Annotated in this window: 51 protein-coding genes, 1 tRNA gene and 2 pseudogenes (1 of these 54 cut by a window edge); 18 read left to right on the top strand and 36 right to left on the bottom strand. The window is 52.2% G+C overall.

Annotation, left to right across the window (positions count from 1 at the left end; translation table 11 throughout):
• From SFA31_RS06420 to SFA31_RS06410, 3 genes are all read left to right on the top strand, one after another.
• Positions 1-586 carry the 3' portion of an endonuclease gene (locus SFA31_RS06420; RefSeq protein ID WP_322837231.1) on the top strand. The gene continues 275 nt to the left of window position 1, outside the view, so the window shows 586 of its 861 coding nt (coding positions 276-861); its start codon lies beyond the left edge, outside the window; it ends in the stop codon at positions 584-586.
• An 80-nt stretch (positions 587-666) separates the two neighbouring features.
• Positions 667-1947: a DUF445 domain-containing protein gene (locus tag SFA31_RS06415; RefSeq protein ID WP_322839314.1), complete on the top strand. Its 1281-nt coding sequence runs from the start codon at positions 667-669 to the stop codon at positions 1945-1947.
• A gap of 614 nt (positions 1948-2561) precedes the next feature.
• Positions 2562-3545: a lipase family protein gene (locus SFA31_RS06410; protein ID WP_322837230.1), complete on the top strand. Its 984-nt coding sequence runs from the start codon at positions 2562-2564 to the stop codon at positions 3543-3545.
• Positions 3546-3674: 129 nt separating this feature from the next.
• Here the strand turns inward: SFA31_RS06410 and cbpM are convergent, their stop codons facing one another.
• From cbpM to fliF, 15 genes are all read right to left on the bottom strand, one after another.
• Positions 3675-3977, bottom strand: a complete 303-nt coding sequence (cbpM, locus tag SFA31_RS06405; RefSeq protein WP_322837229.1) for a chaperone modulator CbpM — start codon at positions 3975-3977, stop codon at positions 3675-3677.
• Positions 3970-4887, bottom strand: coding sequence for a curved DNA-binding protein (gene cbpA, locus SFA31_RS06400; RefSeq protein ID WP_322837228.1), 918 nt, complete (start codon positions 4885-4887; stop codon positions 3970-3972). Before cbpA ends, cbpM begins: the two co-directional genes overlap by 8 nt.
• Positions 4888-5511: 624 nt before the next feature.
• Positions 5512-6291, bottom strand: a complete 780-nt coding sequence (gene fliR / locus SFA31_RS06395; protein WP_322837227.1) for a flagellar biosynthetic protein FliR — start codon at positions 6289-6291, stop codon at positions 5512-5514.
• Between the two features lies 1 nt (position 6292).
• On the bottom strand, positions 6293-6562 hold the full coding sequence (gene fliQ / locus SFA31_RS06390; RefSeq protein WP_322837226.1) for a flagellar biosynthesis protein FliQ: 270 nt from the start codon (positions 6560-6562) through the stop codon (positions 6293-6295).
• Positions 6563-6585: 23 nt separating this feature from the next.
• Positions 6586-7365 carry a flagellar type III secretion system pore protein FliP gene (gene fliP / locus SFA31_RS06385; protein ID WP_416208323.1) on the bottom strand — a complete coding sequence of 260 codons (780 nt, stop codon included), beginning with the start codon at positions 7363-7365 and terminating at the stop codon, positions 6586-6588.
• Between the two features lie 3 nt (positions 7366-7368).
• The gene (gene fliO / locus SFA31_RS06380; RefSeq protein WP_322837225.1) at positions 7369-7764 is read right to left on the bottom strand and encodes a flagellar biosynthetic protein FliO; all 396 of its coding nucleotides are present in this window, start codon (positions 7762-7764) and stop codon (positions 7369-7371) included.
• On the bottom strand, positions 7764-8168 hold the full coding sequence (gene fliN / locus SFA31_RS06375; protein WP_322837224.1) for a flagellar motor switch protein FliN: 405 nt from the start codon (positions 8166-8168) through the stop codon (positions 7764-7766). Before fliN ends, fliO begins: the two co-directional genes overlap by 1 nt.
• Positions 8161-9171 carry a flagellar motor switch protein FliM gene (fliM, locus tag SFA31_RS06370; protein WP_322837223.1) on the bottom strand — a complete coding sequence of 337 codons (1011 nt, stop codon included), beginning with the start codon at positions 9169-9171 and terminating at the stop codon, positions 8161-8163. The genes fliN and fliM overlap by 8 nt, the downstream gene beginning before the upstream one ends.
• Positions 9172-9176: 5 nt before the next feature.
• Entirely contained in the window at positions 9177-9674 is a 498-nt protein-coding gene (fliL, locus tag SFA31_RS06365) for a flagellar basal body-associated protein FliL (RefSeq protein ID WP_322837222.1), read from the bottom strand.
• A 145-nt stretch (positions 9675-9819) separates the two neighbouring features.
• A complete protein-coding gene (locus tag SFA31_RS06360) occupies positions 9820-11115 on the bottom strand; it encodes a flagellar hook-length control protein FliK (protein WP_322837221.1) in 1296 nt (431 codons plus the stop codon).
• A complete protein-coding gene (fliJ, locus tag SFA31_RS06355) occupies positions 11112-11561 on the bottom strand; it encodes a flagellar export protein FliJ (protein ID WP_322837220.1) in 450 nt (149 codons plus the stop codon). Before fliJ ends, SFA31_RS06360 begins: the two co-directional genes overlap by 4 nt.
• 12 nt (positions 11562-11573) lie before the next feature.
• The gene (fliI, locus tag SFA31_RS06350; RefSeq protein ID WP_322837219.1) at positions 11574-12938 is read right to left on the bottom strand and encodes a flagellar protein export ATPase FliI; all 1365 of its coding nucleotides are present in this window, start codon (positions 12936-12938) and stop codon (positions 11574-11576) included.
• Positions 12935-13657: a flagellar assembly protein FliH gene (locus SFA31_RS06345; protein WP_322837218.1), complete on the bottom strand. Its 723-nt coding sequence runs from the start codon at positions 13655-13657 to the stop codon at positions 12935-12937. The genes fliI and SFA31_RS06345 overlap by 4 nt, the downstream gene beginning before the upstream one ends.
• Positions 13650-14636 carry a flagellar motor switch protein FliG gene (gene fliG, locus SFA31_RS06340; protein WP_322837217.1) on the bottom strand — a complete coding sequence of 329 codons (987 nt, stop codon included), beginning with the start codon at positions 14634-14636 and terminating at the stop codon, positions 13650-13652. Before fliG ends, SFA31_RS06345 begins: the two co-directional genes overlap by 8 nt.
• The gene (gene fliF / locus SFA31_RS06335; RefSeq protein ID WP_322837216.1) at positions 14633-16336 is read right to left on the bottom strand and encodes a flagellar basal-body MS-ring/collar protein FliF; all 1704 of its coding nucleotides are present in this window, start codon (positions 16334-16336) and stop codon (positions 14633-14635) included. The genes fliG and fliF overlap by 4 nt, the downstream gene beginning before the upstream one ends.
• 280 nt (positions 16337-16616) lie before the next feature.
• Here fliF and fliE point away from each other — a divergent pair, with 280 nt between their 5' ends.
• The 5 genes from fliE (at position 16617) to SFA31_RS06310 (ending at position 23689) form a co-directional block, all read left to right on the top strand.
• A complete protein-coding gene (gene fliE / locus SFA31_RS06330; protein WP_322837215.1) occupies positions 16617-16943 on the top strand; it encodes a flagellar hook-basal body complex protein FliE in 327 nt (108 codons plus the stop codon).
• A 118-nt stretch (positions 16944-17061) separates the two neighbouring features.
• Complete coding sequence (locus SFA31_RS06325; protein WP_322837214.1) at positions 17062-18738, top strand: methyl-accepting chemotaxis protein; 1677 nt, start codon at positions 17062-17064, stop codon at positions 18736-18738.
• Between the two features lie 1152 nt (positions 18739-19890).
• Positions 19891-21018: a GGDEF domain-containing protein gene (locus SFA31_RS06320; RefSeq protein ID WP_322837213.1), complete on the top strand. Its 1128-nt coding sequence runs from the start codon at positions 19891-19893 to the stop codon at positions 21016-21018.
• A gap of 114 nt (positions 21019-21132) precedes the next feature.
• On the top strand, positions 21133-21549 hold the full coding sequence (locus SFA31_RS06315) for a hypothetical protein (protein ID WP_322837212.1): 417 nt from the start codon (positions 21133-21135) through the stop codon (positions 21547-21549).
• A 409-nt stretch (positions 21550-21958) separates the two neighbouring features.
• Positions 21959-23689, top strand: a complete 1731-nt coding sequence (locus SFA31_RS06310) for an FAD-binding protein (protein ID WP_322837211.1) — start codon at positions 21959-21961, stop codon at positions 23687-23689.
• A gap of 141 nt (positions 23690-23830) precedes the next feature.
• On the opposite strand, the gene SFA31_RS06305 is transcribed toward SFA31_RS06310, so the two are convergent.
• Positions 23831-24124, bottom strand: coding sequence for a hypothetical protein (locus tag SFA31_RS06305; protein ID WP_322837210.1), 294 nt, complete (start codon positions 24122-24124; stop codon positions 23831-23833).
• Between the two features lie 558 nt (positions 24125-24682).
• Between SFA31_RS06305 and SFA31_RS06300 the strand changes: the two genes are divergently transcribed.
• Complete coding sequence (locus SFA31_RS06300; protein WP_322837209.1) at positions 24683-25855, top strand: site-specific DNA-methyltransferase; 1173 nt, start codon at positions 24683-24685, stop codon at positions 25853-25855.
• 1 nt (position 25856) lies between these two features.
• Here SFA31_RS06300 and SFA31_RS06295 read toward each other — a convergent pair whose 3' ends face one another.
• Positions 25857-27071 (bottom strand): hypothetical protein, encoded by a 1215-nt coding sequence (locus SFA31_RS06295; RefSeq protein WP_322837208.1) that lies wholly within the window; start codon positions 27069-27071, stop codon positions 25857-25859.
• Between the two features lie 8 nt (positions 27072-27079).
• Positions 27080-28843: an AAA family ATPase gene (locus tag SFA31_RS06290; RefSeq protein ID WP_322837207.1), complete on the bottom strand. Its 1764-nt coding sequence runs from the start codon at positions 28841-28843 to the stop codon at positions 27080-27082.
• 144 nt (positions 28844-28987) lie between these two features.
• Between SFA31_RS06290 and SFA31_RS06285 the strand changes: the two genes are divergently transcribed.
• Positions 28988-30123, top strand: a protein-coding gene (locus tag SFA31_RS06285; RefSeq protein ID WP_322836662.1) for an IS3 family transposase whose coding sequence is annotated in 2 segments (ribosomal slippage) — positions 28988-29234 and positions 29234-30123 — 1137 coding nt in all. Because the reading frame shifts where the segments join, the coding sequence is not laid out codon by codon here.
• Here SFA31_RS06285 and SFA31_RS06280 read toward each other — a convergent pair.
• Positions 30051-31325, bottom strand: a complete 1275-nt coding sequence (locus tag SFA31_RS06280) for a tyrosine-type recombinase/integrase (protein ID WP_322837206.1) — start codon at positions 31323-31325, stop codon at positions 30051-30053. The two genes, SFA31_RS06285 and SFA31_RS06280, sit on opposite strands and share 73 nt — an antisense overlap.
• A gap of 412 nt (positions 31326-31737) precedes the next feature.
• Positions 31738-31923: pseudogene (locus SFA31_RS06275) on the bottom strand (ogr/Delta-like zinc finger family protein); the annotation flags it as partial.
• 588 nt (positions 31924-32511) lie between these two features.
• Here SFA31_RS06275 and SFA31_RS06270 point away from each other — a divergent pair.
• Positions 32512-33513, top strand: coding sequence for a tyrosine-type recombinase/integrase (locus tag SFA31_RS06270; protein WP_322837205.1), 1002 nt, complete (start codon positions 32512-32514; stop codon positions 33511-33513).
• Between the two features lie 363 nt (positions 33514-33876).
• On the opposite strand, the gene SFA31_RS06265 is transcribed toward SFA31_RS06270, so the two are convergent.
• The 9 genes from SFA31_RS06265 to SFA31_RS06225 form a co-directional block, all read right to left on the bottom strand.
• Entirely contained in the window at positions 33877-36561 is a 2685-nt protein-coding gene (locus tag SFA31_RS06265) for a DUF927 domain-containing protein (RefSeq protein ID WP_322837204.1), read from the bottom strand.
• A gap of 45 nt (positions 36562-36606) precedes the next feature.
• Complete coding sequence (locus SFA31_RS06260) at positions 36607-36975, bottom strand: hypothetical protein (protein ID WP_322837203.1); 369 nt, start codon at positions 36973-36975, stop codon at positions 36607-36609.
• A gap of 52 nt (positions 36976-37027) precedes the next feature.
• Complete coding sequence (locus SFA31_RS06255; RefSeq protein WP_322839312.1) at positions 37028-37507, bottom strand: host cell division inhibitor Icd-like protein; 480 nt, start codon at positions 37505-37507, stop codon at positions 37028-37030.
• A 220-nt stretch (positions 37508-37727) separates the two neighbouring features.
• On the bottom strand, positions 37728-38720 hold the full coding sequence (locus SFA31_RS06250) for a P2 family phage major capsid protein (RefSeq protein WP_322837202.1): 993 nt from the start codon (positions 38718-38720) through the stop codon (positions 37728-37730).
• Positions 38717-39649: a hypothetical protein gene (locus tag SFA31_RS06245; RefSeq protein ID WP_322837201.1), complete on the bottom strand. Its 933-nt coding sequence runs from the start codon at positions 39647-39649 to the stop codon at positions 38717-38719. The genes SFA31_RS06250 and SFA31_RS06245 overlap by 4 nt, the downstream gene beginning before the upstream one ends.
• A gap of 29 nt (positions 39650-39678) precedes the next feature.
• Positions 39679-39912, bottom strand: a complete 234-nt coding sequence (locus tag SFA31_RS06240; RefSeq protein ID WP_322837200.1) for an AlpA family transcriptional regulator — start codon at positions 39910-39912, stop codon at positions 39679-39681.
• A 335-nt stretch (positions 39913-40247) separates the two neighbouring features.
• Positions 40248-40880: a hypothetical protein gene (locus SFA31_RS06235; RefSeq protein WP_322837199.1), complete on the bottom strand. Its 633-nt coding sequence runs from the start codon at positions 40878-40880 to the stop codon at positions 40248-40250.
• Between the two features lie 13 nt (positions 40881-40893).
• Positions 40894-42165 carry a tyrosine-type recombinase/integrase gene (locus SFA31_RS06230; RefSeq protein WP_322837198.1) on the bottom strand — a complete coding sequence of 424 codons (1272 nt, stop codon included), beginning with the start codon at positions 42163-42165 and terminating at the stop codon, positions 40894-40896.
• A gap of 167 nt (positions 42166-42332) precedes the next feature.
• A tRNA-Leu gene (locus SFA31_RS06225) sits at positions 42333-42414 on the bottom strand.
• Between the two features lie 190 nt (positions 42415-42604).
• On the opposite strand from SFA31_RS06225, the gene SFA31_RS06220 reads away from it, so the two are divergent.
• Positions 42605-43468, top strand: coding sequence for a MurR/RpiR family transcriptional regulator (locus SFA31_RS06220; RefSeq protein ID WP_322837197.1), 864 nt, complete (start codon positions 42605-42607; stop codon positions 43466-43468).
• Positions 43469-43621: 153 nt separating this feature from the next.
• Here the strand turns inward: SFA31_RS06220 and SFA31_RS06215 are convergent, their stop codons facing one another.
• The 5 genes from SFA31_RS06215 to SFA31_RS06195 form a co-directional block, all read right to left on the bottom strand.
• Positions 43622-44248, bottom strand: a complete 627-nt coding sequence (locus tag SFA31_RS06215; protein ID WP_322837196.1) for a 2-dehydro-3-deoxy-6-phosphogalactonate aldolase — start codon at positions 44246-44248, stop codon at positions 43622-43624.
• Positions 44235-45110 carry a 2-dehydro-3-deoxygalactonokinase gene (locus tag SFA31_RS06210; protein WP_416208322.1) on the bottom strand — a complete coding sequence of 292 codons (876 nt, stop codon included), beginning with the start codon at positions 45108-45110 and terminating at the stop codon, positions 44235-44237. The genes SFA31_RS06215 and SFA31_RS06210 overlap by 14 nt, the downstream gene beginning before the upstream one ends.
• A 3-nt stretch (positions 45111-45113) precedes the next feature.
• Positions 45114-46595 (bottom strand): sodium:solute symporter family protein, encoded by a 1482-nt coding sequence (locus SFA31_RS06205; RefSeq protein ID WP_322837195.1) that lies wholly within the window; start codon positions 46593-46595, stop codon positions 45114-45116.
• Positions 46596-46791: 196 nt separating this feature from the next.
• A complete protein-coding gene (locus SFA31_RS06200; protein WP_322839310.1) occupies positions 46792-47187 on the bottom strand; it encodes a RidA family protein in 396 nt (131 codons plus the stop codon).
• Entirely contained in the window at positions 47187-48647 is a 1461-nt protein-coding gene (locus SFA31_RS06195) for a D-aminoacylase (RefSeq protein ID WP_322837194.1), read from the bottom strand. The genes SFA31_RS06200 and SFA31_RS06195 overlap by 1 nt, the downstream gene beginning before the upstream one ends.
• Positions 48648-48851: 204 nt before the next feature.
• On the opposite strand from SFA31_RS06195, the gene SFA31_RS06190 reads away from it, so the two are divergent.
• From SFA31_RS06190 to ahr, 3 genes and pseudogenes are all read left to right on the top strand, one after another.
• Positions 48852-50072, top strand: coding sequence for an amino acid deaminase (locus SFA31_RS06190; protein WP_322837193.1), 1221 nt, complete (start codon positions 48852-48854; stop codon positions 50070-50072).
• 35 nt (positions 50073-50107) lie between these two features.
• A pseudogene (locus SFA31_RS06185) lies at positions 50108-50371 on the top strand (amino acid deaminase); the annotation flags it as partial.
• 399 nt (positions 50372-50770) lie between these two features.
• Entirely contained in the window at positions 50771-51796 is a 1026-nt protein-coding gene (gene ahr / locus SFA31_RS06180; RefSeq protein ID WP_322837192.1) for an NADPH-dependent aldehyde reductase Ahr, read from the top strand.
• Between the two features lie 59 nt (positions 51797-51855).
• Here ahr and SFA31_RS06175 read toward each other — a convergent pair whose 3' ends face one another.
• Together SFA31_RS06175 and SFA31_RS06170 are read right to left on the bottom strand one after the other, a co-directional pair.
• On the bottom strand, positions 51856-53496 hold the full coding sequence (locus SFA31_RS06175; RefSeq protein WP_322837191.1) for a dihydroxyacetone kinase subunit DhaK: 1641 nt from the start codon (positions 53494-53496) through the stop codon (positions 51856-51858).
• Positions 53497-53519: 23 nt separating this feature from the next.
• The gene (locus SFA31_RS06170; RefSeq protein WP_322837190.1) at positions 53520-53654 is read right to left on the bottom strand and encodes a hypothetical protein; all 135 of its coding nucleotides are present in this window, start codon (positions 53652-53654) and stop codon (positions 53520-53522) included.
• 50 nt (positions 53655-53704) lie between these two features.
• On the opposite strand from SFA31_RS06170, the gene SFA31_RS06165 reads away from it, so the two are divergent.
• The 3 genes from SFA31_RS06165 to SFA31_RS06155 all read left to right on the top strand — a co-directional run bounded on the left by SFA31_RS06165 (position 53705) and on the right by SFA31_RS06155 (position 57581).
• Positions 53705-55207: a DUF853 domain-containing protein gene (locus SFA31_RS06165; protein ID WP_322837189.1), complete on the top strand. Its 1503-nt coding sequence runs from the start codon at positions 53705-53707 to the stop codon at positions 55205-55207.
• A gap of 925 nt (positions 55208-56132) precedes the next feature.
• Positions 56133-56525 (top strand): DoxX family protein, encoded by a 393-nt coding sequence (locus SFA31_RS06160; protein WP_322837188.1) that lies wholly within the window; start codon positions 56133-56135, stop codon positions 56523-56525.
• Positions 56526-56597: 72 nt separating this feature from the next.
• Positions 56598-57581, top strand: a complete 984-nt coding sequence (locus SFA31_RS06155; RefSeq protein WP_322837187.1) for a glutathione S-transferase family protein — start codon at positions 56598-56600, stop codon at positions 57579-57581.
• The last annotated feature ends 90 nt before the right edge of the window (positions 57582-57671 follow it).

Here is a 57671-nt window from a genome sequence, read left to right as displayed (position 1 = left end):
ACAATTACGTAGGGTGCGCCGTTTGTGCGCCCTGCACGTAGAAGAGACCGGTACGCGCATCGTCTTTAGCGATGCGGTGGATTTCGCGGGTGCACCAAACCTTTACGGACTGTTTGCACGCCGCGCGGATGCCGTTGGGTTGTTACGCGAGATTGCAGACCGGGAGGGACTTTGCCTAACGTATCTGGATATTGAGAAGGGGCGACCCGGCCAGCCTTGTTTTCGTTACCAGCTAAAAAAGTGTTTCGGCGCATGCTGCGGAGCGGAACCGTTAGCCGCCCATCAGCAGCGGCTGCGCGCCGCTCTCATACGCAACCAGATACGGCACTGGCCCTTTCCCGGGCGCATCGCGCTGGAGGAGCGCAGTGGGCCACGCCGCGCCTATCACGTGATACGCAACTGGTTCTATCTTGGTACGGTCGACACACTGCGTGAGGCACGCAAACTCAGCCTGCCTGACGAAGGTTTCGACCGTGACTGCTATCGTATCCTGTGCCGCCGGATATTTCTGAATGACGGCGCGCGCATCCGCCTGCTTGATACACAGATGGATGATGATAATGAGGATTGCCCTGACGGATGTTAGCGCAGTGCGTTTTATAGCGCGCGCGGCGCCGCTGCCATAACTTTTGCACTTTAGGGTTACGGGCCGCTATGCTTACGACCATGGAAAAATTCGCAGAACTTAAACGCGCCAAACGGCTGGCGCTGTCGCTACTACTGGTCGCCACGGCGGCCTTTGTAGCAACGCTTTTCTTACCGCAAAATATCTGGATTCGCGGCGTTAAGGCCGTGGCGGAAGCGTCAATGGTCGGCGCACTGGCAGACTGGTTTGCCGTAAGCGCTCTATTTCGCCGGGTGCCAATACCCTTTATAGGCCGCCATACGGCGATTATCCCCCGAAATAAGCTGCGTATCGGCGATAATCTCGCGCAGTTCGTGCAGGAAAAATTTCTGGATACCCAGTCGTTAGTAGCCCTGATCCACCGCCATCAGCCGGCGCAATTAATCGGCCGCTGGCTCAGCAGCCCGGCGAATGCCCGCCGCATCGGGAAACACTTACTTCAGGCCACTAGCGGGTTTCTGGAGCTCACCGACGACGAACGTATTCAGCAGATGCTGAAACGCGCGGTGCACCAGGCCATTGATAAAATCGATTTAACGCAAACCAGCGCCGCCTTGCTGGAAAGCCTTACCAAAAATCAGCGCCATCAGGCGCTGTTAGACGATGCGATTCATCAACTTATTGCGCTTATTCAGCGCGACGACACGCGGGAGTTTATCGCCGGACAGATAGTCCACTGGCTGAAAACCGAGCACCCGCGCACCGCAAAAATGCTGCCTACCGAATGGCTGGGCGAACACAGCGCCGCGCTGGTGTCCCGCGCGGTGAATGACATCCTTGATGATATCAGCCACGACAGCGCCCACCAGATCCGCCAGGCGTTCGATAGCGCAGTGTGCAAATTCATCGTACGGCTGAAAACAGACCCGGAAATGCGCAACAAAGCCGATAATATCAAACGCTATTTAAAAAACGATGCTGCTTTTAACCGCTATTTGGGCGAAATATGGGCCGATTTACGCCAGTGGATCAAAAATGACATACACAGCGACGACTCACGCATTGAGCAGCGTATCGCCGAGGCCGGGCAGTGGTTTGGCGAGACGCTAACGGCGGATGCCGCGCTGCGCGCCTCGCTTAACGCGCATCTTGAGCAGGGCGTTCAACACATCGCTCCTGAATTCTCCGTTTTTTTGACCCGTCATATTAGCGATACGGTGAAAGGCTGGAATACTCAGGATATGACGCAGCAAATTGAACTTAATATCGGCAAAGATCTGCAATTTATTCGCATCAACGGCACGCTGGTCGGCGGTGGAATTGGCCTAATCCTCTATTTACTGTCACAGCTTCCAGCGCTGTTTTCATCCTGGGGATTTTAGCCACGCGCCGGTAGAATACGGAATAACCTGTACCTGCCGGCGGCATTTGAGTGGGGAACAGTTTTCAGTTTGGAAATATCACGATTTAGAGACACTGGACGCCACGCCATGACAGCGGCTGTTACCTCAGAGATGCGCCGCGTTATCTCTCACTATTGGCCTTAATTGAAGTTACAAATCTTACAGGAAAAAGTTAACGCTTTAGTGGGCATTTTTCTCACCCCTGCCCGTATTTCAATCCCCCAGCCCCCAGCCCCCAGCCCCCAGCCCCCAGTTTACTTCGCCAGATATCATCACTTATCAATAAATTACTGGCAAAAAGGCGTTGCAGCCCGCATTGCCAAACCGCGGACGTCGGCACAAACCAAGTAGCAATGGTGCCGTTAATAAGATGCGACCTCACCGGTCGCGCGTTGTCTTACGGTGCCGGGCCGCAGGCAGACTTTTCCCGCACTGCCCGCATCATATCCTCGCTCTCATTCGCCGCCTGCGCGGCATCATCTGGTTTATCAACCTTGCTCACGCTCTATCATAGTGTTTTCTCCTTCACATCCATCGCTCAAACCTATCTCTATGCTGGCCCGCTCTTAATCCACCACTGAAGGAGATTCGCAGTGAAAAAAGACTATACCTTTGATGCTGAATGTTTTGCTCTGGCCTCTATTGCATGGGCAGGCGCGCATCAGGAAGAATATAACCCGGCACTAACGCAACAGAAGCTGCAGGCCGGTCTAAACGCATCGCTAATTACTCAGGGTAAGCTTGATAATGTAGTGTGGGGGCCGGCGGTTTTCCGCACCCCCAAATTGCGCAACGCAGCGGATAACTGGGATGACTACATGTTTTTCGTGGTGCAAAACCGCAACGATCCCAGTGATTATCGGGTCGCCGCGCGCTCAACGGTCTCATCCCTGAATGGCTATGAAGATGTTGCGGTATTGCTCCCCGTCGACTGGCGCGAGTTTGATGCCGATGCGCCAGAAGGCGCGAAAATCGCCGATGGCATGGCGCAAGTGCTGGGTGCTTTGCTTACCATGACGTCCAGCGTTGAACCGGGCCTCGGGACGACACTGGTCGAATTTCTGAACGCAAACCTAAAAGATGGGGATACCCTGACGTTCTGCGGACATAGTATGGGCGGAACGTTCACGGTACCGTGGGGCGCCTGCGTGAAAACGTTGCTCAAACAGGATATTCGGGTGCAGGTACGCAGTCTCGCCGGTGCCACGGCGGGGAATGCTGCCTTCGCTGCCCGTGCAGAAGCCTTGCTGGGCGATGGGCTAAAGCGTATCACTAACTTTAGAGATCTGGTGCCTAAGCTATGGAATACCGACTCTGTAAAAGAAATTGCAACCCTGTATGAACCGGTGATTATACTCGCCGATCCCATCAAGATAATCGTGAAACTTTTTGCCGACGTCATGGGCGTATTGTATGGCTATACCCATGCCGGGCAGGCAGAATGCTTCGACCCTGGCGTAAACCCGGCGTTAGATAAACTCAAGGATCAGTACGGTTATCAGCACGATACGGCTTATATGAACTATTACGACCTAGAGTTTGGTGAAGGAAAAGATATTTACTACGATGTAAGTTAATTGCCTGAGGCTCAATGCTGGCCCGTGTCGCACAGGCGTTACGGGCCACTTTTTTAATACAACTTGCGGGCATAGAGCACAAAGCTCCCTGATGAATATCAATACCAATTTCGCCCGAGTTTATAACGCTCAGCGGGTGGTAAAACGCTCCAGCCGCTGGCGCAATACGCGGTTTTCATGATGCAAACGCTGATTTTCCTCCAGCAGCGTTAGCGCCACGGCAATACCCGGCCAGTCCAGCTCCAGTTCCCGGCGCAAACGCTGGGCGCGGTGCATCGCCGCCTGCGCCGCGTCATCAAACAGCCAGGGCCGCGCCGAGACATTTTGTGGCGCAATCATTCCCAGTCCAACGACTTCATTCAGCTCATCTTCGGTAATACCGCAGTTCAGGCAAAGTTCGGTATAGGTGACCGTTACAGTTACATTAGCCATGTGATTTCCCCCAGTCAGCCCGCGGCTGGAATGTCGCCTGCGCGTCAGCAAGCTGCTGCCAAAGCGCCGCCGTTGCGTCATCTGGTTTCGGCGGCATCACGATATTAACCACAACGTAAAGATCGCCGGTAGTCTGCTTATTGACCAGTCCTTTGCCTTTTAAACGCAGGCGCTGCCCGGCCTGAGTCCCTGCCGGCAGCGTGACCAGCACGCTCTCTTTTAGCGTCGGCACGGTTATCTTCGCTCCCAGCGCCGCTTCCCAGGGCGCGACGGGGGCAACGATTTCCAGATCGTGCCCGGAAATATCAAATAGCGGATGCGGCGCAATGCGAATAACCAGCCACAGATCGCCGCTGGCACCACCGGCCTCTCCCGGCGCGCCCTGCCCTTTCACACGAATACGCTGCCCGTCGCCGACACCCGCCGGGATTTTTACATTCAGCGTTTTTGGCGTTTCACGTTCAACCAGCCCAAACGCGTTGTATTCAGGCAGGCCGTAGCGGATGGTGCGCTGGTGCGCTTCCAGGGTTTCCTCAAGAAAAACCGCGACTTCAATTTCAATGTCGCGTCCGCGCGCAGGCCGCCGCTGCTGGCGTGCATGCTGGCCAAAAATCGATGAGAAGATGTCGTCAAAGTCCTGCTGGTCGTAATGCTGCTGACCGCCTGCCTGCTGGTGGCCAAAATGCGGATCGTTGCGATGCTGCCACATCGCATCATATTCCGCGCGCCGGGTATCATCTTTTAGTACTTCCCAGGCTTCCGCCAGGTCTTTAAACCGCGCTTCCGCGTCCGATTCTTTACTGACGTCCGGGTGATATTTTCGCGCCAGACGCCGATATGCCGTCTTTATGGTTTGCAATGAATCGGTCGGCTGAACGCCCAAAATAGCGTAATAATCTTTTAATTCCATACTAAATTGTCCCCTGCCTCTCGTTATCTCCTGCTCCCTGTCGGGAGAAAGTTCGGGAAACGCATCTGAAGGGTTTGGTCTGCGAAACATCCTCAGAGCACTATAGCAGCATAGCGCGAACCACTCCGAAAGCGGGGCTAAAAGGGCACAAAAGGCGATTTTTATCAAAACGGCAGGTCGGTTGCGCGCAGGAATAGGCCGTTTAGGTGGCGCTGAGCATCAGATAATCTTCCCACGGTGCGATAACCACCGCGCAAAAGAGAGATGAATCAGGCTACCTTGTTCAGCACCCGATGAAGCCAGCGGTTTCGCCCGTACAGACAGTATCGCTTCTTTTCTACCCTAACGGTAAAGGCTGGGATACAAACAGAAGCCAGCGTATGCGCCGCGCGATGTTAATTTTCTGGCAGAGCGCATTTTCCGCGGCCTGCTAATAACGTTCTTTAGGCCCGCATGGCAACGTCAGCGGCAGGATGAAGGAATCCTAAGCACAGCAAAACAGCGCGCTATGCAATCGGCGATATCGGCGAAGAAGATAGTGATAAGGCGAGAGAGAGGGAATACGCGACGCGAAGCGCCGGGGAAAACGGGCGCTTCGGCTGATATCAAGCGCAGCGCACCCGTTTAGCCCGCAATATTGTTAATGACTTCATTCACCTTGGTAAAGACATCCATAAATAGATGCTCAGAAAACGGTGAGAGTGTGTGCATCACCAGCATCATAGTCACCATACCGACCATCAGCGTCACCGGAAATCCAATCACGAAGATAGAAAGCTGCGGCGTCAGGCGGTTTAGCAGCCCCAGAGCCAGGTTGATGGTCAGCAAAATGGTGATAACCGGCAGCCCCAGCATTAATCCACTGGAGAATACAATACTGGCGGTGCGCGCCAGCGCCATAAACCCGCTGCCGTTGAGCGGCGTAGTGCTAATTGGCAGAGTTTGAAAGCTATCCGCCACGCTACTGAGCATCCATAAATGGCCGTTGAAGGTCAGGAACAGCAAAATCAGCAGCGTATTCATAATACGCGCCATCATCGGCATATTCGCCCCGCCTACGGGATCAAAGAACATGGCGAACGAAAGCCCCATCTGCATACCGATAATTTCACCGGCAAGACGCACTGCGCCAAAAATAAACTGCAGCGTGAGTCCAATCGCGATACCGATAAGCACCTGCTGCAGGCCAAGCCAGAAGCCCGCCATTGTCATCAGGGGGACCGTGACCGGCGGCAGCGTAGGCCCAATCAGAAAGGTAAACAGCAGCGCCAGGCCGATTTTAACCTGCGAAGGTACCGAGCGTTCACTGAGGATCGGCGCAGAGCCAAACAGCGCCAGAATGCGCAGCGCAGGCCAGAAGAAAATTGACTGCCACTCGCCAATCTGTGAGATATCCCACTGCATATCAGCCAATCATGTACGGTAGATTGCTAAACAGCGTACGCACATAGTCCACCAGCGTACCCAGCATCCATGAACCGGCAATCATCACGGTAAGCGCAACCACGATCACTTTAGGAATAAAAGTGAGCGTCATTTCGTTTATCTGCGTTGAGGCCTGCAAAATGCTGATTAACAAACCAGTAACCAGCGATGCCAGCAGGGGCGGCGCCGCCAGCATAAAAGCGACGCGCATCGCCTGGAAACCTATCGCCATAATACTTTCAGGAGTCATAACGTTACTCTTTCATCACATCATCAGGAGAAGAAGCTCTGGGCAAGCGAGCCCAACAGCAACTGCCAGCCGTCGACCAGCACAAATAGCATGAGCTTAAAGGGCAACGAAATACTCGCCGGCGGCACCATCATCATCCCGAGCGCCATTAGGACGCTGGACACAACCAGGTCGATGAGCATGAAAGGAATAAATACGGTAAATCCTATTTGGAACGCCGTTTTTAACTCACTGGTGACGAAGGACGGGATCAATACGCGCATCGGCACGTCATCCGGCCCGTAAAAATTTTGCTCACGCGCCATGCGGGAGAACAGCGCAAGATCCGCTTCACGAGTCTGGCGCATCATGAAGTCGCGCATCGGCTTTTCTGCCTTCTCCAGCGCCACTTCCATCGTAATTTTATCCTGGGTTAATGGCATCCAGGCATTTTGGTAAACGTCATCGAAGACCGGCCCCATTACGAAGAAGGTCAGGAACAGTGCCAGACCTAACAGCACCTGATTCGGCGGCGCGGACGGTGTACCCAGCGCGTTTCGCAGCAGCCCAAGCACAATGATAATGCGCGTAAAGCCGGTCATCATTAGGATAACGGCAGGCAGGAACGCCAGCGAGGTAAGCAGGACGAGCGTCTGAACCGGCAGCGACCAGGTTTCACCGCCCCCGGACATCGGGCGACTATTAATAGACAGCACATTGTCCGCCAGCGCGGGGAAGGAGCTTACCATCAGGGCAAACAGCGAGACGCACGAAACGAACGCCAGACGCTTGAGGCGCGCTGGCACTACACGATATTTAAACATAACTTACTCCGGTGCCCGGCCCGTTAAGCGCGAACGAAATAGCTGCGCAAAACCCTCTTTGCCCTCAGGCGCTGCCGCAGAACTGTCCATCGCGGGGGCCTCCAGGGTATGCAGATGATTAATCTGCCCGGACGTAACGCCTAATACTAGCCACTGCTTTTCAACTTCTACCACTACCACGCGCTCGCGGTTACCCAGTGAGCAGCTATCAACCACCTTTAACGTGCGGCGGCGGGCTGCGGCGGGCAATAGCCCCGAGCGGCGGGTAAACCAGGCGATGCCGAGGATCAGAGCAATAATGCCCATCAGCGCCCCACCGACGCTAATCAGCGGGGAGGACTCGGAATGCATCGTCGGCACGGCCTGGGAAGGAACTACCGTATGTGCTGCTGTTTTCATTAACGACTCAGCCGGCGCATACGCTCAGAAGGCGTAATGATATCCGTAATGCGAATACCAAATTTATCGTTAACGACGACGACTTCACCCTGGGCAATCAGGTAACCGTTGATCAATACATCCAGCGGCTCACCGGCCAGGCCTTCCAGCGCAACGATAGAACCCTGGCTCAGGCGCAGCAGTTCTTTAATCGTCATGCGGGTACGCCCCAGCTCTACCGTCATTTTGACGGGGATGTCCAGGATCAGGTCCAGATCTTCAGACAGGTTAGGCATCACCGAGTCTTTATCCAGATCCCGAAAAACAGCTTTGCTTTCCGCAGATTGCTGTTCACTCATCGCCGCGCCCCACAGATCTTCAGCGGAATCATTTTGATTCTCAGACGGCTGATTTGTGTCACTCATGCGGAATTTCCTCACTCTTCAGAGAATTAAATACAGGGTTAATCAGATTTTCAACGCGCAGCGCATACTGCCCGTTAAGGCTACCGTGGTGTCCGTCCAGTACCGGTACGCCATCCACGTAAGCCTGTATTTTTTCTGGTTTATCAAACGGAACGATATCGCCAACTTTCAGCTTAAGTACGCGTGAAAGGCGGGTCGGTACCTCCGCAAAATTCGCCACTAACTCAACTTCGGAATGTTGAATCTGCGTCGACAGCGTGTGTCGCCACTCTTCATCTTCCTGGCGTGAGTTTTCCAGCGGCGGGTTCGTCAGCAGTTCCCGCAGCGGCTCAATCATGCTGAACGGGATACAGATATCGAATTCGCCGCTCATGGCGCCAATTTCAACGTAAAACGGTGTCGCTACCACGATATCGTTCGGCGATGTCGTGATGTTGGTGAATTTCACCTGAATTTCAGAACGTACAAATTCGGCTTCAATCGGGAACACGGCTTTCCACGCCCCGGAATAGGACTCAAGCGCCATATTCAGCATGCGCTTCACGACGCGCTGCTCGGTCGGGGTGAATTCACGCCCTTCCACGCGGGTAGGAAAACGTCCGTCGCCGCCAAACAGGTTATCCACCACGATGAACACCAGGCTCGGCGCGAAGGCGAATAACGCCGTGCCGCGCAGCGGGTTCAGGTGTACCAGGTTTAAGTTCGTCGGCACCGGTAGATTGCGCGCAAACTCATGGTACGGCAGTATTTTCGTAGTTCCGACGCTAATATCCGGGCTGCGGCGCAGCAGGTTAAACAGCGCCATACGGAACTGGCGAGCAAAACGCTCATGAATAATTTCAAGCGCCTGTAAACGCTCGCGGATCACGCGTCGCTGAGTATTCGGGTCATACGGACGGATATCTTCTCCGCCCGCGTTACCGCCCGCGGAAGCGGCGCTTTCCGGCTCTCCGCCGCCCAGCAGCCTGTCGATTTCCGCCTGAGAAAGATTACTATCTGACATTATTGTTACCGCAGAATAAAGGCGTTATATAACACGTCGCTTACCGCAATAGAGCGCTGACCGGCAAACGGTTTGGACAATGCGTCTTTCACTTTCTGACGCAGCGCCTCTTTACCTTCCTGAGTATTTAGCTCCGCCGAATGCTGCTCAGCAAATAGCATCAGCAGGCGGCTGCGAACTTCCGGCATGAAAAGCTGTAGGTCGCTTTCCGACTGGGTATCTGTCAGGCGCAGCGTGATGCCGATGTAGAGAACTCCTTCACCATCGCTCTTATCGTTGTTCAGACTCACGGTAAAGGTGTCCAGCGGAACGAAGATAGGAGCTACAGGTAAAGCCTGTTTCTGACCGCCGGCATTTCCCGCCTTTGCCAGATCTTCATGCCGCCACGTTTTTACCTGATACCAGGCAAACCCGGCCAGCCCGCAAGCTAATAAAGAGATGAGAATGAGGAGAGAAAGAATCAGCTTGCTACCTTTTCCACCTTGTGTATTTGTCTTTGCCATGGAGGAAGAAACATCCTTAACGGTTATCTGGAATCATGAACTCAACGTCGGTCGATGACGAAAGCGGCGCACATTATCAGGGGAAGTCAGCGCAAGTAATGCCGCAAATACAGCGGCAATTATGCGCTAACTTTCCTCATAACTATCAGGCGAAGGTATCTACGCCGCCGATGCGGGCCGTCGTGCGCTCACGCGGAATTTCCGCATCATCGCCGTTGGTTTGTGTGGAAGAGCCATCCTGAGCGCCGCTCTGGCCGCCGGATGAGGCCTGATCCTGCTGCCCCGCGAAGCCGGAGAAAGTTTCCGGGCCAACGCTGCTTTGTCCCAGTTGGATACCGGCATCGGCCAGAGAAGTGCGCAGATTCGACAGCGATGACTCAATGATCGCCCGTACTTCATGGTGAGCGCTGGCGAAATGCAGGCGCGCCACATCGTTTTCCATACTGAGATTGATTTTTAAGGCGCCCAGCTCTGCCGGATGCAGGTGTAACTCAGCCTGGTTAATGCCATCGCGTAAAAATACGCTGACGTGTTGATTAATAGCCTGCTGCCAGGCCTGGGTTCCCACCGTTTCTTTCAGCGTCGCAGAGGCGATATTCTGGCTACCGGCCGCAGACGCGTGAGCTGCCGCCAGTTTATTCGCCTCGTTCAGCGCAGTGCTAAACGGGGTTTCCGTCGCGGCCGGATGAGCAGGAGAATGCGCAGACTCCTGCGCGGCTGCGAGCGAGGTTTTCTCTACTGCCACTTCAGCGTGCCCGGGCTGGCGCAGCGCTGCTGCAGAAGCTTTCGCCGTATCCACCGCAGACGAAGCCTGCATCTGCGACATTTCAGATGCGCGCGATGCGATCGGTTTCTCAACGGCATGCGTCGCGCGCTCGGCGGCTTCGTCCTGCTTGCGCTGAGACTGATAGCGTGAGGTATGCAGATTAATGGCCGCAAAAGCGCGCGGTGCCGCCAGATTATTCAGAGAATCTTTAACCGTATCGCTAAGCGCTTTTGCCGTAACGGCCTGCGCAGCAGGCGCTTCGCCATCCTTCATGCCGGTGGTATTTATCAGCGCGGTGTCGGCTGGAACGGGTTTCCCATTTTCGATGTGCTGCACCATCTGCTGGATCTGCGCCAACTGCTCTTTGGTCAGCGGCGTACCGTCCGGCAGTTGCCCCGTGGTCAGCATATTTTGTAATTCAGCCAGCAGTTCAGCGATACGCTTGTCACCTTTATCATCGCCGGTAGCGCTGCCTTTTTCATCAACCGCTTTTCCGTCCGAGGTTTTCGCCTCCGCGCCGCTTTTATCTCGCTTGTCGGCCACTTTGCCGGCGATTTTTTGCTGTAGTTCGTTTGCAAACGCAGCGCCGTTAGCGCCTTCCTGCTGTGGGGTTGCTCCGCCGCTATTCGGCACTGCCGCTGGCTGGGGCGCTCCCAGGTTTATCAGTGGATTCATAGATTTTCTTTCCTCGCGCCCGCTCGTTGCGCAAATTCATCCATTAATTTTTGGTCCCGGCGATTTCCCTGGATTAATCGCTGGTTTTCTGCCCTTTCGAGCAAAATATCAAAAGCGTTCAGCCGTTTTTTCTTTTCTTGCCAGTTGACAACCACTTGCTGAACGTATTGGTCCCGCTGAATCACTTCGCGCCGGTAGGTCACGATGGCTTCATCGAGGTTTTTGATAAAAATATTAAAGTTCGTCCAGTTAGACGATGAGATCCCCTGCGTCAGGCTTTGCTGAAACTGCTGCCGGTACTCTTTCTCGTAGGTCAGCAGTTGATCGAGCTGTTCTACTGCTTTGCGGTGCGCGGTGCGCGCCTTGCCGAGCTGCGTCGTTACTTCGTCCAGCGCTTTTTCCGCCAGTTCACGCAGCATAACCATGGGAGATTGCGTCGCCGTCATCAGTGAGCTCCTTTACTGGGTAAACAACGTCGTTAATTGTTCGCAGGACAGCGGATAGTCGCAGTACTCCGTGATGTCCTGCTTCAGGTATTTTTCCATTTGCGGATGCAGCTTAATGGCGTTATCCAGCAGCGGATCGCTGCCCGCCGCGTAAGCTCCAACGCTGATAAGGTCGCGGTTGCGCTGATAGCGCGACAGCAACTGTTTAAATTGCTGGATTTCCCGGTAGCGTTCCTGCGGAATGAGCGAGGTCATGGCACGGCTTATCGAGGCTTCAATATCGATAGCCGGGTAGTGCCCGGATTCTGCAAGCTGACGCGAAAGCACCACGTGGCCATCGAGGATCGCTCGCGCCGAGTCGGCGATAGGATCCTGCTGATCGTCCCCTTCCGTCAGTACGGTGTAAAAAGCCGTGATAGACCCTCCACCGTCGATCCCGTTACCCGCGCGCTCAACCAGCGCCGGAAGTTTAGCGAACACGGAAGGCGGGTAGCCTTTGGTCGCCGGCGGCTCGCCGATAGCCAGCGCGATTTCACGCTGGGCCATGGCGTAACGCGTCAGGGAATCCATGATGAGCAGTACATCTTTGCCGCGATCGCGAAAATCTTCCGCAATGCGCGTCGCATACGCAGCGCCCTGCATACGCAGCAGCGGAGAAACGTCCGCCGGCGCGGCGATAACCACCGAACGCCGAAGCCCTTCTTCACCGAGGATATTTTCAATAAAGTCTTTAACTTCACGGCCACGCTCGCCAATCAGGCCAACCACAATCACGTCCGCCTGCGTGAAGCGCGCCATCATGCCAAGCAGGACGCTTTTACCCACCCCGGAGCCGGCAAACAGGCCCATACGCTGCCCGCGCCCTACGGTTAGCAGGCCGTTAATCGCCCGCACGCCAACGTCCAGCACATCGTGGATCGGCGTACGCTGCAGCGGGTTAAACGGCGCGGTAAACAGCGTGCCCGCGTCGCTCATATCTGGCGCCGGGCGGCCATCCAGCGGATTGGCGCTGGCGTCCAGCACGCGGCCCAGCAGAGACGGCCCCAGCGGTAAACGCTTGCCCATGTTGTGACCGTTCAGCGAACCGGGCGCCCAAACGCGCGCGCCGGGTACGATGCCGTCGACGTGTTCCAGCGGCATCAGATAAACGTGCTGGCCGTTAAAGCCTACAACTTCGCTTTCAACGTGTTCCATCCCGTTTTCGCCCTGACGCTCGATAACGCAGTTGGCACCCAGAGGTACCTGAAGACCCGTTGCTTCCATGACCAGCCCGGTCGCGCGCGTCAGATAGCCGAACTGTCGCCAGGCGGGTAATTTGGTCATTTTCTTTTGGTAGGAATCCAGCCCGCTTAACCAGCGTTCAAGGCGCAGGGTCATGGTACTATTTCCTCCATTGCCAGCGAGCAAAGCATCCGCCAGCGCGCCTCCATGGTGGCATCGATTTCACCGTTTTCGCCGGATACGCGGCAGCCGCCTTTACCTACGGAGGCGTCCGCCACCAGTTTCCACTGCTGCTGAGCGCAGATTTCGCCCAGATGCTCTTTGATAAACATCAGGTCATCCGGGTGCACGCATAGCTGCGGTTCGCCGTTTAGCAGCGGAATACCGTGCATGAGTTTCTGGATACGTTTGAGCAGCGCGTCGTTATTACACACCGGCGTGGTATCGACCACATACTGCGCCGCGCTCATCGCAATTTGCATGATCTGCGCGGGCATAATTTTATCCGCGGCTTCAAGCGTCGCCAGGAATTCGCCAGAGAACTGTTTCAGACGATCGAGTATCTCCTGCTGCTGAGCGCGGGCCTCGGCCAGCCCCTGCTCAAGCCCTTCCTGCTTCCCCTGAGCCAGACCTTCGTCGTAGCCCTGCTGCTTACCGGCGGTCAGGCCTTCTTCACGCCCTTCCGCCAGCCCCTGCTCAAAGCCTTTGCTTTGCGCAGACTGGCGCAGGCGGGAAAGTTCCTCTTCCCACGCCTCGTCATCGGTTTCTTCAGGACGAATAGGTTCTATCATCTCAGGCTCAAGCGTTGAGAACTCGCGCCCCAGATCCTCCAGCTCCCATTTCTTCCACATCCCACTGTGGGTCTTATCAGACATAGGTGTCCTCGCCGACATTCAGAATGATTTCGCCTGTTTCCACCAGACGGCGTACGACCATAAGGATATTTTTCTGCTCGACTTCCACCTGAGACATACGTACCGGGCCACGCGTTGCCAGATCCTCGCGCATGATGTCCGCCTGACGTTTGGACATGTTGCGCAGGAACTTCTCGCGCAGCGGCTGAGCCGCACCTTTCAGCGCAATTATCAGAGACTCGCTCTCCACTTCCTGTAGCAGGCGCTGGATGGAAGAATCTTCGGTGTCCACCAGGTTTTCGAACAGGAACATCTCGTCGATAATTTTCTGCGCCAGTTCGTTGTCGAAGTCGCGCACGGCCTGAATGACTTCTTCTTCCTGCTGAGATTTCATCAGGTTGATGATCTCCGCAGCCGGACGAATACCACCCATCTTGCTGCGTTTGAGACCCTGGCCGCGTAGCAGTGAATCCAGTACGTCCGTCAGTTCCTGCAGTGCCGCCGGCTGTACGCCGCCGAAGGTGGCAATACGCAGAACAATATCGTTACGCTCTTTCTCACTGAACAGCGCCAGAATATCGGCCGCCTGAGAGCGTTTCAGATGCACCAGGATAGTTGCGATAATCTGCGGGTGTTCGTCGCGGATAAGATCGGCAACCGCCTGCGGCTCCATAAAGTTCAGCGATTCGATGCCGTTGGACTTGTCGCGAGAATCCAGCAGATCCTCAAGGATACTGCCGGCACGCTCTTCGCCCAGCGCTTTCACCAATACCGAACGCAGATATTCGTTAGTATTAATGTTCAGCGCGGCAAACTGCTCCGCTTCTTTGCGGAAATCGCTTAATACCTTGGCCAGGTCGGCATTAGTAAAGTTCCCCAATGACGCCATGGAAGACCCGATTTGCGTCACTTCATGGGTGTTCAAGTGTTTAAAAACATCTGCCGCTCTGTCTTCGCCAAGCGTCAGCATGAGCATTGCACAACGTTCAACCGCATTCATGACTGTGTCTTCTGTTCGTTTAACATCCACTGGCGCATGACCAGTGCAATAATCCGTGGATCTTTCTCTGCGGTATCACGCAGATGCTGGGTATTGATCTCAGCGTCCAGTTGAGCGCGCATTGACGCTTCAGTGTTCTCTTTCTGGCGACGCAGCCGTGCTTCTTCAGCCTGCTGATCGGCGGCAATACGCTCGCGATGCAGCTCCTGCTGGCGCACCCACATCGGTTTGAGTGCTTTACGCCATACGATCCACAGAATCAGCAGTACAACCAGATAACGTCCCAGCGTCATCAGCATCGAGATAAACTCTGGACGCTGCCACAGCGGTACAGTGGTATCTTCTTCGTCGTTGGCAAACGGCGCGTTAACCACATTTAACGTGTCGCCGCGCTCCTGCGAGAAGCCCATGGCTTCACGGGTTAACGCAGTAATTTCATCCAACTGCTTTTTAGACAGCGCAACGGATTTCCCCTTGGCGTCTGGCAGATAGTTGACCACCACGGCAACGGAGAGACGCTGCACCTCGCCGGCGTGCGCTTTCACGTGCGTCAGCGTACGGTCGACTTCATAGTTAGTGATGTCGTCCTGGCGGCGGTTATAGTTGCCGCTTACCACCTGCGAACGGTTCGTCACGCTGCGATTTTGCGCGTCGTTTTTCGCATCTTTTTCCTGACCGCTACCCTGCGGCGCGTTCGGCGTAGTGATATTCGCCTGGGCCACCGGTGCTGGTTGGTTGGTAAGTGCACCTGGCACGCCGCCGACCAGCGGTCCGCCGCCCTGCTCGCTGGAGCTGGACTGACGGCTGCGAATAGTCATATTTTCTGGCTTATCCGCATTCGGCTTGTAGTTTTCCATCGTCTGTTCTTTCACGGCAAAGTCCAGCTGCGCGGTGACCTGCGCGTGAACATTGGCGTGACCGACAACCGGTGCCAGGATGGCCTGGATACGACGCTGATATTCGCTCTCAATCTGGCTGGCGTATTTCAGTTGCGTCACGTTGAGCGTCTGACCTTCTCCACCCACCTGCGACAACAGACGCCCATTCTGATCGACCACCGTCACATTACCGGCTGGCAGATCAGGCACCGAGCTCGCGACCATCCACGAAATCGCACTGACCTGCCCCGCATCCAGCGCACGCCCGGAAAGCACGTTCACCGTTACCGAGGCGGTTGGCTGTTTCTTTTCACGCACAAACAGCGTCGGACGAGGGATTGCCAGGTGCACACGCGCGTTTTTCACCGGCCCCAGGCTTTCAATGGTGCGGGCCAACTCGCCTTCCAGCGCGCGCTGGTAGTTCACCTGCTCACTGAACTGGCTAATGCCGAATTTTTCCTGGTCCAGTAGCTCAAAACCGACGCCACCGCCTTTCGGCAGACCATCCTGTGCCAGCTTCATTCGCACTTCGCGAGCGCTGTCTGCCGGCACCAGAATCGCGCCGCCGCTTTCAGACAGACGATAAGGGATGTTCATTTGCTTTAACTGTGTGACGACTTCGCCACCGTCCTGATCGCTAAGGTTGCTATATAGCACGCGATATTCAGGCGACTGGGCCCACAGCAGCAGCACTACTGTCAGCGCAATGGCGGCGGCCCCCGCCACAAGTAAAGCGACTTTTGGGTTTGACCGTAGTCGGTCAATCAGCGCCGAAAAATTGGCGATATTCAGGTTTTTCTTTCCTGTCATAGAGGCAGTCATGCCGTATTCCTGAGAGATAAATGAAACAGTATCTAAGCGCTACATGCTCTAAACTGCATAGCCAGATATTCAAAGAGCGATTTTAGAGGCGTGTATTATCGGTAAGGCTGGTTATTTCTATGGAGGAATTAGGCGCTTTTTTTAGGTCTAATTACCCACTTCACCTTTTGGGGGGCATGGTAAGCTGTAATTAAGGTGTCTGATTTATGTTAATTTTATTAACACCACCCGCACTACTTTTAATAACTTCGTTGAACCGTTTTAATTATCAGGTGATTTTATGACCGTCCAGGGTATAGAGAGCGTTGTTTCTCAAATGCAGGCTATTGCAACGCAAACGCGCGATATTCAGCCTTTCAATCAGAATGCCATGCAGCCCCAGGCTACTAATTTCGGCGATGAGCTGGAAAGAGGCGTAAAGAAGATTAATGAGCTGCAACTAAATACCACCAATATCTCCAATCGCTTTACTCAGGGTGAGCCGGGTATTGGCATTAATGATGTCATGGTTAGCATGCAAAAATCATCTGTGGCGTTAAATATGGGCGTTCAGGTGAGAAATAAACTGATTGCCGCTTATCAAAACATCATGAGCATTAACATCTAATTATATAATTATTAACTGGTGCTTCTGACCCATCGCTTCTCTAAAGATATATTTAGCTTTGCCGATATTTATATCCCACCACACGCATAGTATTACAAGGAGTATCCAGGTGCTTTCGTTGAACAGAGTTAAAATCTCTACGGGGTTAGCCGCCGTGCTAATCCTCTTCTTTATCATGACGGTTAGTATTACCGGTTATAATCTTTATACCGCGTTCAAATCCTATGATAACTTAACTAAATCTAATGATATTTCTAGCAATGTACGCTATCTTGCCAGAATAAAAGATAGCTTATCCAATGCGGAATCACTGATTAATCTGTTAACCGACAGGCCAAACCTTGACGTTAGTGATATTAACGATACTTTCAATCGGGTCAATAAGTTTGCTGAAAAAGCAACCAGTGTTCTGAATGATTTTATGGCAACGCCATTCCTCACAACGCAGTCAATCGAAATAGCCGATAAAATAAAAGGGGCATTCAATAACGCCCTGTTAGTTATAAAAAGTGCAGAAACCGAGGCGCGAAACACTCACTATATTGCGCTCTCAAAGCCCAGGGAAATGGCGATGGATGCAGTAGATAACTTTACGCTGCAATATATGATGGCAAACCAAAAATTAAGCGATGAAATGAGCCATATTGCTAAAAGCAATTTTAACTCTTCCATCCTTATTACCATCATCTCTTTTATTCTGACGCTGGTCATTTCTCTGGTTACCTGGGTTTGGATGCGTAAGCAGGTCATTCAAAATCTGGCGTTGATTAACCAGCACTTAGCGGAAATCGGCAACGGCAACCTGGCGACAACCGTTGAAAGCGATAGCCGCAACGAAATCGGGATGACGATCCAAGGCCTGATGGGAATGCAGAATAATCTGGTGACGCTTATCACCAAAGTGCGCAACGGGGCGGAAAATATCACCGTCGGCGCAGGCGAAATCGCCAGCGGCAATAACGATCTCTCTTCGCGCACCGAAGAACAGGCGGCAGCGCTACAGGAAACCGCCGCCAGCATGGAACAGATAAAAATGACCGTGCGCCAGAACGCAGATAACGCGAACCAGGCGAACGACCTTGCATCTAGCGCCAAGCAGTTAGCGCTGGAAGGCGGTAAGGCGGCGGAAGAAACCCGCTCGATTATGGACGCCATTCAGGAAAGCTCCAAAGCCATTTCTGAAATTAACAGCGTTATTACCAGCATCGCCAGCCAGACCAATATTCTGGCGCTGAACGCCGCAGTTGAAGCCGCTCGCGCCGGCGAGCAGGGGCGCGGTTTCGCCGTAGTAGCCGGCGAAGTGCGTAACCTGGCGCAGCGCAGTTCTACCGCCGCTCAGGAAATTCGCAGCCTCATCGATCAAACGACCACGAAGGTCGGCAATGGCGTACAACTGGTTATTGAAACCAATAAAAAAATCGAGAACGCCATCGACTCGGTAACCAAAGTATCCGATCTGATGGAAGAGATTAAGATAGCCGCTGAAGAACAAAATGTCGGTATAGCGCAGGTTTCCCAGGCTATTACCGAGATGGATACGGTAACGCAGCAGAATGCCGCACTGGTTGAGCAGGCCGCCGCCGCTTCTGCCAGCCTGAACGATCAGGCGCAGCAGCTTGCTCAGGAAGTTTCGTTCTTTAAGTTATGCGATAGCCATCTTACTGCAGGTAAAGTAAAAGCACCGCTTGCTCCGGTACGTACAGAAAAGCGTGCAGCCGTGAAAAAGCAGCCGGTACTTTCCAGCACCGTGACTAAAAAAAGCAGCGCCAGTGAAGATAACTGGGAAGAGTTCTGATCCTCAGTTTTTCTGGTAGCACCTGACTGTGCTGATATTTGCTGACATCGCCCTCTACCGCGCCTGCGGCCAGAGGGCGATTTATTTCTCAATAAGTGGTGTTGTTTACGGCAACGCGGCTTAAGCAGCAAACCGATCGCTTGCGCAGTGCGAGGGAATCAAGACTCTGCCTGCATAAAATGGGAATAAATCACTTTCTAAAGCCAGATTCTGACGTGATAGCTAAAAAATCACCGCAGAGTAGAATATAACCATCCTCTTCGTATTTCCCCTGCTTCAGGCCAATTACGCTTTATATCCTCAACAATGCGACTTTCACGCTTACCATACCTATTATTTGTACAGATTGCGTGTGTATCTCGCCCAATATGATCAATATTTCTTCACTCTTAAGTGCATAATCAACGCACTATTTTTCTGTGCTTCGAGCCTTCCTCGCTAACGTATTTCAAATTTTATTCCTGATGAAATGCTCGAAAATGAAAAAGTATCTTATTATTATTTTCCATTTAAGCGCTCATACGTAAAAATCAAATAAATAAAAAGACTATTTTTTGAATACCGATTGTTTTCCTTTTTCAGATACTCTTTTTGAATATATTAAATTTTATCACCTATAAAAGGTGATAATGAAAATCAATGAAATCAAATAATTAATTAGTTACATCGATCGATGTCATTATATTTGATAGGTTAAAACAATGAAAATAAATAAATTGATCGCCAAAAGCGATCATATATACTAGCAGCTAGTGATATTGCTAAATCGATTCCGTACAAAATAAAACGTTGTTTTAAATAATGATAAAATTCAATACCCTAGTAAAATATAAACTTAGTTTATTTAAAAATAAATTTCTTCTTCTTACTCTGTCACTTGCATTCTTCATTTGCACCATATTATTTCTTATTCACAGGTCTTTTAATTATGCGCTTCTTACTGCCTATGCTTACGCCGAGAGATATCACAGCGAGTTAATAAATAACTTTACCGATAATGAGAATATCGCTGAAGCCATCGCTGTAAGCTATTTCGTTAACCATCAACAGCGAACCGATACCTGTTCTAATACGGAGTATCTGGATACAACTTCGCCCTTTAATAGTACCCAGAGCATTACACCAACATTCAAAGGTGAATTACAGTCTACGGTGCCGTTAACCTATGATATGTGCGAAACAATTCGCAGCATCGAAAGCGTATTTTCCGCTGCACCGGTCAAGCGTAACCTAAAAAACCTGACGCGCTATTTCTTATCAGCCAGCGAGACCTGGATGTATGTGGTTAACGATCTGAACAGAAAGAAATATTATTTTGATGCTAGTCGTATCAAAACTTATAAGCTTTTCGACAATATTCCTGGTTATCTGTATCGCAAATTTACCTATGACGCAAAATATAAGGGACGAGTCAGTACAGACATCTATCTTGATGCGTTAAATAATGAACTCTCATATAGCATAATCAGTTTTGTCTACGATCTTGGTCATCTTAGATCGCATCGGGTGCTGGGCGTACTGGTATATGACTATCGCGCCAGCGATCAACGGAAAATATTAAAAAACGTAGCGCCAGAGCTCAACGACCAGTTCACCAGCGTCAAGATTCACTCTAAAGATAGCGGTAAGGATATGTTTATAATAGGAAATACTACTTACTCGTCTTTATTTACGCTTCAGCTATCACATAAATATGACATCGTCTTTAGCCTCGACTGGACGCGCTACCTTATACATAGCCCCTATGTCATGCACTATTTATTATTAACCCTGCTGCTTACTGCGGCTTTCTTTATGCTATCGCTAAAATACTTTGTAAAAAAAAATACAGAGAATCTTACCGATCAGCTTACTGGTTTGTATAACCGAAAAGTATTTAACTATATTGCCGCAGGCCAACTGATGAAAGTTAAAACGCTGGCGCTGCTAGACTGCAACGGATTTAAGCAAATCAATGATACCTGGGGCCATGATTTAGGCGACCATGCGTTAATGAATATCGCACGCCATATACGCATTTGTGTCGAAGAAGAACTGGGGCTGGCCATTCGGCTGGGCGGTGACGAATTTTGTATTCTGCTTAACATCGACAGTACTGATGCTGCTCAGAAACTCATCGCGAAAATCAATAAACGCTGCGCGACATTCTCGGATAAAATTACGCTGTCTGTCACCGGCGGTATCGTCGGGCTTGCTCCGCATGAGTCAATTAAAGAGGCACTTATTCGCGCGGATCAAGAATTATATAAAAATAAGAAAGCGAAGCGCGCTACAGTCTAATAATAGTGTAGTAATATGCGTTAACTTAATAGCCTGACAATCAGGCTTCGGTACAAAAATTATCGCCGGGAGCGCGCCCGGCGCTCTCTTTATACTTTTTATTCGGACAATAATATGTCAGCCAGTCACGAAAAACGCAGCGCCTTCAGAGTCCATGTCCCTCAGGATCCTGACGCCTTCTTTGTTGAGTTTATCCTTGACGATGAGCCTTACCACCTATTAATACACGATATTTCGATGGGGGGATGTAGTCTGAAAGTAGAGGCTGCACAGGCGCAGTTGATTAGCGCACAGCATATTATTCCCGACGCGAAATTTCACCTGAGTGAGGGAATTACTTTTACCTGCACGCTGTCATTAATTTCAGTAACCGCGCTGAATGAAAAGAACAGCCTGTTACACGCGCGCTTTAGCCACTTCCCGGCCAATAAATCATCGCTCTTGCAAAAAGCCATTTACTCACTGGAAATCCACCACACGGTTCATATTAAAGATATTAATAATGAATACGTCTTTATATTACGTAAATAGATGTTAATAAAGGCGAGAAAATACCGCTCGCCGCGCACGGCTATGGAAAACAGGATCGTGATAGCCTGCCTCACCTCTGTTTTCCAACCATAAATATAGGGTATCTACAAGCCGCTGCCCCTCTTTTTCAGCGCCCTGTACTGAACGGCCATAATAATTTGCCTTTTAGGCTCTGATACCTAAGTGTGCTTTAATAACATGTAATGCATCAGCTTCCACAGAATATCTCCGTTGAATTTATTATTATTTACTCTGATTGTTACGATAAATTGAACTATTCCACCGGTAATCAATTATCAGTAATGCTCAGGTGCGCTCATTGTGTGAATCGGATACATTTGACGCTTTCCTGCCCCTGTTACCGTAGCGCCGTAGTTAAACTCCTCTTCGGATAATTAGTGAGGTAACAATGAGCACCTATATTTCTCCTAAAGCCAATAACTTCCCGGGCCTCGATCGCGGCTTTAACCAGCGCTTCAAACTGGATGACAATCTGAGCGAACGGCAAGGCGAAGGCGTTTACCTTGTCACAGACGCGCAGGATATTATCCAGACATTGAATAATATTCAGAAATATTCGCCGAAATCCGGCGAGATTAAAGTGATTGCCGGCGGTCACTGTTATGAAAACTTTACGTTCCAAAGCGCGGCGGATACCGATAGCGGTGCCAGAACGCGTTTTGTTATCGACCTGAGCAATATGCGCGGTATTCATGAAGAGAAAATTAATAATATCGACTATGTCGTGATTGAGCCGGGCGCCTCTAACTGGCTGATTCAACAAACGCTGCATTCACTGTATGGCGCGGCGGTACCGGGCGGGTCTTGCTATTCCGTTTGCGCCGGCGGGCACGTGGCCGGTGGCGGCTACGGGCTGCTTTCCCGTTTACACGGATTGACCGTCGATTACCTCGCCGGCGTGGAAATGGTTATCCCGGATACCCAAAACGGCGGCTTTAAGCGCCGCACGTTTACCCCGGACGCTGACGCAGACCGGCTGGACTGGGCCTGCCGCGGCGGCGGTAGCGGCCACTTCGGGATAATCACCAAATACTATTTTGAAAAAACGCGCGTACCTAAGGCGCCTGAGCGGGCGCTGTTTATCGCCCTGCCGGTACCGTGGAAGCAGTTTGCAGGCAGCGGCGGCAGCGGTGCAGCAGGATTCGGCGCGTTTATGCAGGCCTATTACGATGCCTGTAACGCGCTGCCGGGCCAGGCCTTCGCGCTGGGGAAATTCTCCTGCATGACGGCGGAAACGGACGTGATGTCGATTGTGATGCAGGTGGTATACGGCGCCAGCACCCGGCACGATGCGGCCCTTGGCGGCAAAACAATTGAAGCACTGGCCAGCAAAGACGCGGCGTTAAACGTTATTCAATCTTTTGCCAGCCGCTTAAATAAATGGATTGCCGCGCCGGAGACCTCCGCATGGCGTAAACAGGCGCTCAGCCTGCCGGGGCATCCGGTCTCTGCGGCAATTTCGCTGGATACGGTTTACGACCTGCCGTGGATTGATATGACCCAGCTTTTGAGCGGCTCTGGCGAGAACCAGAACGGAAAATACAAAAGCTGCAACATGGTGGCGAACTTTACCGCCAGCGAAGCCGCGGCGATGTACGCTTTTCTGACAAATACCCAGAACGGTAACCCGGCGCCAGCAAGCGCGGATTTATCACAAACGCTGATTCAGGTGGACAGTTACGGCCTGCAAATCAATAACATGGATGACGCCACGCGCGCCCACACCGCTATCGCCGCCAGAAATTGCGCGCTGAAGCTACAGTATCAGACCTACTGGAAGACGCTGGAAGGCACCACCCCGGAACAGGCAAAACGCAGCGAGCAGGATATTGTGAGCTGGTTCAATGCCGGCTATAACGCGATTTATCGCCAGGGCACTAATAACGCCAGCGGGTTCCCGGTGTGGGGGGACAGATATCAGGGCTGCTACTTTAATTACCCGGACAAACAACTGGGCGTGAACCCGGACTACAAACCGGACCCCGGCGAGCAGTATGGCGATTTCACGCAGATTTATTTTGGTGACGCCGTCGCAGAGAAGTTAAAAGCGATTAAGGCGGAAATCGACCCGAATAATGTCTTCGCCTTTGCACAGTCGTTTTTAAACAGCAAAGGGTAATGAAACTCCGGCGCGATAATCGGGGCCAAATAGCGGCCCGATATCGCGCCCACGTTCACCGCAGGGGCGGGATAAAACTCAGCGCAGCAGCTATATTTTTTGCCGCACCGCGGGACGGGCGCGGCATCACGTTAGGTTAATTCAGGTGATTGCTGCCGGCATCGGCTCGTCGAACTCACACTGCGCCAGCGGCTGGCGAAACGCCCGCTGCGCGGGCTGCAGACACACCGTGCGCAGGTGTCGATTACAGATAAACCAGATTTCGTCGCGATCGTTGGAAAGGATGTAGTAAGCATCCGAGGTTTCTGACGGGTTAAAGCATCCCAGCGCCCGGTACGCGGTGCCGGAAGAAAAACCGCTTTGCAGCGGCAGCGGACGCGGCCCGTTTGGCAACTCCTGAACCCTGAGATAAAGACCTTGTTCCAGCCACAGCATACATTATCCTTTTTTCATGTGAGTCTTTCAGTATTAGCACCGAACCGACGATAGCGCCATGCGCTACAGACCCAACGCGAGCGCGTTTTTTGTCAGCAGGTGCGTCTGGTGAGCTGTATGTGCCAAACGTTGGGTGGCCGGGAGAATAAGGGCGACTAAGACCGGATTATTACGAGTGGTTGGTTGCTGTCTGTTTTATTGGGGCATCACTTCTTCCCGCTACAGAGTACACCACTGGTGGTGCCTGAATGTCGCCCCATGTACTACGTGTTAATAAATATCCTGAATCCAGGCGTTGATTTGCAATTGAGACCCTCTCTCAAGAATATCGAAAATCCAATATTTACCCGCCTGAGCCAGAACTACTGTTGGCTTCATTGGACTGACCCAGTGACAATCACAAAAATCTTAGTTCCAAAACGAATTTGGCAAAGAAAGGCCTTGCGATTGATGTTAAGCGAGGAGAGAATGAAATCATCAAAAAAATACATTTAACTACCTTATTTTTGTATTACAAAGAAAGGAAATTTTAAGTTGGAGAAGAACATGGTGCGCCCAATGTCAGCAGAACCTAAGGAGACTACTGCCTCTGTGCGAATGAGCGTTGCTGAAAAAAGATCGGCAGAAATCAGAGCTAAATCCCTAGGTTACAAATCGCTAAGTGACTATCTTCGAGCATTGGCGTCCTCTGACATGAAATCGGCAACCCCAGATCCGAAAAAATGCAGAGAAACACGCCCCGTATCTCTTTTTCACAAAACAAACTTCGGCGCAATGTGGAATGGTGACTCTCTAGATTGGATGGATTCACGTGAAGCAGAAAGCGTAAACCTCATTATGACCTCCCCACCTTTCGGTCTCGTCCGGAAAAAATCCTATGGTAATGAGGACGCACACGCTTATTGTGATTGGTTTCGTCCATTTGCTGAGGGTTTCAAAAAAATACTTAAAGACGATGGGAGTCTAGTAATTGATATCGGCGGCGCATGGAAGGCAGGAACCCCCACACGCTCTCTTTACCATTATGAACTGCTGCTAATGCTTTGCAATGAGTACGGTTTTCATTTGGCGCTGGAACATTTTTGGTGGAATCCTGCTAAGTTGCCGACACCTGCAGAATGGGTAAATGTAAGGCGGGTTCGACCTAAAGATGCCGTAAATTGCGTATGGTGGCTTTCAAAAACACCATTCCCTAAAGCAAGTAACAGGCGCGTGCTTGCACCATATTCCGACTCAATGAAGTCTTTACTAAAAAACGGTTATCAAGCAAAGACACGACCCTCAGGCCATGTGATTTCTGAAAAATTCGGCAAAGATAATGGTGGTTCCGTTCCCCCAAATCTTCTTGCTATTGCGAATACAGAATCAAATGGCACTTATCAGGATTATTGCCGCAAAAAAGGACTGGACATCCACCCAGCGCGCTTTCCATCAGCGCTTCCGGAGTATTTTATTCGTATGACTACGGATCCTGGCGATTTTGTTTTCGATCCATTTGGTGGCTCTTGCGTGACAGGTGCAGTGTCTGAAGCCCTTGGCCGCCACTGGGCTTGCGTAGAAATGAATTCAGCATACCTTGAGGGCGCAATGTCCCGATTTGAGGGTAACCCTATTGTTTTAGCTACAGACAAACCATCCTCTTACACAATTTTCACACCATGTGCTGCACAGGTAATGGAAGAAGCAGTCCCTCTAGTAGCTGATGGTGGGGCCGCTCGTCCGAAAAAATAAATTAGTGTATTCCTGATACCATTGCTGCCCAAGGTGCCAAATTAGCGGCACCGAAATCAGAGAAACCAATGCAGCAAACAGGGGCCCCAAAACGCATTTCAGCAGGGCCCCTGTGAGCAAGAGCCACAATGCTACGAGCTAGAATAGCTGTATCATGTTCTTCCTGCGCATGTGCAATGTCTCTTGCATAACCTACAAGCTGACTAGTTGCCTCAAGTATTGCTGCTGATGCCGAATCGGGAGAAGAAAACCATTTACATTCAATAATCGAAAGAATTCGTCCAGCCCTTTCAATAGTTATATCTGCTCGAGAAGTACCCTTGGAAACCCCAAGAGAGAAGGCTAGTTCACCTGCTAGCACCTCTCCCGGATCAAGAAACGCACTTGGTCTCTTGGGCATGGCTCTTTGCCAACGTAATTCCAAATCACCAATAGTTGCCGCCGGCCTGCCCGCCGCAAACGAAGCGTCAAGAACAACGGGAGCCCCAGTCGCCCCAGAAAGGGCTTCAGCAACCTCCAGAATCGTTGCGAGTTCAAATTTTCTCCAGACTTCCATTCCTGGAAGCAAATCGGAGGCAAGTAGGGCCTTAATCGTATCAGCCTCGAAAGCTTCAATATCTGATAAGATTGATGCACAAATCCAAGACTGCTTGTACAACGGGCTCCTTGCCTTGGAAGCCTGCCTTTTTTCATAAGCAACAATACGAGATCTACCCGCGGGTGTACTAAGTACTTCTCGTATAGGTGCGACTTTTAGGGCGCAATCGAGAAGAGCTAACCTTTTATTCGCATGCAGATCGAAAAGCCCTCCTCTGGCATGTAAAGCTCCAGCTTTCAAAGCTACTTGCGCTGTTTTCAGCGTTTTCGCAAGAACCCTGTTTGGCCCTGAAAGCCATGAAGAAGATGCCTCTATGACCACAAAAGCAGCAGGGTCAAGAGTGACGGTTTGAAGCAACATAGAAGCTGCAGCATCAGGAGGGCCAGGAAGTTCACCAGATACTTCCCTTCTGAAGTCGTCTAAGGTGGGAGAAACTTCTCTCTGTTTTTCCACTAATCTTAAGGCTAGCCTGCCAACAGGTTCAGAAAGAGCCCACCACATTCTTAAAGCATCTAAATCTTCATATCTTAAAGTCTCCACGCTTCCTGAGTAAGGTGAAGGAGACCCCGTACCTACCCAGCGAAGAAGACCCCGAAGACATATTTCATCAAGGCTCATGGAATTCATCAAGCAGAAAACTCCGCACAATCACGAGTTAATGAGGCGGCTTTCTCAGTATCTAAGCCCCAAGCAACTGAAATTGATTCAGCTAGATCCCTAGCTTCTCTTGGCGACAAACCATCCATCAATGGAAGAACGCACATGCGAAACGCGGATAAAAACAAGTCTGCAGCATTACCCTCTGGTTGTACAAATAGGTTTACATCAGATTTGAACGCGATCATTGTTTTGATGAAATCGACGATAGGGGCACCACCTATTTCACGTAATGAATTAACGGCCTTCCACAACGCACCAATCGGGTTTGAGGCTACAGGCTCTGTAACTGTAGCGCCAAGACGAGTTGCCATTTCCCTTACAAATCCATCAGGATCTGCTGGCCCTCCTATTTTAATCCATGCAAAACGACGGCTCAGTGCATAGGAAATCTGACCAAGCTGGGTTTTATCATAGGTATTCAAAGTACAGATCATACGCCATGCAGGCTCTGGTGCATGCTCGTGAGGTTCCATTCCTGGATGAGGTTTAGGATAAATCACATGAAATGGACTTGCAGGATTTGCCACATCGACCCGACAAGGCAGTGCCGAAGACTGTCCTGAGAGAATCGAAAACAACGGGCCCAAAACTTTATCAATCGGACAACGATTTAATTCGTCAATGATTACAGGTTTATCAAAATTACGGAGCAATGCGCCAGGAACAAAGCCAATAGCCCCATTACCTAGAGGCTGATACCCGCCGACAAGATCTTGAGAACTCCAAGCAGATGATGCTGTGAGCATTAGATAAGATCCATCGCCATCATCCCGCTCTGAAACTTCCGCTGCAAGATATTCCGCTAACGTCGTTTTACCTGTCCCCGGAGGACCATAGAAAATTATATGACGCTTACCAGAGTTGATTGCTGCTTCTATCTGCTGATATACCGACGGATCGATCCCAACAAGAGAGGTATTTTCATCGAGTGAAAACGGTCCTTCAACTGTCTGAGGAGCAAAGATATTTGAGAGATCAGTAACTAAGGCGTCACGCTCCGATGCTTGAGTCCCATCGTATAATGTAGCACCAACTAACCGCGCGATTGCATTGCCAACAACTGAATATGATGTTCCTGCTACATTCTCTTCTGAGACAGGGGCTTTCACCAGAGCACGGAAGCTTATCGGAAATGTTCTCTTTAATGCACCGCCACCGAAATCAATAGTTCCTTCACCGGGTTCGAAATTGCTTAATGGATCACCCGACGTACCTGCAGGCAGAGGCTGCGCAAAGCCAAGAATAAGCAGGAACTCCCATCCCGCAGGAAATTCCCAATTTGAATCAGGGTCTAGAGGTTTAATCGCAGGGAGAACGCGAAAAACGCATACAGAGCAAGAACCATCGCGGTTGTTAATGTAACCGACGCTTTTAGCCATACCTATGCTCTGTCCCTCAACATTTTGAGCGAATCTTGCAACAACATTTTCAGCGCTAACTTCAACTTGAGGAATCCAGCGTAGGGGCTTATTTGACATTGCCTGCGGATTTTGCCAAAAGCCAGTCTCAGGATTCAATGGTTCGTTGAGCGCAAGGCTCTTTGTACCCGAGCTTTTTATCGACAGCCCTCTCGGCTTCAATACTGTTGCCTGAATATCGTCTTTCAACGCCTTAAAAAGCCCAAGTATGTCTTGCGTCGTCAGCGAGGTTGCCATAATTTTCCCTTCTTTGTCTGCGTTTTTATCTCCGGATACAACAATTTTCCATCTCCTTGCCTTCAGGTCAACCATATACTGGACTGACCCCACCCCGGTAGACGATCCTGATGTATAGTTGGACTGACCCCACCCCGGTAGACGATCCTGATGTATAGTTTGGACTGACCCCACCCCGGTAGACGATCCTGATGTATAGTTTGAGCATAGGAGGACCGTATGGGCACACCACGATTTACCCCTGAATTTAAGGAAGAAGCCGTCCGTCAAATTACGGAACGCGGTTATTCCGTCGCAGAAGTTTCCGACCGACTGGGTGTCTCTGCGCATAGTCTTTACAAATGGCTGCGGGCCATCAAACCCGATAACAGCGAGCAGCATGCGCGTGATTTACTGGAAGCCAAAAGCGAGATCCTCAAGCTTCGGTCTCAGCTGAAGCGCACCGAAGAAGAGCGGGACATCCTGAAAAAGGCCGCGCGGTACTTTGCAAGGGAGCCCGACTGAAGTACCGCTTTATCAATGAACACCGCTCCGTATGGGGTGTCATGACAATGTGTCGGGTACTGAATGTCGCCCGGGCCGGGTTCTATGCGTGGCTGCATAATCCAGTTTCCGCCCGCGATAAAGATAACCAGCGTCTGCTGGCGCTTATCCGTGATTCGTATTCCCTCAGCGGTGGCGTATATGGCTATCGCCGGGTTCATGGCGATCTGAATGAAATCGGGGAAACCTGCGGTAAAAACCGGGTGAGCCGTATTATGCAACTGAACCGGATCAAAGCGGTGCGCGGCTATAAAGCGCCACGTCGTATCGCCGGCAGGCCTTCAGTGGTTGCGCCTAATCGCGTGCAGCGGCAGTTTACCGTTGTCCGGGCTAATCAGGTCTGGGTGACCGATATTACCTATATCCGCACCTGGCAGGGCTGGCTGTATCTGGCGGTGGTCATTGATCTCTTCGCCCGTAACGTGGTGGGCTGGTCGATGAAACCGACGCTGTCACGTGAACTGGCGCTGGATGCGCTGATGATGGCAGTATGGCGTCGAAAACCGGACAGAGAGGTAATAGTACATAGCGATCAGGGCAGCCAGTACGGCAGCGAGGACTGGCGGCGCTTCTGCCGGGCCAATAATCTGGCGCCCAGTATGAGCCGGCGTGGCAACTGCTGGGATAATGCAGTAGCGGAATCGTTCTTCAGTTCACTGAAAAAAGAGCGTATCAGGAAGAGAATATACAAAACCCGGGCTCTGGCCCGGGCGGATATCTTCGATTACATTGAAGTGTTCTACAACCGGGTCCGACGCCACAGCCATCTCAGCGGCGTCAGTCCGGAGGCCTTTGAACAGGCCTCGTCGTGAGGACAGAATTTGTCTACTGTCACGGGGTCAGTCCATCGCTCCCCAAGATGTTCCGCCTTATGGATGTAAGCCGCCCGCACAGAGTTACGTTCCTGATGACTCATCTGCCGCTCCACCGCATCCCTTGACCACAATCCTGACTCAATCAGAGAACTACAGGCCATCGTCCTGAAACCATGCCCACAGACTTCCGTTTTCGTGTCATAACCCATTAATCTCAGCGCCTTGTTCACCGTGTTCTCACTCATGGGTTTACGCGGATCGTGATCACCCACAAAAATCAGCTCTCGATTCCTACTCATGCTTTTGATCTTCTCCAAAATGGCTAAAGCTTGCCGCGACAAAGGCACAAGATGAGGCGTCCGCATCTTCGAACCTCGCTGAGAATATTTAACACCTTCCAGCGGCTCACGCTCTCCCGGAATCGTCCACATGGCCGTTTCAAAATCGACTTCTGACCAGCGGGCAAAACGCAGTTCACTTGAACGAATGAAGACCAACAAAGTGAGTTCAACCGCCAATCGAGTTAAGAGCCTGCCAGAATAGTGATCTATGCGATGAAGTAATTCGGGAATGCGGTTCAGTTCTAATGCAGCACGGTGCTGTCTTTTCGCCGTAGCAACCGCACCGGCAATCTCTTGCGCGGGGTTGTAGTCGATTAAGCCGCTCTGAACCGCAAAGCGCATAATCGCGGTAGTTCGCTGCTGTAAACGGGCGGCGACTTCAAGACGCCCGGATGACTCCACCGCTTTAATGGGTACAAGAAGATCCCGAGTCTTAAGCTCTGCAATGTTCCGCTTACCGATGGCAGCAAACAAATTATCCTCCAGGCTCTTTAATACCCGAGCGCTATGGGATTCAGACCACTTCTGATTACTGGTATGCCAGTCTCTGGCGACGACTTCAAACGTTATAGCCTCTTGTTCCTGCTCTACCTTAACGGCTTTCTTGTTCTCACTGGGATCGACGCCATTAGCTAAGAGCTTACGCGCTTCGTCTCGCCGCGATCGAGCATCAGCTAACGAAACTTCAGGATACTTCCCTAGTGCCAGCATCTTCTCTTTACCGCCAAAGCGATAACGCAGTCGCCAGTATTTGGAGCCGTTAGGGTGAACCAGCAAAACCATACCGTCGCCGTCAGTAAGTTTATAGGCTTTTGCTTCAGGCTTAGCCGAACGAACCTTCACATCACTCAGAGCCATGATGAGTATCCTTTCAAGGGTTCTGTGTGGGTACAAGCATTATCGAACCGGGATATACCCGCAGTTGTACCCGCATCAGTAAGTTGATGTAGGTTGAATCAGGTTGACTTAGGTTGAGTGAAAAAGCGAGGAAAGCCTTGCAGATACTGGATTTCAGCCACAAAAAAAGCCGCTCGTGAGCGGCTTAGTTCGTATCGATGGTGCGAAGGCCGGACTCGAAAATCAATATAACTAATTGCTTTTTAATTAATTTTTTTTAAAGCAAAATTAAATGCCCCTTTTTATGCCCCCGTGATAGTTTCAACCCTCTATATATGTTCAAAATTCACACAATTTGTTCATCGACTATTTTTAGTTCGATTCCGTCATACGGATCCAAACCAGACGCTATCTAAGTTATGCCAGAAAATGACGCTTCCCCCTGCTTCTGACTGGGGCGAAGTGAGTGGGAAAACGTCAGATTAACTACATAGGTGTGGCCACACTCCACATTCGTACAGGCGCAATAAATATCGGTAGCCAGGTGGTCTCTTGGGGTAGCTTTACTGATTACGGCTTTTTCACCACATTCCGGACATGTGACCTTCATTACCCGCATATTTCTTTTGCTCCTGTTCTGCTCTAAACCGATGTTAACACCTGACGTCACAGAACGCTCTCTAAGCTGCGATACGCTCAAAGCAGACCAAAACATGCCTTCCAGAGAAAAAGGCGTCAGGGCTTAACTGAGGCTTACTGTCAGCCACGAAATAACGGCAGAAGTGACGAAAACGGCACTACACCGCACCCGCCTGCGGTTTTCAGATCACAATTGATTTCAGTTTTTCCGGTAGTACAAACCATATCGCCAGACCACGCCACCACTGGCTTTGTCGGGTAAAAATACAAACTGAAATCTGTGAAATGAATTTCAGGTTATTTCAGTTTTTAAGCTGGGGAACCAATCAGCGAATCTAAACAACTCATTGATAAGTATATATTTAATGAAAATTACGTGATTACTGTCACCTGCAAAACCTCCTGAGTTATGAGATAATAGGAACGTTATAAAAACAATAAAATCATATAGATAACCGATAAATCTTTTTCACTGAAAACTGAAATATTTATCGTAGCCATTCATCCGTATTCAAAGGCTATGTCCCAAAACCTCAACCACGTAATCAACTGCTTGGGTTGTAAAGAAATGTCAATAAAAAAGAGAGATGACGGACGTTATGAACTGGACACAAGAACAGGTGGACGTAACGGCAAGCGCACCCGAAAAATCTTTAACAGACGAGCTGATGCTGTTGCCTATGAGCGCTACATGCTCGGTAAATTCCAGCGTAAAGAGTGGGATCCAGCCGCACAAGTTGACAGGCGCACACTGGACGATATCAGGGAATTATGGTGGCGCTACCACGGCCAGACGCTAAAAAATGGGGAAACTGAAAATAAACACATCATCAAGACTATCACGGCTCTGGATAATCCACTGGTCAGCGAAGTTAATAAGCGGATGCTGATAGATCACCGCTGCCGCAGGCTCGCACAGGGAATCAGCGCATCAACCATTAATCGTGACGTTTACCGCCTTTCAGGTATGTTCAGCGCCCTGCTTAAGCTGGATGAGTTTAAGGGTGAAAACCCCATACGTGGATTGCCTCCGCTTAAAGAAAAAAATCCCGGTATGACTTACCTTACCAAAACGGAAATAGCCAGCCTGCTTGACTCTCTGAAAGGAGATTATCGGCTGATTGCCTTGCTGTGTCTCAGCACAGGTGGACGCTGGGGAGAAGTCAGTACGCTGACGGAATCGCAGATTATGCATGGCCGTGTCGTCTTTCTGGAAACCAAGAATGGCAAAAAGCGCGTGGTTCCCATCTCTGCCGAACTGGAAGAGGAGGTCATGACCAACGCCAGCGCGACACTGTTCCGTGTGGACTATGAAAATTTCTGCCGAATGCTGCGTAAGGTCAAACCCAACCTGCCGCGCGGGCAGGCTACCCATATCCTGCGCCATACGTTCGCCAGCCACTTTATGATGAACGGTGGAAATATCATCGCACTACAGCAGATACTGGGGCATGCCAGCATTCAGCAGACAATGGCTTATGCGCATCTGGCGCCGGACTATCTTCAGAACGCCATCACGCTTAACCCGATTAACGGCCAGTTCCGTATAGCTACCTCACAACACGCCTAAAACCACGCCAGCCAGGAAAAGAAGCCATTTCGCCATATTTTATATGATTATGGGTGTTTTTGGTGGTAACAGTGGTAACACTGGTAACAGCTTTGATATTTAAAGACTTTTCCTGTTACCACCCCGTTAGCACCACTGGTAACAGAAAAAAATAATCTTCGTATCTAACTGATTTTAAACGTGTTACCACCTGTTACCAGTGGTAACACGCAGGTGGTAACAGATTTTTCCCTTATAAATCAATCGTGTTACCAGTGTTACCACTGTTACCACCAAAAAATAGGATACGCGCGAGTACTTCTTCTCTGGCAGGCATCCTTTCCTCAAATGACGGACACAAAAAAGGGGCATTGCGCCCCCTCTTCACCCGATAACCTCACTCCTGAAAACGTAGACCTTTTTGGCACCAATCTCCGGTAGCCTTACGGTTTTCTGTAACCTGCCGTTTTCCGACTCGGTATCAAGCCATCCGGCATCATGGCAAAGTCGCGCAGTTTTGGCCGTGTCGGATGTACCGCAAATCTCCTTCCACCCACTCGGTAAAATATAAAATGTGGTTTCTGAGTCTGCACCGTTGTTGCCCTTATCAACACGCCGGAAACCTACCATGTTAGCGGGGCGGTTTTTTTCGTCATGCCAGTCAGCCAGGCGGGTGTACTGATTGGCCGTGATGAAGCGCCGGACTTTCTCCAGTGCGTCAACTTCTTCCTGATTGGCCGCATGGCCGCGATCCTTTAACCAGGCATCAAGGCAGGCTCTTGCGGCGTTGTACGCCTCGCCGGGCTTCCAGCCTGTGATTCCGGCTTCTGTTGCCAGTTCTCCGGCAACGGCCAGCAACGCGAAGCGGTCAACGATACGGCCAACCTGATTACCGGATTCAGACGGTAGCAGGGTGCGCTCATACTCTTTCTTCATGGCCTTTGCCCGTGCGGTGACACCGGAAAGGTTCCCCGAAATCCAACGCAGCCAGTCGCGGAACGGTGCGCCATGAAACTGACGGCTGGACTGTTCCAGATATTCCGCAAACTCCTTGCCACCATCAAACCCGTGCAGGTTTTCAAATGCGCCATGTTTCCCGGTATCGCTTGGGATTTGCACCATACGGACGCCCACACCCGCCCCGGTGCGTTTCTCCCCGGCTTCGGCGGCGTGCTCCATGATGGAAACTTCCCCGGTTGACAGGTAAAGCAGCGTCCACGTTGCCGGGTCACGCACACTGCCATCAACACGGCCACGCGCTTTTCCCTGTCCGTTACCCAACATATAGGCAATACGACTGGCCTCTTTCCCGTCCACCTCGCTGATTTCATCAAGCATCAGCGCGGCATCGTTCCGGCGCAGGGCAATACCTTCCAGCGCGTTACCCGTTGCACGCCATGTCTTCCAGAAGTCAGCTCCACCACATACCGACGCGGCGACCTTCATTGTGGTGGTTTTGCCATCCGTGGATTCGCCCTTGAGGTGATACCCCCCGCCGCCGACCCCCATAAGATTGAGGAGTGGGGCGGCAAGTGCCAGGCTGACGCAAAATACCAGGCGGGAATTACCGGCACAGTAGGAGCCAATGTGCTCGATCCATTCCTGCGTAGTACCGCTGATACGAAAATCATTTTTGGACGATGAAGACGACTGGAGGATTACAGCATCGGCATCACTGCCGATAACTTCATCCTGTAGCACGTAAGCGCCACCGTGCCAGCCCGTTTTATCCACGCAGGTGACTTTGCGCACAGGGCGACACGTCGATATGTATTCCATCAAATAGCCACGCGCGGAGCCGTTGACGCTGATAAAGTGAAGCCCGTTATCAAGCAGCACCTCGCGCAGCTCCTGACCGCTTCCGGCGAGAACGGTCATAGGCATCGCCCATTCATGCCGCATTCCGTTGGAATCCTCCCATGACAGCAACCGCCCAAACTTCCCGCCGTCCGCATCGCAGGTGATAGCGCTGACGCGCAGGGGACTGCAAATTTTAACCTGCCTGACCTGACCGTTATCCGCACCATCTGAGGCCGGACGGTCAAACCAGAGATAATCCTTCGTCAGCCTGAACCCGTGCGGGAGCCGTGTTTCTGTGTCCGCAGGGTTCATCATTTCTTCCGCAAACGCATCACGCGCACGCTGAACGCCGAAATCCTTCCGGTAATCATCCCAGTCGCTTTTTGCGCGTCCAGGAGGAATAGTTACCCATCCCTTTACGGCCAGCGCTGCATAAATGGCGCATTCACGCCCTTTATTAGGCTTCCCGTCTTCAAAATCATTATCCCCGGCCAGTATGATTTGCGCTTCCGGCCACTTCTGGCGTAAGGCGGTAGCAACGTTTTTCATATTGTTTTTAGACAGCGCCGCCACACACCAGCCATCAGTCAGCAAGGAGGCGCTTAACGCTGTGGCGTACCCCTCGGTGATAACAATTCGTTCGGGTGCGCTTTCCTGTGGCTTCCCGGCCGCAACAAAACGCCCGGCTGCTTTACTCCCCGGTAACAGGCTTTTTTGTTTGTTCGGGCTGATAATCTGAGCGCCGGTTGTGTGGCCGTCAACGTCAGTAATGGGAAGCAGCAATGAACCAGCAGGGAATTCCATGCCCCCGGCTTTCGTGACCCGGCGAGTCAGCGAAGATACATAACCCGTCAGCCCTTTGGCGCTGAGATAAGCACTTTCCCCCTGTTCAGTGTTCCGGAACTGGTTAGCCCACCACTCAGGTGGCTTTTCGGGGGCTTCTTTCCTGGCTGGCATAGGCTTATTCGACGATGAACGGGCATCGAATGAATACACTTCCCGGATACGGGTTGCCGCCTCCATCGTATCCACGGCCAGCACCTTTTTCACCAAGTCTAAACCGTCACCATGGCCGCAGTTATTACAGAACCACGTTCCGCGCCCGTTTTTATCGTCAAAGCGGAACCGGTCTTTACCGCCACAGTGTGGACAAGCTCCATGTTTGCCATTTTCAGGAACGGTCACATTAAGACGGAAAAGAATATTGCTCCATTCGCCATTAGCCTGTTTGATTAAATCGGAAATAGTGATATTATTTGCGATATTCATTATTAAATTCCAGATATTAAGCGCCGCATTACACGGCGCTATTTTTTAACGACCGTCGTCTGATAGCTGTTCGAGTGCTTTAGTTAGTTTTTTTATTCCGTATTTCTTAATTAAACTAATTCCGTGCATAGCCTGAAATTCGGAAAAAAGCCCACCGGGGTAATTGAGTTCTGATTTTAGATTTTCAAGTTCCCCACTAATGAGAATACATATAGCCTCTATACCTCGTGCTTTAGTACATGTATGTTCATCATCACTCACGTAATTTAGATAATCTCTCATTAAAAGTATTACATCAGAAACAGTATCAAGTCTGTTTTTACTGTCTTCTGACATAAAGCAGAAATAATCTTTATGCAAAGACCATTCAGAAGAATCGACAGACTTATTTTCATTAATATTATTTTGAGACATAACCCCTCCTGACCGTAGCGGTCATAGCAATATCATTGTTTATACCGAACTATTAGTGCTGGATAAGGGGCAGTCGCCCGGCATAGGCAGCAACGTATTCCCGTGCGATAAGTCGTCGCGCAGAGGGATAATCGGGTGCAGTGATCTGCTTTCGGTGTGGTTTGTCCTGCAAATCAGCACGACGAACGGCCAGGAAAAGCCAGGTATATTGCGGGTTAGTTTGGGTGGGGATCGAAGCCATAAGGCAACCTCCGATAACAGCGTAATCGTTGCTATCGCCGAAGGTGGAATTCTTCATGATGGCGATAGCCCAGACGGGGATTCCACTACCGGCGTTATCGGAAACCGGCCAGCCCGAAAGCTGCCCCGCCTGAGCTACCATTGACAAGGCGGCATAGTGTAACGAAAGGTGCAGGAAAGAGCGATTCAAACCTGTACCGGATACGTAACACCACGCCATAAAATGGCGCTCTGTGGCGTTGATTGCGACATAAAAAAAGACGCATGGCGCGTCTGTCGTCGCCGATAACATGCTCGGGGTGGAATGCCCGGTTGCCCATTGAGGGGCAACGCTGGAAATATACCCCGCCCAATGGGAGCAGCGCAAGAGCTTTATTACGAAGCCTCCGCACTTGAACATATGCATAATACCTGTCATGATAAATCTTCCTTTGAAGTCAGGTGCCAGCCTGATGATATTCCTGGAAAAACCCGTCAATTTGGCGGGTTTTTTTGTGTTCTGTTTTAGACCGTCAGACAAAACTCACAGCGGTTTCATCGACGGCGGCGTACAGCTCCGGGTTCCCCAGTGCGTAGCCCTCATTACGCAGATAAGCGTGCGTGTACTCCTTCCTGTCCTCGTCAAAGTCGGCGCGGAAGTAGCGGGTATTCTCCTGCGTGTAGATTTGCAGGTTTTTCAGCGTGGTGACGGCTAGACGCTTACCGGGCATAAACGGCGGGATAAAGGCAAAGCGCCCGGCTACGGAGCTTGTCGCCATCTGTGCGGCGTTCACATCGGCGGGGCGGTCTGCGGCATTAAAGAGTTTAAGGCGCTGGTCAGCGGCCAGTTCAGCGCCTACCAGTACCACAAGGCGCGGGTCTTCCCGGTACGGCTCCGCGATAAGCTCTGTAATCAGGTGATTTGCCAGCGCGTCGATGTTCTTCCAGTCGCCGGATTCACCGATTTTCAGCGGCTGAGTGATAACCTGCTTCCCGTCGCCGTACTGACTGGCGAGAGTGTGCCAGCCGATATTCACATCCTCGCCTTTTTTGTTCGCTTCCGGGTCAGTTGTCTCCGCAATGGCCTTGCCGTTAAAGCCGATGCGCAGCATATCCAGCGCGTAGGCCTGTGCGAAAAAGTCTTCCATGCTTTCTTCAAACAGCCCCTGCTGGCCGATACTGGCGAGTGCGGACATTTCAGCCCATGTGATACTGGCGCTTGAGTCAGTTTCGCTAAGGGTGAACTCCGTACCGTTTACCGTCATATGCTTACGGAAACGCCCGCCATCAACGCGCCCGGTATGTAGTGAACTGTTACCGATATCAATGGCCTGACCATCTGGGGCGGTGACGTCCAGCAAGGTGATTTCCCCCATCATCCAGGCGGATTCCAGCACGGCAAGACGAATGATGTTTTCCCGCTCGCTGGACATACTGAATGAGCGGCTACCGGGCAAATACCGGGCGGACTGCGTAAAGCGCTTATGAAATTCTACTGCTGCCTTTGGCTTATTAATGGTAATCATTTTTCATTGTCCTTATTCATTTCCTTCCACTCATTCAGTTGTTCTTCTGACATAAGCGTATTGACGGAAGCCTGTAATGAAATTCTGGTAGCTTCTCGGTTTTCCCGCATAAACCAGCCAAACTCCGCAATATATTTCGCGTAGTCGTCTGCACTGACAATTGCCCGTAACAGGTCATTATCAGCCTGATAATAATGACGGTAAGCCTGTGATTTAATTACACCGCCGTTATTGATTTCATATTTATCCGTTGGTGGCGTGCATTTCCTGATAATATCTTCCACTGCAAGACGCAGTGAGCGAATGGCATTGCTGGTATTATCAGCGGCAATAAATAAAAAATCATTGCGGCGGGTGAATACCTCAGGAATACGGCAAGTGCGGGGCATACAGCGATTAATATCTACTGAATCACTTAACGTTTTGGCTTCATCATAAAGCAGTCCGGCCAGTACAAGCATATCCTTAACCCGCCCGGCCTGATTACTCAGATTGATTGCCGCGCGTTCTGCGGCATCTTCGGAATCACGTACCGACGATTTATTACGATTACGGGAGTCAGCTACGGACTGCGCGGGCTGCCTTATCACCTCTAATGTATGTTCGGCTCTGCTGGATTCGCGTGCGCAGCGGTCATATTCCTCCGCCTCACGCTTATAAATTTTCTCGCAACGATCCAGTAATAGATTAATTTCTTCCGGCGAGGTGTCCGGCAGAGGGAGAGTGACACATGTCAGCGCCTTTAATTTATCCGCTAACGGGCGCATCTGACCCAGCAGGAATATTTCAGCAACACGCTCCATGCATCCGGCATCATTTTTATCTTCAGTAAATTTCGCTGTGGTGTAAGAAAGAATAATCCGCATATTAATATCGTTAAGTGGTGGCAGGGATAAGCACATCCCTTCCGGAATATTCGGAATAGTCATAAAGAATCCTTTTTTATATAATAGCTGAATTACGATATTTGTTTTTCAATGTCATCGCGAGACGCGGAAATTCGTTCTTCAATCCAATAGTTAACTTCACTTTCAACAAATGAAATGGAACGCGAGCCAATTCGTACAGGTTTAGGAAACGTACCTGCTTTAAGCTGTTTATAAAGCCACGCCTTACTACGCTGAACACGCGTCAACACATCTTTAGTCTTGATAAGACGCTGTTTATTGTTAACCACATCAACGAAATCCATAAGCCCTCCGGTGTGTTATTTCGTGGTACATGGTGGACTTTAGACGGCAAAACCTGAGGTTTCTACTGAAAGTAGATTCTATTAATAAAAAGAGAATTATATTGAAATGTATTGATTATATTAAAAATAAACCTTTAAAGATGAAATCATTTATTTCAATTAAAATCATAAGGTTAGAAGATAATAAATGACTGTTATAGCATCGTTTTCTAATCACCAAAGCTTTATAGGTCTTTACAGACCCTTATGGATCCTTAACGGATCCAAAACCATGCTCCTGGAGTTTGTTGTGGGTTGCTGTAGTTTGATACAGCATGCCACTGGATGCGTTATGTTTACTCATTTATAAAACTGTTTGCTTCTTTCACCTTTTTATAAAAGGTTGATTCAGCAAGCCCTTTCAAATCAACTCCATGACGAGAACAGAGTTCAGCAAGGTCACTGTAAATTTCACTAACTAAAGGTTTTGAGAATGAGCCATACTTTGCCTTCCCATTTTCAGCAAGCATTCTAATTAACACGGCAATCATTTTATAATTACCTTTAACCTCATCATTTTTCTTATAATCGCCTCGCCCTCCTGTATGGAGAATTTTTCCTCTATTAAGGAGAGATTCACCACCTAACATTTCAAGCTTATCCTTCCATCCTGATTCACGGGTGATTTTCATGATTGCTTTATCAATATGGTCAATAATTATATGTGGTGTCACATCTTCAATAATAAATGGGTACGCGGCTGCTAAAACATGCTCAGCATTAGTCACCTTACTTATATTTTGTTTCCTTTCACTTTTCTCATAATAATTAACATTCCTTGAAATGGCGCGACTAATTCTTTGGTGGACAGCAGACTGTTCAACCATAAGACTTGATTGTAAGGCCTCATAATCCAACCCCATCAATACAAAAGCCATTTCGCGGGCGGTTATGTAATTCAGTCTGATAAACATTTCGAAACTGTTCATGAGTCACCTTAACTTATAGGGTGGTAATATTATGGATGCATGCAAACTCATAAGGAGCGATAGCTTTTTCTTTGTTGGCGTCAATATAATCAGCCCACCATTGAAGCATTAATTTCCTTTCTTCTATGTATTCAGATGTATGCATGTACGAACCTTTAACATGCTTACGTTCAACGTGACTTAATTGTCTTTCAATAGCATCATCATTCCACAGTTTTGATTCACTTAAAGCACCTCGCGCCATCGTTCTAAACCCATGTCCGCAAACTTCAGTTTTCGTGTCATATCCCATAACACGTAAAGCACTATTTATAGTGTTCTCGCTCATTACTTTTTTGGGGTCATGGTCACTTGGGAATATAACCTCACCATTGCCGCTCAATATATATAACTGTTTAAATACATTTAAAGCCTGCTTGCTGAGAGGAACGATATGTTCAGTCTTCATTTTCATTCCACGTTCAGAATGCTTTACGCCGGGTATGGGCTTACGGATGCCGGGTATAGTCCATTCACTGCGTTCAAAATTAATTTCACTCCACCGGGCAAACCGCATCTCACTTGAACGAATAAAAGTAAGCAATGTTAATTCAACTGCAAGGCGCGTGATTAACCGGCCTTTATAGTTCGATAGTCGTTCAAGAAGTTCAGGTATTCTTTTTGGTGGTAATGCTGGATGATGAGTTGTTTTAACGCTTAAAAGCGCTCCAGCCATATCATTGGCGGGGTTAGATTGTAAGAGGTCATTCTGGACACCAAAACGCATAATTGCCGTCACACGCTGTTGAAGTCGCTGTGCAACGTCATGTTTACCAGCGGCATCTACAGCTTTAATGGGCATAAGTAGCTGGCTGGTTCTCAACGTTCGGGCATCAAGCTGGCCAATCGAAGGGAAAATATACTGCTCCAGTGTCAGCAGTACACGACGGCGATGGTCTTCACTCCATGTGAGATTACTTGCGTGCCACTGTCTGGCGATGGTTTCAAATAAATATGCCCCCTCGGTTTCAGCTTTTGCTCCCTTCTGTTCAACTTTTGGATCTATTCCTTGTGACAGTAACTTCTTCGCTGTATCACGCTTTGCTCTGGCTTCTGCGAGTGTTGTTGTTGGGTAAACACCGAAAGCAAGCCGATCCTCTTTCTTATCAGATGGACGGCGATATTTCATACGCCAGTATTTTGAGCCTTTTGGGGATACCTCAAGGTACAACCCGCCGCCGTCAGCCATCTTGTAGGCTCTGTCCTTTGGCTTTGCTGTATCAATTTGTCGAACATTAAGCTTCATTTTGGGGGCACAAATCCTGATCGAAGTGGAGTGCCCCCAATTATGCCCCCAAAGGGGTGTAGACCACAAGAGACCTGAAAAGACCAGTAAAGACTGTAATTTGTTATTTTATAAGGGTTTTATTGATAAAGATAGACTTCAAAAAACGTCAAAAGAAGTGTTGGTTATGCCGAAGGCCGGACTCGAACCGGCACGTATTTCTACGGTTGATTTTGAATCAACTGCGTCTACCGATTTCGCCACTTCGGCACTGAAGGGATACGGAAAACGGTGGAATTATAACGGCTTCGGCGGGCAGCGCAACCATTAAGCGCGGAGTTTATGCCGACTGGCGATAAAATCATCGCCCGGTGGCGCTTTCACCAGCCTACTGTCGTTTGTTCTGCAAGCAGCGCCGTGGTACAAAGTACCAATCATTTTCACACTGCTGATACCGGCCATGGCGTATTCTATCGACATAATCTCATGCATTACCGACCGCTTTGTCAGTTTAACCTCGACTGAAAAGCGCATTGCGCAATTTATCCTCGACGATGTGGCCACGGCGGCGGAACTGCCGATCGCTGAACTGGCGCGGCTGACCGACAGTAGCCAGGCCTCGGTGACGCGCTTTGCGCGCGCGCTGGGCTGTAAAGACGTGCGCGAGCTGAAGCTCAAACTGGCCCAGTCACTGGCGGTCGGCCAGCGTTTTTTACTGGATGTCCCCGATCTTGAAGGGATTCAGGGCATTTATGCCTCGATTATTGGCGTACTGGAAACTAATCGCCGGGCGCTGGACCCTAAGGCGCTGCAAACAGCGGTGGACTGGATAGGTGACGCCCGACAGGTGCTGGCAGTGGGTATGGGCGGCGGCTCGACCATCGGCGCGCAGGAGCTGCAGTTTCGGCTGTTTCGGCTCGGGCTGCCGATAGTGAGCCAGAATGATGGCCTGCTGGTGCGCATGATGTGCGCGGCGGTGACCGCGCGTGATGTGGTCGTGACGCTGTCGCTCGGCGGCTATACGCCCGAACTGGTAGAAAGCGCGACTATCGCCCGCCAGTACGGCGCGCGGGTTATCGCTATTACGCCGGAAGAAACGCCGCTTGCCGCGCAGGCCAGCCTAGTGCTGCCGCTGATTGTGCGTGAAAACGACTATATCTTTAAGCCCAGCACCTCACGCTATGCCATGCTGGCGATGATCGATGTGCTGTCCACCGAACTGGCGATGGCGCATAAGCCGGAAGCAAAATCTCGCCTGCGGCGCATTAAACTGGCGCTGGATAGCCACCGCGGCGGGGCCAATCGTCAGCCGCTGGGAGATTAACCTTAGGTTTGGCTCAACTGGCGGTATTTCAGGGCGCCAACGCTGCCTGCGCACTTTTAACGCGCGTAAGGCAGGCACGGCGCGGCCTCAGCCCTGACTCGGGAATATCCGCCCCTTAGCGTACCTGTCCCCCTTTGCAAACCTGCTTTAACCTCATTCAGCGGCTTCTATCCGCTGCCCGGCTGCCTGCCACGCCGCCATAAAGCGCAGCGCCCGTTCACGCGTGTGTGCAGGCGACTGCCCTGCACGATACAAATCGCCGCCCAGCCCGGCGCCCGCACAGCCGACGCGCAGCCAGTCAGCCAGGCTTTCGGGCGTTACGCCCCCAACGGCGAGCAGCGGCGTGCCTGCAGGCAGCACGGCATTTATCGCCTGCACGTAGCCGGGGCCGAAGGTTGCCGCAGGAAAGAGTTTTAACCAGTGCGCACCGGCCTCCAGCGCGCTAAACGCCTCGCTCGGCGTCGCAAAACCGGCGCAGGTGAGCATATCGCAGGCGCGCGCGCGGCGGATTACTGCCGGATGGGCATTCGGCGTGACGATCAGCCCTGCGCCTATTGCCGCCAGCGTATCCACCTGCTCCACCGTTAGCACCGTCCCCGCACCGATGGTCGCCTGCTCGCCAAAGTGGCTCACCGCATCGGCGATACTGCGCCACCAGTCCGGGGAGTTCAGCGGCACTTCGATATAGCGAAAACCCGCGTCAATCAGCACCGCTACATGTGCTAATACTTCCGTCGGCGTGATGCCGCGCAGGATTGCCACTAGTTTACTGTCGTTCATGAATGCTCCTTATTCCGGTTAAAAAGGCCAGTTCCGGCGCAATGGTCTCAGCCTCGACGCCAGCTACCGCCAGCGCCTGCCGGTAGCGTGGTTTCAGCGGACCATCGGCGACTAGCGCCACGCGCGCCGGGCGATAGCGCTGCGTAAATACCGCCGTTTCCGCGCCGATCAGCAGGCCAGATAAGTACTCACTCACCGCCTCAGGCGCTAGTTCGCCCAATAGCCGCGAAGCCCTGACGCTAAATAACGTTTCCACCAGCGCTGGCTGCGCCATGCCCCGATGCAGGCCTGACAGGAAGGCAACCTCGCTATCCTCCTGAGCCATAAGTCCGCGCCCCAGTAGCGAATAGTGCATTAACATGTGGTGTAGCTCGCCGGTCATCGCAGTATCGAAACGCCGCACCTCACCGCTTTCAGTAAGCGCCCACTTACTGTGTGTACCAGGTAATATCACGCAACTGGCGTGGCTCAAATGCTGAACGCCCAGCAGCAGCGTCTCTTCACCGCGCATGACATTACACATATCATCGGTTTGAAAACGCAGGCCCGGCACAATCCAGACGCCGGGTAAAACCGCAGTCAGGCTGTCAGCCAGCGTATTCAGTTTTAGCGGGCAGCGCAGATAAGGCGCGGCTTTCCATCCTGCATCGCTGCCGACCATGCCCGCCATATATACAGGTAGTAACCGCTCACTTCGCCATGGATTGATGTAGCGTTCAAAAATTTGCTCCGGGGTGGCATCCTCCAGCCGGGTCACGCCAAAGGGAAGATGCAGCACATTAATTGGCACGCCGTTTTCAATGTGCCAGGCGCGCAGGTGGGTGGACCCCCAGTCCACCGCAATATAATTCATGTCCGTCATCGCTTATCCCTGCTGAGTTTCGGGTTTCCCCGCTAACGGCGTTTCAGGGCGGCTTTCCCGCTCCTGGGTAATCAGCGCCAGCGCCTGTTCACGGCTCAGGGCGCAGGCCGGGGTGAGCAGCGTAACGACCACGGCAGCCACCAGGCTGGTCAGCACCGACGGGATACACGGGTTCCCCCAGAAGGCGAGCCACTCTTTATCCACCAGCACTACAACCGATGCGCCAGCGCCACCCAGCAGCGCCGCCAGCGCGCCCTGCCAGTTAAAACGCGTCCAGAAGCGGCCCAGCATGGAGCAGATAAACATCCCGGACATAATCATGGAGATCATTTTGGTGATATAGCCGATGATATCGTTTGAGGTCAGCGCAAACAGTAGAGCCAGCCCGATGACCAACACCAGAAACAGGCGCGACAGGCGAATGGCTTTTTCCGGCGCAGGCATATGGCCGGTAATCAGGGTGTATAGATCGCGCAGCATGATTGAGACCGCGGCGATGGCATCTGAACTGCCGGAGGACATATTGGCCGACATCCCGGCAATTAAAACAGCCATGCCCAGCACCGGCGGCAGTACCTGGGTTGCGTATAAAAAGGCGAAGCCGCTGTTTTCCAGGTTTTTATCCATGGTCCATACCGCCATGCCAATAATGGCTGGCAGGAAAGAGAAGCCCAGGTACAGCAGTCCGGTGATGGTGAACGACTGGCGCACAGAGCCCACCGTTTTCGCTGAATAGATGCGCTGGCGGTAAGACGGCGTGGCCAGCACGCCGACGCCAATGACCATGGCAAGCGACAGCGCGGGCAGTACGCCCAGTTTATCTATCGCGAACAGGCTTTGCGCCGCCGGATCTACCGTGCGCTGAATCGACTGCCAGCCGCCAACGTGATGCACCGCCAGTACCGCCATCAAAATGAAACCAGCGAACAGCACCAGTGACTGTATGGTATCGATCCATACCACTGCGGAGTAACCGCCGATACCGACGTACACGACAAACGCCAGTGCGATGATGATTTTCGCGGTGTTAATATCCAGCCCGCTGGCCCAGGCGAGGTACAGGCCGCCGCCGAGAATGTGCGCGCCCAGCCAGCCAATGGAGGCGATAAAAATCAACAGCGCGACGACATTTCTGATGACTTTACTGCCGCCGGTGTAAAAGCTCAGCTCTTCGCTCATGGTCATAAAGCGGTATTTCCGCACCGGCGCAAATAGCCAGGCTACCAGCAGGATGCCACATGCGCCGCCGAGGCCGTAAAGCATACCGGCCCAGCCGTTAGTGTAGCCAAACCCCACTGCCCCCACGCTGGAGCCGGTTCCTACCATGGTCCCGACGGTAGAACCTAGCGTCAGGATCATCGGTAACGAACGCCCCCCCAGTAGAAAATCATCGCCGTTTTTCTGATGGCGCAAGACATACCAGCCCAGCGCTACCATCGCGCTGGCGTAGACTGAAAACCAAATCAGGAATGACATATTATTCATTGCACACGTCCAGATGTTTGCGTGAATAACCAACGCCGGTTATTACGGAGTAAATTGGACGGGACACCTGAAAAACGGCGCAGGCTCCCCCGGGCGCACGCCGGGGGCGTGCGACGCTGTTACGCGATGCATCACGGTATTGTTATCTGGCGCCAGCGATGCGGGCGCCCGCCTCCCTGCAGGAAGGCGCTATCAGTTACTGGCTGCGCTGGGCGCTATAGCAGGTCACATCCACTTCGACCTTGCAGACCACGACCAAATCGGCCACGCAGCAAATACGCGCCGGCGGGTTATCGCCGAAAAACTCGCGAAACACTTTGTTAAACGACTGGAAATAACGGGCATCGGTCAAAATGACGCTCACGTGCACGACGTCAGCCAGCCCGTAGCCAGCTTCCGTCATGATGTCGATGCAGTTTTGAATGGCCAGTCGCGACTGTTCAACGATCCCGCCCTCAATGATTTCGCCGTTTTTCATCGGCGTCTGCCCGGAAACATAAAGCCAGCCACCGGCTTCAACGGCGCGGGCGAACGGCAGATGCTGGCCTCCCGTGCCGGTCCCGCCCTCTGTGCCATAGCGTTTAATCCCCATCATTGCTCCTTATCAATATGCTGAATATGCTGGCGCCGCAGGAAACGCCCCGCGCGCCCGGTTACCTGTTTATCGCGACCATAGCTCATCACGCCGTTAACCATTACGCCCTCAATCCCTTCCGCAGGCCGCTGAGGCGCAGAAAAGCTCGCCGCATCGCGAACAGTGGCAGGATCGAACAGCACCAGATCGGCGTAATAGCCGGTTTTAATAAGCCCGCGCTGCGCCAGGCGAAAACGCGCCGCCGGTAGCCCGGTCATTTTGTGGATAGCTTCATGCAGTGGGAAAAGCTGCGCTTCACGGCTGTAATGCCCCAACACGCGCGGGAAAGCGCCCCACAGACGCGGATGCGGCATAGGATCGTTCGGCAACCCGTCCGACCCTATCATTGTCGCCGGGTAGCGCAGCACCCGGCGCACGTCTTGTTCATCCATATTGTGATAAATCGCACCGGCCGGCATCAAACGCCGCGCTGCGTCTATCAGACTCAGGTTCCACTCGGCGGCAATTTGTTGCAGTGTGTTGCCTGCCATTTCGGGGTGAGGTTCAGACCAGGTGATCACAATGTCGAATTCATCGGTCACCTGTTTCAAATCCAGCGTCGAAGAGCTGGCGGAATAGGGGTAGCAATCGCAGCCAATTTCCTGGCGTTGGCGCATTTTGTCGAAAAAGGCGAGCGTCTCCCGGGTACGTCCCCAGTTTTTGGCACCCGCACATTTATGGTGTGATACCACCACCGGCACCCGGGCGTGTCGCCCGATGCGAAAGGCCTCATCCAGCGCCTCTAGTATCGGTTCAAACTCCGAGCGCAGGTGCGTGGTGTAAATGCCCTGCCCGGCGGCCAGCTCTTCGGCCAGCGCCATGACTTCTTCCGTGGGTGCTTCAAACGCCGTCGCGTAGGCAAGGCCGGTGCTCATACCGAGCGCCCCCTGCGTCAGCGCTTCGCGAAGCTGCGCGCGCATCGCGGCAATTTCAGCCGGATGCGCCGGGCGCATCAGGGAATCCATGTGGTTGTTGCGCAGCGTGGTGTGGCCTATTAACGTACCGACATTGACTGCTGGCCGAGCCTCGGTTACGGCATCGGCATAGGCGTTTACTGAGGGATAAATAAAGTGTTCCGCTTCCCCCAGCAGGTTCATTGGGTCCGGGACATCGTCGCGGATAGTTGCCGTCGCCGCGCTGATACCGCAGTTCCCGACGATAACCGTTGTCACCCCCTGGCTAATTTTTGGCAAATAGGCGGGCATGCGGATGACGTTAGTATCGTCGTGGGTGTGCACGTCAATAAAGCCAGGGGCCAGCACTTTACCTTCAGCATCGATTTCAGCGCCGACATCGAGCGTTAAGTGCGGCGCAATGTGGCTAATTTTGTCGCCCGTTACCGCAACGTCACCCCGATAAGCCGGGCCGCCGCTTCCATCGATCACCGTAGCATTACGGTATAGCCAGTCAGCTTTCATATTCCTCGCCTCACACGCTTCTGTCTTGCTGAAGATTTAACCATTTACAAGGTATTAAAACAGTGGAAAACTACACAAAATCACGCGGAAAACATGATACTTTTATTCAGATAAATGCGTATTTATAATTTAATATGTTAATTTTCAATTAGTTATTTTAGATACTCATCGTAACCCCATAAAAAAACCAACAGAGATAATGATATGAAATATCAAAAACATCTCCTTATCGACGGCAAATCTGCCATCATGCACCAGCCTGCCAGCGTGCTGCTTGAAGACGTTTGTTTACCCGCCGCGGTACTTAAAAAAAACGCGTTGCTGAACAATATCGAGTGGATGCAGCGCTACGCAGACAAGCGCGGCGTCTCACTAGCGCCGCATGGCAAAACCACCATGACACCCTGGATTTTTCAGCAGCAGCAGCAGGCGGGCGCGTGGGCTATCGGCGTAGGAAGTGTATGGCAGGCGAGCGTAGCCATGGCGAGCGGCATGCGGCGCGTGCTGATGGCAAATCAACTGGTGGGAAAGGCAAATATGGCGCTGATGTCTCAGCTAAAACAGCATTTCTCGCAGGTCGATATTCTGTGTCTTGTTGATAGCGAAGCCAACGCCGCCGCGCTTTCGGCGTTTTTTGCCCAGCGCCAGCAGCGGCTCGATATACTGGTAGAGCTGGGCGTAGCAGGCGGACGCTGCGGCTGCCGCACCCCGGAGCAGGCGCTTAACCTGGCGCACCGCATTGCGTCACTCCCCGGTCTTAGGCTGCGCGGGCTGGAGCTGTACGAAGGCGTGTTGCACGACGATAATCCGCAGCCGGCTATTGAAGCGCTGTTACGCACGGCCGCGCGTCTGGCGTGCCAGATGGGGCCGCTGGTTGAGGGAGAATTTTTGCTTACCGGCGCCGGCACCGTATGGTACGACGTGGTGTGTAACGTCTGGGAGAGGGAAGAAAAACCACCGCGCTGCCGGATAGCCATCCGCCCCGGCTGCTACATCACGCATGACAACGGCATTTACCAGGCAGCTCAACAGGCGCTACGCGCCAGGGACACTATCGCCTGCGAATTAGGCGGCGATCTGGATGCGGCGCTGGAGCTAGCCGCTATGGTGCAATCGGTACCGGAGCCGGGGCGCGCCGTAGTCAATATTGGTAAGCGCGACAGCGCGTTTGACGCCGGGCTGCCCCAGCCGCTTGCCCATTATCGCGGCGGTGAACGGCTGGCGCTACCGGCGCAGGCGCTGGTCAGCGTCGGGATTATGGATCAGCACTGTATGCTGGAAGTGCGGGAACATTACGATGTGCGGGTGGGCGATATTCTGATTTTTGGCACCTCGCATCCCTGCCTGACATTTGATAAGTGGCAGTCTTTGCTACTGGTGGATGACGAATATCGCGTGCTGGATTCGCTGGAAACCGGGTTCTGAACGCCACCCCGCCGCTCACTATGGGTATATGCGGCAGCGCGCGTGACGCCGGGCTGCCCCAGCCGCTCGCCCATTATCGCGGCGGCGAACGGCTGGCGCTACCGGCGCAGGCGCTGGTCAGCGTCGGGATTATGGATCAACACTGTATGCTGGAAGTGCGGGAACACTACGATGTGCGGGTGGGCGATATCCTGATTTTTGGCACCTCGCATCCCTGCCTGACATTTGATAAGTGGCAGTCTTTGCTACTGGTGGATGACGAATATCGCGTGCTGGATTCGCTGGAAACCGGGTTCTGAACGCCAGCCCGCCGCTCACTATGGATATATGCGGCGGCGCGCGTGACGCCGGGCGGCCCCAGCCGCTTGCCTATACCCGAAGTGACGAATGACCGCCGCACATCCAGGCCAGTGCGAGCATATTCCGCACGCTACAGGTCGCATTTTTTGTCATATACATTGCAGGTATGGACACAGCGGGCATAGAAATTGTGTATAGAGAAACGCGTTATCCATCGTTTTCATCTCTTCAGAGGGCGCTTAAAGTGGTTTGGCCCGACACGATTCGCCAATAAAACCGCCCGCCGCGCCGAGTATTGGCACTCTGTGCGGCTATGCGGCTTTTCAGACCCCGATACGCCCGGCGCTTTTAGAAATGCTCTACACTTATTCTCCTGAATTTTTCCTGAGGCAGTCACAATGACAAAAATTAAAAGTTACGCGGCGCTCAGCGCTGGCGCCGATCTAGAACCCTATGAATACGATGCCGGTGAGCTAAACGCCGAAGACGTGGAAGTACAGGTTGAATACTGCGGCGTTTGCCATTCCGATTTATCAATGATTGATAATGAATGGGGCATATCACAATACCCGCTGGTACCAGGCCATGAGGTTATTGGTCGCGTCCATGCGCTGGGCGCAGAAGCCCGGAATAAAGGGCTGAAAGTTGGTCAGCGCGTGGGGATTGGCTGGACGGCGAAAAGCTGCCAGCACTGCGATGCCTGCATCAGCGGCAATCATATTAACTGCCGCCAGGGTAGCGTACCAACTATCATGAATCGCGGGGGCTTCGCCGAGAAGATCCGCGCGAACTGGCAGTGGGCGATCCCTTTACCTGACAGCCTGGATATCGCCACCGCCGGGCCGCTGCTTTGCGGTGGCATTACGGTATTTAAACCCTTACTCACCAATAACATTAATGCCACCAGCCGCGTCGGCATTATCGGCATTGGCGGGCTGGGGCATATCGCGGTGAAGCTACTGCGCGCCATGGGTGCGGAAGTTGTGGCATTCAGTTCTAATCCGGATAAAGAGCAGGAGATCCTGGCAATGGGCGCCGATCGCGTGGTAAATAGCCGCGATCCTGACGCCCTCACCGCGCTGGCAGGGCAATTTAATCTGATCATTAATACGGTAAGCGTCGATCTCAACTGGATGCCCTATTTCAAGGCGCTGGCGCCGGACGGTCATTTCCACACGGTCGGCCTGGTAATGAAACCGTTTGAGGTCCCGGCTATCACGCTGATTGGCGGCGATCGCAACATTAGCGGCTCTGCCACCGGCAATCCTTCAGAGTTACGCACGCTGATGCGCCTGGCGGCGCGGACAAAAGTCGCGCCGCAAACGGAAGAGTACCCAATGTCGCAGATTAACGATGCACTGCGTCACGTTCGTGAAGGCAAAGCCCGCTACCGCGTAGTGTTAAAGGCAGATTTTCAGGCTTAACGCCTGCCTTTGCCCTGGCGCAGCGAAAATGCAAAGCGGCGGCGCCTAAAAACGCGCCGCTATAGCGTTTTGGCGAGCGCGGAAAACACCTCTGCCACCGCCACAGCCCCGGGATCTTCAACGCCGTTCAGGCTGTCGCTGCCCACATATGAAGCGCGCCCGGCTGCGGCGCGCTTCATTTTCGCCGTCGCCTGCGCGCCTTCCTGCGCCGCCCTCACCGCCGCATCAAGACTCTGCTTTTGCAGCGCCTCCAGCGCAGGCTGTAGCGCATCAACCAGCGTGCGATCGCCCGGCGCTGCGCCGCCATAGTGCCTCATTTGCCGTAGCCCCGTCAGTAGCGCAGCGGGTAACGATTCGCCCTCTTTTAGCGCCTGCCCGGCAGCGGTGAACAAAATTGACATTAACACGCCGCTGGACCCTCCCATCGCCGTAGCCAGTCGCTCTCCGATGGTAAGCAGCAGCGCATCAGGCTCATTGAGCGGTAATGATCCCTGAGCCAGGCGCTCGCCGATATCGCGCGCGCCCAGCGCGAAAGTCGATCCTGTATCCCCATCTCCCACTTTTGCATCCAGCGCATTTAGCCTGCGCTCCAGCCCGATTAGTGTTTCTACCGCCGCCTGCACCAGCGCCGCCGCGCGCGGATTATCAGAAGGCTTCGCGTCTATTTCCGTTTTCATTGGGGGAATTTTTTGCGCCGGGGCCGGAGCGAGCGGCACCAGCGGGCGCCACCCCAGCGTGTGGACCTCAGACTGCAGCGCACAAACCACCGCATCGTTAAGGCAGATTGCGGACAGCGAAAAGCCTTTCATATCCAGCGCACTGACCAGCGGCGCCGGGCCAATCAGAAAATCCGTCTGCGCACCAAGCGGCGAATGGACCAGCGCCTTCACCAGCAGCGACATTTCCAGCTCAGAGGTCCCCCCCAAATTGTTTATCATCACCGCCAGCCGCGCAGCGCCGGTTTTCTCCCGCAGGCGGGTCGCCATTTCATTTATTAGCTTACGGCTGTTTTGCGTCTGCAGGGTACTGGCTCCCGGCTCACCGTGAATGCCAAGCCCCAGTTCAACCTGCCCAGGGCGAATACGCTCTTGCTCTTCGCCGTCCGGCAGGCTGCAACTGCGCAGGGCCACACCAAGACTGTATATTCGCGCGCAGGCATCCTGCGCCGCCGCGCATACCGCCGCCAGCGATCGCCCACGCTCCGCCGCATAGCCTGCTATCTTATGCACCAGTGCCGTTCCGGCGATGCCGCGCGGCTGAGGGTTATCCGGCAGGGCAACATCATCGCCCACGATAACCATTTCAACCTGTAGCCCGTAGCGCCGGGCTTTTTCTGCAGCCAGGCCAAAGTTCAGGCGATCGCCGGTGTAGTTTTTAACGATCAGCAGACAGCCGCGCTCGCCGGTCAGCGCGACGATGGCATTGAATACCGCATCCACGCTCGGGGAGGCAAACAGATCGCCACATACCGCTGCGGTCAACATTCCCTTACCGACATAACCCGCATGCGCCGGTTCATGGCCAGAGCCGCCGCCGGAAATAATCGCGACGCGGCTTTTATCCCAGCCGCTGCGCGCCACCACGCGAATGCCCGGCGCAATATCCAGCCGGACCAAATTCGCATAAGGTGTGGCAAGGATCAGTCCGTCTATCGCATCGTCGACCAGCGTTTCGCGCTTATCAAAAAAAAACCTGGACATAGTTTCCCCTAAAATCAGATAGCCTACAGGCAAAGCATAGCCTTTACTGCGTTACGCGCCGTCTTCTGCAGAATATACTGATAGCGATGACAGGAAAAACGCGGCACCATCTGCGCGTCGATGCAGTAGCCCGGTGTCGTTGGGGATTGTACCGACATTTATTACGCCCGGTGCCGGGCCTCAGGCAAAGAACAATGAAGGAATAAGAATGAGCTCACCACTGCTGATAGCCAAAACCGCCGATACCAGTCTGTTTTTATATCCCGCAATGGCGAACCGCCACGGGCTTATCACCGGCGCGACCGGTACCGGGAAAACCGTCACGCTGCAAAAGCTCGCCGAGTCGTTTTCTGAGATAGGCGTGCCGGTGTTTATGGCCGATGTGAAAGGCGATTTAACCGGCGTTTCCCAGCCGGGCGAGGCATCAGAAAAACTGCAGGCACGGCTTGCAAAAATTAGCGTGACCGACTGGCAGCCACACGCGAACCCCGCCACGCTGTGGGATATTTTTGGCACTAATGGGCACCCTTTGCGCGCGACGGTATCCGATCTTGGCCCGCTGCTGCTGGCGCGCCTGCTTAATCTCAACGACGTGCAGAGCGGCGTTCTGAGCATTATCTTCCGCGTTGCGGATGACCAGGGACTGCTACTGCTGGATTTCAAAGATTTACGCGCCATTACGCAATATATTGGCGATAACGCGAAAGCGTTTCAGAACCAATATGGCAATATTAGCAGCGCATCGGTAGGCGCTATTCAGCGCGGTTTACTGACGCTTGAACAAGAGGGCGCGCCGTTTTTCTTCGGCGAGCCAATGTTGGATATCACTGACTGGATGCGCATTGACGACGCCGGGAAAGGCGTGATTAATATTTTAAGCGCTGAAAAGCTTTATCAAATGCCAAAGCTGTATTCGGCCAGCCTGCTTTGGATGTTATCGGAGCTTTATGAGCGCCTGCCGGAAGCCGGTGATTTGGAGAAGCCGAAGCTGGTTTTCTTTTTTGATGAGGCGCATTTGCTGTTTAAAGACGCGCCGCAGGTGCTGCTGGATAAAATTGAACAGGTTGTGCGCCTGATCCGCTCGAAAGGGGTGGGGATCTTTTTTGTGTCACAAAATCCGGCGGATATTCCTGACAATATTTTGGGGCAGCTGGGCAACCGGGTGCAGCACGCGCTGCGCGCCTTTACACCGAAAGATCAGAAAGCGCTGAAGTCCGCGGCGCAAACCATGCGCACCAACTCTGCCTTTAATACGGAAGAGGCAATTCAGGCGCTGGGTACCGGCGAAGCGTTGATCTCTTTTCTCGATGAAAAAGGTAGCCCAACCGTAGTGGAGCGCGCATTTGTGATAGCCCCAGGCTCGCGCATGGGGCCCATTACCCGCGACGAACGCAATGGGCTGATTAATCACTCTTCGCTATACGGAAAGTATGACGAGGCCGTAGACCGCGAATCCGCGTTCGAGATGCTGCAAAAAGGCGTTCAGGCGGCTACGGACAGCGTGCAGGCACCGCAGAAAAAAGCGCCGCAGGCCGCCGATGATGATGGAATACTGGGCGGCCTAAAAGAGATTTTGTTCGGCAGCGTAGGCCCGCGCGGCGGTAAAAAAGACGGCCTGGTGCAGGCGGCGGCAAAAAGCGCCACGCGCCAGATAACCAACCGTATTGTGCGCGGCGTTCTGGGTAGCCTGCTCGGTGGACGTCGCCGTTAACCTCACGTGTAACGGATTGATAACCGGCCCACGTCCCCGTGCTGATAACACTAAGAGACGTTCAGAGCGGGGGCGGCATTCTGCACGCGTAGCTAATAGCAAGGATGTTTGGTACAGGCGGCGGCAAAAAGCGCCACGCGCCAGATAATCAACCGTATTGTGCGCGGCGTTCTGGGTAGCCTGCTCGGTGGACGTCGCCGTTAACCTCACGTGTAACGGATTGATAACCGGCCCACGTCCCCGCGCTGATAACACTAAGAGACGTTCAGAGCGGGGGCGGCATTCTGCACGCGTAGCTAATAGCAAGGATGTTTGGTACAGGCGGCGGCAAAAAGCGCCACGCGCCAGATAATCAACCGTATTGTGCGCGGCGTTCCGGATAGCCTTCTCGGTGGACGTCGCCGTTAACCTCACGTGTAACGGATTGATAACCGGCCCACGTCCCCGCGCTGATAACACTAAGAGACGTTCAGAGCGGGGGCAGCATTCTGCACGCGTAGCTAATAGCAAGGTGGCAGTAGTGTACGTGCAGGCTGGGAATAACCGCAGTTCAATTCAATTTACTCTCACTTCACAAGGTTTTCGCCGACACTGCTGCCAGTGCCGGGGGCAGATCCTCAGCCAGGTACCTGCAGCGTAAGTTTTCGCCAGCGGCCTGGAGGTTAGCAGTTAGCAGTTAGCAGTTAGCAGTTAGCAGTTAGCTTCACCTTGGTTGCAAGACGAAAATATTTCTTCAATGCACTATTACCTTTCCGTATAAATTCAGAAAAACTGAATGAGTCTGACAGTTTTCCTTGCTAACAATCACCAAATACCCGCCGTATTATCCTGTCCAACGCCGGGCGATTGGTAATATTCGTTTTAAATCGCCGCATAAACAACAAATTGGCATTGAGCCATTAGTGAAAATTCGTGGAGTTAGAAAATGAAAAAATTCGAAGATATTGGCATTCTGGTGGCACGCATTATGATGCCGATTCTGTTTATTGTGGCAGGGTATGGCAAGATAACCGCCTATACGGGCACTCAGCAGTATATGGAATCAATGGGCGTGCCGGGCTTTCTACTGCCGCTGACCATTTTGCTTGAATTCGGCGGTGGCCTGGCCATTATGTTTGGATTTCTAACGCGCACTACCGCGCTGTTCACTGCGGCTTTTACTCTCCTGACCGCCTTTTTATTTCACAATAACTTCGCCGATGAAGTTAACCAACTCATGTTTATGAAAAACCTGACCATCGCAGGCGGTTTTTTACTACTAGGCATTATCGGCCCGGGCGCTTTCAGTCTCGATCGCCTGCTGAACAAACGCTGGTAAGTCTATACTGATAATTAATCTTCCGGTGCGACGCTGCGCGCGCCGGTTTTTTATTCGTGTAAGGAGAGAAACATGGGACTGCTGGTAGAGGGCGCCTGGCAGGACGCCTGGTATGACACGGCTTCATCAGGCGGGCGCTTTGAACGCTCAGCCGCCGCGTTTCGTAATTGGCTGACATTTGACGGCTCGCCCGGCCCTTCCGGCGAAGGCGGCTTCGCCGCCCAAAAAAATCGCTACCATCTCTATGTCTCGCTAGCCTGCCCGTGGGCGCATCGCACCCTGATTATGCGCAAACTTAAGGGGCTGGAACCGTTCATTTCCGTTTCTGTCGTTCATCCTTTAATGCTGGAAAACGGCTGGACATTTGCCCAGGATTTCCCGGCTGCCACCGGCGATACACTTAATCACCACGATTATTTATGGCAGCTTTATTTACAGGCTAACCCAAAATACAGCGGGCGGGTGACCGTGCCGGTGCTATGGGATAAACAGCAGCAGACGATTGTTAGCAATGAATCGGCGGAAATCATTCGCATGTTTAATAGCGCGTTTGACGCACAGGGCGCGCGCGCCGGCGATTACTATCCGCCAGAACTACAGCCCGAAATCGATAAGTTAAATAGCTGGATTTATGACACCGTAAATAACGGCGTGTATAAAGCGGGTTTCGCTACCAGCCAGCGGGCTTACGATGAAGCCGCCGAGCAGCTATTTAACTCTTTGGCGCGGCTGGAACAGATATTAGGCCAGCATCGTTATCTTACCGGCGACAGGCTGACCGAGGCCGATATTCGGCTATGGACCACGCTTATTCGCTTCGACCAGGTGTACGTCACGCATTTTAAATGCGATCGCCTGCGTATTAGTGATTATCTAAACCTGTACGGTTTTTTACGTGATATTTACCAGCTACCGGGTATCGCCGAAACCGTCAATATGGAACATATTCGGCATCATTATTTTCGCAGCCACAAAACGCTAAACCCGCACGGCATTATCTCAATTGGGCCTGAGCAGGATCTCAATGAACCCCACGGTCGCGACAGCCGATTTTAAGGCGATTAAAGCTTGCTCTCACCCGGATTTCAGATTGCTCCAGCAGGGATTTATGTGTAGAAAGAGGGGCAAATTAACCTATAAAGGATG

The sequence above is a fragment of the Erwinia sp. HR93 genome, assembly GCF_034555055.1.
Lineage (GTDB): Bacteria > Pseudomonadota > Gammaproteobacteria > Enterobacterales > Enterobacteriaceae > Apirhabdus > Apirhabdus apintestini.
The sequence above is the reverse complement of the archived record's forward strand: the minus strand, read 5'-3'. Positions and strand labels throughout refer to the sequence as shown.

Bases quoted from the DNA above. Each gene is read 5' to 3' on its own strand.
- SFA31_RS06315 (WP_322837212.1), top strand. From the start codon at position 21,133: ATGTCAGCCAGTCACGAAAAACGCAGCGCCTTCAGAGTCCATGTCCCT.
- SFA31_RS06155 (WP_322837187.1), top strand. From the start codon at position 56,598: ATGGGACTGCTGGTAGAGGGCGCCTGGCAGGACGCCTGGTATGACACG.
- SFA31_RS06220 (WP_322837197.1), top strand. From the start codon at position 42,605: ATGGCGTATTCTATCGACATAATCTCATGCATTACCGACCGCTTTGTC.
- fliJ (WP_322837220.1), bottom strand. From the start codon at position 11,561: ATGACGGCGACGCAATCTCCCATGGTTATGCTGCGTGAACTGGCGGAA.
- SFA31_RS06250 (WP_322837202.1), bottom strand. From the start codon at position 38,720: ATGATTACCATTAATAAGCCAAAGGCAGCAGTAGAATTTCATAAGCGC.
- SFA31_RS06165 (WP_322837189.1), top strand. From the start codon at position 53,705: ATGAGCTCACCACTGCTGATAGCCAAAACCGCCGATACCAGTCTGTTT.
- SFA31_RS06290 (WP_322837207.1), bottom strand. From the start codon at position 28,843: ATGGTTGACCTGAAGGCAAGGAGATGGAAAATTGTTGTATCCGGAGAT.
- fliE (WP_322837215.1), top strand. From the start codon at position 16,617: ATGACCGTCCAGGGTATAGAGAGCGTTGTTTCTCAAATGCAGGCTATT.
- SFA31_RS06235 (WP_322837199.1), bottom strand. From the start codon at position 40,880: ATGAACAGTTTCGAAATGTTTATCAGACTGAATTACATAACCGCCCGC.
- fliM (WP_322837223.1), bottom strand. From the start codon at position 9,171: ATGTCAGATAGTAATCTTTCTCAGGCGGAAATCGACAGGCTGCTGGGC.
- SFA31_RS06310 (WP_322837211.1), top strand. From the start codon at position 21,959: ATGAGCACCTATATTTCTCCTAAAGCCAATAACTTCCCGGGCCTCGAT.
- SFA31_RS06295 (WP_322837208.1), bottom strand. From the start codon at position 27,071: ATGAGCCTTGATGAAATATGTCTTCGGGGTCTTCTTCGCTGGGTAGGT.
- fliG (WP_322837217.1), bottom strand. From the start codon at position 14,636: ATGAATGCGGTTGAACGTTGTGCAATGCTCATGCTGACGCTTGGCGAA.
- SFA31_RS06360 (WP_322837221.1), bottom strand. From the start codon at position 11,115: ATGAATCCACTGATAAACCTGGGAGCGCCCCAGCCAGCGGCAGTGCCG.
- SFA31_RS06345 (WP_322837218.1), bottom strand. From the start codon at position 13,657: ATGTCTGATAAGACCCACAGTGGGATGTGGAAGAAATGGGAGCTGGAG.
- SFA31_RS06170 (WP_322837190.1), bottom strand. From the start codon at position 53,654: ATGTCGGTACAATCCCCAACGACACCGGGCTACTGCATCGACGCGCAG.
- SFA31_RS06240 (WP_322837200.1), bottom strand. From the start codon at position 39,912: ATGGATTTCGTTGATGTGGTTAACAATAAACAGCGTCTTATCAAGACT.
- SFA31_RS06200 (WP_322839310.1), bottom strand. From the start codon at position 47,187: ATGGGGATTAAACGCTATGGCACAGAGGGCGGGACCGGCACGGGAGGC.
- SFA31_RS06260 (WP_322837203.1), bottom strand. From the start codon at position 36,975: ATGTCTCAAAATAATATTAATGAAAATAAGTCTGTCGATTCTTCTGAA.
- fliO (WP_322837225.1), bottom strand. From the start codon at position 7,764: ATGAAAACAGCAGCACATACGGTAGTTCCTTCCCAGGCCGTGCCGACG.
- SFA31_RS06270 (WP_322837205.1), top strand. From the start codon at position 32,512: ATGTCAATAAAAAAGAGAGATGACGGACGTTATGAACTGGACACAAGA.
- SFA31_RS06280 (WP_322837206.1), bottom strand. From the start codon at position 31,325: ATGGCTCTGAGTGATGTGAAGGTTCGTTCGGCTAAGCCTGAAGCAAAA.
- fliN (WP_322837224.1), bottom strand. From the start codon at position 8,168: ATGAGTGACACAAATCAGCCGTCTGAGAATCAAAATGATTCCGCTGAA.
- cbpM (WP_322837229.1), bottom strand. From the start codon at position 3,977: ATGGCTAATGTAACTGTAACGGTCACCTATACCGAACTTTGCCTGAAC.
- fliQ (WP_322837226.1), bottom strand. From the start codon at position 6,562: ATGACTCCTGAAAGTATTATGGCGATAGGTTTCCAGGCGATGCGCGTC.
- ahr (WP_322837192.1), top strand. From the start codon at position 50,771: ATGACAAAAATTAAAAGTTACGCGGCGCTCAGCGCTGGCGCCGATCTA.
- SFA31_RS06195 (WP_322837194.1), bottom strand. From the start codon at position 48,647: ATGAAAGCTGACTGGCTATACCGTAATGCTACGGTGATCGATGGAAGC.
- SFA31_RS06175 (WP_322837191.1), bottom strand. From the start codon at position 53,496: ATGTCCAGGTTTTTTTTTGATAAGCGCGAAACGCTGGTCGACGATGCG.
- cbpA (WP_322837228.1), bottom strand. From the start codon at position 4,887: ATGGAATTAAAAGATTATTACGCTATTTTGGGCGTTCAGCCGACCGAT.
- SFA31_RS06210 (WP_416208322.1), bottom strand. From the start codon at position 45,110: ATGACGGACATGAATTATATTGCGGTGGACTGGGGGTCCACCCACCTG.
- SFA31_RS06230 (WP_322837198.1), bottom strand. From the start codon at position 42,165: ATGAAGCTTAATGTTCGACAAATTGATACAGCAAAGCCAAAGGACAGA.
- SFA31_RS06415 (WP_322839314.1), top strand. From the start codon at position 667: ATGGAAAAATTCGCAGAACTTAAACGCGCCAAACGGCTGGCGCTGTCG.
- fliF (WP_322837216.1), bottom strand. From the start codon at position 16,336: ATGACTGCCTCTATGACAGGAAAGAAAAACCTGAATATCGCCAATTTT.
- SFA31_RS06255 (WP_322839312.1), bottom strand. From the start codon at position 37,507: ATGTTATCGGCGACGACAGACGCGCCATGCGTCTTTTTTTATGTCGCA.
- fliR (WP_322837227.1), bottom strand. From the start codon at position 6,291: ATGCAGTGGGATATCTCACAGATTGGCGAGTGGCAGTCAATTTTCTTC.
- fliP (WP_416208323.1), bottom strand. From the start codon at position 7,365: ATGTTTAAATATCGTGTAGTGCCAGCGCGCCTCAAGCGTCTGGCGTTC.
- SFA31_RS06265 (WP_322837204.1), bottom strand. From the start codon at position 36,561: ATGAATATCGCAAATAATATCACTATTTCCGATTTAATCAAACAGGCT.
- fliL (WP_322837222.1), bottom strand. From the start codon at position 9,674: ATGGCAAAGACAAATACACAAGGTGGAAAAGGTAGCAAGCTGATTCTT.
- SFA31_RS06205 (WP_322837195.1), bottom strand. From the start codon at position 46,595: ATGAATAATATGTCATTCCTGATTTGGTTTTCAGTCTACGCCAGCGCG.
- SFA31_RS06305 (WP_322837210.1), bottom strand. From the start codon at position 24,124: ATGCTGTGGCTGGAACAAGGTCTTTATCTCAGGGTTCAGGAGTTGCCA.
- SFA31_RS06245 (WP_322837201.1), bottom strand. From the start codon at position 39,649: ATGACTATTCCGAATATTCCGGAAGGGATGTGCTTATCCCTGCCACCA.
- SFA31_RS06215 (WP_322837196.1), bottom strand. From the start codon at position 44,248: ATGAACGACAGTAAACTAGTGGCAATCCTGCGCGGCATCACGCCGACG.
- SFA31_RS06300 (WP_322837209.1), top strand. From the start codon at position 24,683: ATGTCAGCAGAACCTAAGGAGACTACTGCCTCTGTGCGAATGAGCGTT.
- SFA31_RS06190 (WP_322837193.1), top strand. From the start codon at position 48,852: ATGAAATATCAAAAACATCTCCTTATCGACGGCAAATCTGCCATCATG.
- SFA31_RS06160 (WP_322837188.1), top strand. From the start codon at position 56,133: ATGAAAAAATTCGAAGATATTGGCATTCTGGTGGCACGCATTATGATG.
- fliI (WP_322837219.1), bottom strand. From the start codon at position 12,938: ATGACCCTGCGCCTTGAACGCTGGTTAAGCGGGCTGGATTCCTACCAA.